The organism is Glycomyces tenuis DSM 44171, from assembly GCF_000427885.1.
Taxonomy (GTDB): domain Bacteria; phylum Actinomycetota; class Actinomycetes; order Mycobacteriales; family Micromonosporaceae; genus Glycomyces; species Glycomyces tenuis.
This window is the reverse complement of record NZ_ATYW01000026.1, coordinates 1-44,723: the sequence shown is the minus strand read 5'-3', so window position 1 is coordinate 44,723 and position 44,723 is coordinate 1. Positions and strand designations below refer to the sequence as shown.

General features: G+C 69.2%; 47 protein-coding genes, 1 tRNA gene, 1 rRNA gene and 2 pseudogenes. 12 read left to right on the top strand and 39 right to left on the bottom strand.

Going from position 1 to position 44,723, the window contains the following annotated elements:
* Positions 1–621 (bottom strand): sigma-70 family RNA polymerase sigma factor (locus tag YWW_RS0123005; RefSeq protein WP_026931946.1); only part of this gene is annotated, 621 nt, incomplete at its 3' end.
* 653 nt (positions 622–1,274) lie between these two features.
* Here YWW_RS0123005 and YWW_RS0123000 point away from each other — a divergent pair.
* The 4 genes from YWW_RS0123000 to YWW_RS0122985 all read left to right on the top strand — a co-directional run bounded on the left by YWW_RS0123000 (position 1,275) and on the right by YWW_RS0122985 (position 4,315).
* Positions 1,275–2,210: an aminoglycoside phosphotransferase family protein gene (locus YWW_RS0123000; RefSeq protein WP_026931945.1), complete on the top strand. Its 936-nt coding sequence runs from the start codon at positions 1,275–1,277 to the stop codon at positions 2,208–2,210.
* A 109-nt stretch (positions 2,211–2,319) separates the two neighbouring features.
* On the top strand, positions 2,320–3,084 hold the full coding sequence (locus YWW_RS0122995) for a helix-turn-helix domain-containing protein (RefSeq protein ID WP_211228665.1): 765 nt from the start codon (positions 2,320–2,322) through the stop codon (positions 3,082–3,084).
* Positions 3,085–3,131: 47 nt separating this feature from the next.
* Entirely contained in the window at positions 3,132–3,539 is a 408-nt protein-coding gene (locus tag YWW_RS0122990) for a VOC family protein (protein WP_026931943.1), read from the top strand.
* A gap of 146 nt (positions 3,540–3,685) precedes the next feature.
* Positions 3,686–4,315 carry a hypothetical protein gene (locus tag YWW_RS0122985; RefSeq protein ID WP_155830349.1) on the top strand — a complete coding sequence of 210 codons (630 nt, stop codon included), beginning with the start codon at positions 3,686–3,688 and terminating at the stop codon, positions 4,313–4,315.
* 24 nt (positions 4,316–4,339) lie between these two features.
* Here the strand turns inward: YWW_RS0122985 and YWW_RS0122980 are convergent, their stop codons facing one another.
* The gene (locus YWW_RS0122980; RefSeq protein WP_026931941.1) at positions 4,340–4,846 is read right to left on the bottom strand and encodes a helix-hairpin-helix domain-containing protein; all 507 of its coding nucleotides are present in this window, start codon (positions 4,844–4,846) and stop codon (positions 4,340–4,342) included.
* Positions 4,847–4,975: 129 nt separating this feature from the next.
* The gene (locus tag YWW_RS0122975) at positions 4,976–5,443 is read right to left on the bottom strand and encodes an NUDIX hydrolase (protein ID WP_026931940.1); all 468 of its coding nucleotides are present in this window, start codon (positions 5,441–5,443) and stop codon (positions 4,976–4,978) included.
* 491 nt (positions 5,444–5,934) lie between these two features.
* Between YWW_RS0122975 and YWW_RS38335 the strand changes: the two genes are divergently transcribed.
* Complete coding sequence (locus tag YWW_RS38335; RefSeq protein ID WP_162145987.1) at positions 5,935–6,336, top strand: helix-turn-helix domain-containing protein; 402 nt, start codon at positions 5,935–5,937, stop codon at positions 6,334–6,336.
* A gap of 83 nt (positions 6,337–6,419) precedes the next feature.
* On the opposite strand, the gene YWW_RS0122965 is transcribed toward YWW_RS38335, so the two are convergent.
* The 11 genes and pseudogenes from YWW_RS0122965 to YWW_RS0122915 form a co-directional block, all read right to left on the bottom strand.
* A complete protein-coding gene (locus YWW_RS0122965) occupies positions 6,420–6,686 on the bottom strand; it encodes an HPr family phosphocarrier protein (RefSeq protein WP_026931939.1) in 267 nt (88 codons plus the stop codon).
* 44 nt (positions 6,687–6,730) lie between these two features.
* A complete protein-coding gene (gene hxlB / locus YWW_RS0122960) occupies positions 6,731–7,300 on the bottom strand; it encodes a 6-phospho-3-hexuloisomerase (RefSeq protein ID WP_026931938.1) in 570 nt (189 codons plus the stop codon).
* Positions 7,297–7,938, bottom strand: coding sequence for a 3-hexulose-6-phosphate synthase (hxlA, locus tag YWW_RS0122955; protein ID WP_026931937.1), 642 nt, complete (start codon positions 7,936–7,938; stop codon positions 7,297–7,299). Before hxlA ends, hxlB begins: the two co-directional genes overlap by 4 nt.
* A gap of 19 nt (positions 7,939–7,957) precedes the next feature.
* Positions 7,958–8,953: a dihydroxyacetone kinase subunit DhaK gene (locus tag YWW_RS0122950; RefSeq protein WP_026931936.1), complete on the bottom strand. Its 996-nt coding sequence runs from the start codon at positions 8,951–8,953 to the stop codon at positions 7,958–7,960.
* On the bottom strand, positions 8,953–9,615 hold the full coding sequence (gene dhaL / locus YWW_RS0122945) for a dihydroxyacetone kinase subunit DhaL (protein WP_035701794.1): 663 nt from the start codon (positions 9,613–9,615) through the stop codon (positions 8,953–8,955). The genes YWW_RS0122950 and dhaL overlap by 1 nt, the downstream gene beginning before the upstream one ends.
* Positions 9,612–10,763, bottom strand: a complete 1,152-nt coding sequence (locus tag YWW_RS0122940; RefSeq protein WP_051326217.1) for a mannitol dehydrogenase family protein — start codon at positions 10,761–10,763, stop codon at positions 9,612–9,614. The genes dhaL and YWW_RS0122940 overlap by 4 nt, the downstream gene beginning before the upstream one ends.
* A gap of 75 nt (positions 10,764–10,838) precedes the next feature.
* Positions 10,839–11,627 (bottom strand): annotated as a pseudogene (locus YWW_RS38085) (PTS system mannose/fructose/sorbose family transporter subunit IID); the annotation flags it as partial.
* Positions 11,628–11,795: 168 nt separating this feature from the next.
* Positions 11,796–12,506: pseudogene (locus tag YWW_RS38080) on the bottom strand (PTS mannose/fructose/sorbose/N-acetylgalactosamine transporter subunit IIC); the annotation flags it as partial.
* 12 nt (positions 12,507–12,518) lie between these two features.
* Positions 12,519–13,010 carry a PTS sugar transporter subunit IIB gene (locus tag YWW_RS0122925; RefSeq protein ID WP_026931933.1) on the bottom strand — a complete coding sequence of 164 codons (492 nt, stop codon included), beginning with the start codon at positions 13,008–13,010 and terminating at the stop codon, positions 12,519–12,521.
* Positions 13,007–13,426 carry a PTS sugar transporter subunit IIA gene (locus YWW_RS0122920; RefSeq protein WP_026931932.1) on the bottom strand — a complete coding sequence of 140 codons (420 nt, stop codon included), beginning with the start codon at positions 13,424–13,426 and terminating at the stop codon, positions 13,007–13,009. Before YWW_RS0122920 ends, YWW_RS0122925 begins: the two co-directional genes overlap by 4 nt.
* Positions 13,427–13,431: 5 nt before the next feature.
* Positions 13,432–14,220: a sorbitol-6-phosphate dehydrogenase subunit gene (locus YWW_RS0122915; RefSeq protein WP_026931931.1), complete on the bottom strand. Its 789-nt coding sequence runs from the start codon at positions 14,218–14,220 to the stop codon at positions 13,432–13,434.
* A 371-nt stretch (positions 14,221–14,591) separates the two neighbouring features.
* On the opposite strand from YWW_RS0122915, the gene YWW_RS0122910 reads away from it, so the two are divergent.
* Entirely contained in the window at positions 14,592–15,584 is a 993-nt protein-coding gene (locus YWW_RS0122910) for a YhfZ family protein (protein WP_081687698.1), read from the top strand.
* A 74-nt stretch (positions 15,585–15,658) separates the two neighbouring features.
* Positions 15,659–17,377 (top strand): phosphoenolpyruvate--protein phosphotransferase, encoded by a 1,719-nt coding sequence (gene ptsP, locus YWW_RS0122905; RefSeq protein WP_081687697.1) that lies wholly within the window; start codon positions 15,659–15,661, stop codon positions 17,375–17,377.
* A gap of 371 nt (positions 17,378–17,748) precedes the next feature.
* Here the strand turns inward: ptsP and YWW_RS0122900 are convergent.
* The 12 genes from YWW_RS0122900 to YWW_RS32465 form a co-directional block, all read right to left on the bottom strand.
* Positions 17,749–17,825: transfer RNA gene (locus YWW_RS0122900), tRNA-Met, on the bottom strand.
* Between the two features lie 130 nt (positions 17,826–17,955).
* Positions 17,956–18,855 carry a GTPase Era gene (gene era, locus YWW_RS0122895; RefSeq protein WP_026931928.1) on the bottom strand — a complete coding sequence of 300 codons (900 nt, stop codon included), beginning with the start codon at positions 18,853–18,855 and terminating at the stop codon, positions 17,956–17,958.
* On the bottom strand, positions 18,848–19,186 hold the full coding sequence (locus YWW_RS32480) for a hypothetical protein (protein ID WP_035704931.1): 339 nt from the start codon (positions 19,184–19,186) through the stop codon (positions 18,848–18,850). Before YWW_RS32480 ends, era begins: the two co-directional genes overlap by 8 nt.
* Positions 19,179–20,492, bottom strand: coding sequence for a hemolysin family protein (locus tag YWW_RS0122885; protein WP_026931927.1), 1,314 nt, complete (start codon positions 20,490–20,492; stop codon positions 19,179–19,181). The genes YWW_RS32480 and YWW_RS0122885 overlap by 8 nt, the downstream gene beginning before the upstream one ends.
* A 6-nt stretch (positions 20,493–20,498) precedes the next feature.
* A complete protein-coding gene (gene ybeY / locus YWW_RS0122880; protein WP_026931926.1) occupies positions 20,499–20,978 on the bottom strand; it encodes an rRNA maturation RNase YbeY in 480 nt (159 codons plus the stop codon).
* On the bottom strand, positions 20,956–21,990 hold the full coding sequence (locus tag YWW_RS32475) for a PhoH family protein (protein WP_051326216.1): 1,035 nt from the start codon (positions 21,988–21,990) through the stop codon (positions 20,956–20,958). Before YWW_RS32475 ends, ybeY begins: the two co-directional genes overlap by 23 nt.
* A 140-nt stretch (positions 21,991–22,130) precedes the next feature.
* A complete protein-coding gene (locus YWW_RS0122870) occupies positions 22,131–22,484 on the bottom strand; it encodes an HIT domain-containing protein (protein WP_026931925.1) in 354 nt (117 codons plus the stop codon).
* 13 nt (positions 22,485–22,497) lie between these two features.
* A complete protein-coding gene (locus YWW_RS0122865) occupies positions 22,498–23,223 on the bottom strand; it encodes a 16S rRNA (uracil(1498)-N(3))-methyltransferase (RefSeq protein ID WP_026931924.1) in 726 nt (241 codons plus the stop codon).
* 59 nt (positions 23,224–23,282) lie between these two features.
* Positions 23,283–24,419: a molecular chaperone DnaJ gene (dnaJ, locus tag YWW_RS0122860; RefSeq protein ID WP_026931923.1), complete on the bottom strand. Its 1,137-nt coding sequence runs from the start codon at positions 24,417–24,419 to the stop codon at positions 23,283–23,285.
* 21 nt (positions 24,420–24,440) lie between these two features.
* On the bottom strand, positions 24,441–25,457 hold the full coding sequence (gene hrcA, locus YWW_RS0122855) for a heat-inducible transcriptional repressor HrcA (RefSeq protein WP_035701813.1): 1,017 nt from the start codon (positions 25,455–25,457) through the stop codon (positions 24,441–24,443).
* Positions 25,458–25,603: 146 nt separating this feature from the next.
* Entirely contained in the window at positions 25,604–26,737 is a 1,134-nt protein-coding gene (locus YWW_RS32470; protein ID WP_051326215.1) for a CapA family protein, read from the bottom strand.
* Between the two features lie 41 nt (positions 26,738–26,778).
* Positions 26,779–28,002 carry a coproporphyrinogen-III oxidase family protein gene (locus tag YWW_RS32465; RefSeq protein ID WP_051326214.1) on the bottom strand — a complete coding sequence of 408 codons (1,224 nt, stop codon included), beginning with the start codon at positions 28,000–28,002 and terminating at the stop codon, positions 26,779–26,781.
* A gap of 18 nt (positions 28,003–28,020) precedes the next feature.
* On the opposite strand from YWW_RS32465, the gene YWW_RS37020 reads away from it, so the two are divergent.
* From YWW_RS37020 to YWW_RS32455, 3 genes are all read left to right on the top strand, one after another.
* A complete protein-coding gene (locus YWW_RS37020) occupies positions 28,021–28,788 on the top strand; it encodes an enoyl-CoA hydratase-related protein (RefSeq protein WP_026931921.1) in 768 nt (255 codons plus the stop codon).
* A gap of 27 nt (positions 28,789–28,815) precedes the next feature.
* Positions 28,816–29,661 carry a hypothetical protein gene (locus tag YWW_RS36215; RefSeq protein ID WP_155830348.1) on the top strand — a complete coding sequence of 282 codons (846 nt, stop codon included), beginning with the start codon at positions 28,816–28,818 and terminating at the stop codon, positions 29,659–29,661.
* 170 nt (positions 29,662–29,831) lie between these two features.
* Positions 29,832–31,484, top strand: a complete 1,653-nt coding sequence (locus tag YWW_RS32455; protein ID WP_081687694.1) for an alkaline phosphatase D family protein — start codon at positions 29,832–29,834, stop codon at positions 31,482–31,484.
* A 69-nt stretch (positions 31,485–31,553) separates the two neighbouring features.
* On the opposite strand, the gene lepA is transcribed toward YWW_RS32455, so the two are convergent.
* The gene (lepA, locus tag YWW_RS0122825) at positions 31,554–33,386 is read right to left on the bottom strand and encodes a translation elongation factor 4 (protein WP_026931920.1); all 1,833 of its coding nucleotides are present in this window, start codon (positions 33,384–33,386) and stop codon (positions 31,554–31,556) included.
* A gap of 217 nt (positions 33,387–33,603) precedes the next feature.
* Positions 33,604–34,641 (bottom strand): hypothetical protein, encoded by a 1,038-nt coding sequence (locus tag YWW_RS0122820; RefSeq protein ID WP_026931919.1) that lies wholly within the window; start codon positions 34,639–34,641, stop codon positions 33,604–33,606.
* A gap of 92 nt (positions 34,642–34,733) precedes the next feature.
* Here YWW_RS0122820 and YWW_RS32450 point away from each other — a divergent pair, with 92 nt between their 5' ends.
* Both YWW_RS32450 and rpsT read left to right on the top strand, forming a co-directional pair.
* Complete coding sequence (locus YWW_RS32450) at positions 34,734–35,420, top strand: TetR/AcrR family transcriptional regulator (protein WP_051326212.1); 687 nt, start codon at positions 34,734–34,736, stop codon at positions 35,418–35,420.
* A gap of 133 nt (positions 35,421–35,553) precedes the next feature.
* Positions 35,554–35,826, top strand: coding sequence for a 30S ribosomal protein S20 (gene rpsT / locus YWW_RS0122810; RefSeq protein ID WP_026931918.1), 273 nt, complete (start codon positions 35,554–35,556; stop codon positions 35,824–35,826).
* A 299-nt stretch (positions 35,827–36,125) separates the two neighbouring features.
* On the opposite strand, the gene YWW_RS32445 is transcribed toward rpsT, so the two are convergent.
* The 11 genes from YWW_RS32445 to rrf form a co-directional block, all read right to left on the bottom strand.
* Complete coding sequence (locus tag YWW_RS32445) at positions 36,126–36,380, bottom strand: hypothetical protein (RefSeq protein ID WP_155830347.1); 255 nt, start codon at positions 36,378–36,380, stop codon at positions 36,126–36,128.
* Positions 36,373–37,374, bottom strand: coding sequence for a DNA polymerase III subunit delta (holA, locus tag YWW_RS0122800; protein WP_035701816.1), 1,002 nt, complete (start codon positions 37,372–37,374; stop codon positions 36,373–36,375). The genes YWW_RS32445 and holA overlap by 8 nt, the downstream gene beginning before the upstream one ends.
* 133 nt (positions 37,375–37,507) lie before the next feature.
* Positions 37,508–39,823 carry a ComEC/Rec2 family competence protein gene (locus tag YWW_RS32440; protein ID WP_051326210.1) on the bottom strand — a complete coding sequence of 772 codons (2,316 nt, stop codon included), beginning with the start codon at positions 39,821–39,823 and terminating at the stop codon, positions 37,508–37,510.
* A gap of 76 nt (positions 39,824–39,899) precedes the next feature.
* Positions 39,900–40,691 carry a helix-hairpin-helix domain-containing protein gene (locus YWW_RS34480; protein WP_051326209.1) on the bottom strand — a complete coding sequence of 264 codons (792 nt, stop codon included), beginning with the start codon at positions 40,689–40,691 and terminating at the stop codon, positions 39,900–39,902.
* Positions 40,692–40,830: 139 nt separating this feature from the next.
* Entirely contained in the window at positions 40,831–41,682 is an 852-nt protein-coding gene (locus tag YWW_RS0122785) for a DegV family protein (RefSeq protein ID WP_026931916.1), read from the bottom strand.
* Between the two features lie 13 nt (positions 41,683–41,695).
* Entirely contained in the window at positions 41,696–42,232 is a 537-nt protein-coding gene (locus tag YWW_RS34475; protein WP_155830346.1) for a hypothetical protein, read from the bottom strand.
* A 2-nt stretch (positions 42,233–42,234) separates the two neighbouring features.
* Positions 42,235–42,897, bottom strand: coding sequence for a histidine phosphatase family protein (locus YWW_RS32425; protein ID WP_162145986.1), 663 nt, complete (start codon positions 42,895–42,897; stop codon positions 42,235–42,237).
* Complete coding sequence (gene rsfS / locus YWW_RS0122770; RefSeq protein WP_026931915.1) at positions 42,894–43,313, bottom strand: ribosome silencing factor; 420 nt, start codon at positions 43,311–43,313, stop codon at positions 42,894–42,896. Before rsfS ends, YWW_RS32425 begins: the two co-directional genes overlap by 4 nt.
* Before the next feature lie 122 nt (positions 43,314–43,435).
* The gene (nadD, locus tag YWW_RS0122765) at positions 43,436–44,014 is read right to left on the bottom strand and encodes a nicotinate-nucleotide adenylyltransferase (RefSeq protein ID WP_245595493.1); all 579 of its coding nucleotides are present in this window, start codon (positions 44,012–44,014) and stop codon (positions 43,436–43,438) included.
* 96 nt (positions 44,015–44,110) lie between these two features.
* Positions 44,111–44,284, bottom strand: a complete 174-nt coding sequence (locus YWW_RS36210) for a hypothetical protein (RefSeq protein ID WP_155830345.1) — start codon at positions 44,282–44,284, stop codon at positions 44,111–44,113.
* Positions 44,285–44,487: 203 nt separating this feature from the next.
* A 5S ribosomal RNA gene (gene rrf / locus YWW_RS0122755) occupies positions 44,488–44,604 on the bottom strand.
* Positions 44,605–44,723 lie beyond the last annotated feature (119 nt).

Genomic DNA, 44,723 nt, shown 5'->3' with positions numbered 1-44,723 from the left:
AACGAGGGACTCATGATTCTCCACCAACGCCAACCCCGCATCCTCGACCCCCACCGACTCCGCCAACGACGCCCGCTCCGCACCCTCGAACGGCGCCTCATCCAACGACACCGCCCGATACGCCGCCCGCGCCTCCAGACCCTCCGCCACCTCAGCCACACTCACCCCCAAATGCTCNGCCAACTCCCCATCCGAAGGCGGACGACCCAACACCTGCGCCAACTCCGCACTCCCCTGATTGATCGCCAACCGCAACTCCTGCAACCGCCGCGGCACCCGCATCGGCCACGCCGTATCCCGGAAATGCCGACGCACCTCCCCCATCACCGTCGGCACCGCATACGACAGAAAATCCGCCCCCTGACCCGGATCGAACCGATCCACCGCATGAATCAGACCCACCGACGCCACCTGCACCAGATCATCACGCGCGATCCCCTTCCCCGAAAACCGCTGCGCAATATGCTCAGCCAGAGGCAGATACCCCGTCACCAACGCCTCACGCACCTCCGCCCGCCGCGGATCACCCTCCGCCAACCCCACCAACTCCTCGAACAACGGAGCAAGATGAGCATATTCGTTCGACCTGGATCGTGTGTTCGCTGACTGGTTGCCCGCCATGGAGATCACCGTCCTGTCCGTCCTGGTGGTGGGCGCCGGCCGCTTCGCCGGCGCGTATTCGCTGGGCAGGCCGCTCGCGCGGCCGTGGGGGCAAGTCCCGGGGAGGCGAACCGGTCGGTCTTCGGGCGGACCGAGGAGGTGTCGGCTGCGCTCTCGAATGTCCTCTTGTGCTTCGCTGGAATCGCGGCCCCACCATTTCGCCTGCAGGCCAACCGGTGCAACGGCCGCCGTCGCGAGTTCGCCTCGATTCCAACGATCACCACACACTACTACGCCGCAATTGCCATGTCACCCGTGCTGATGCACTTTCTCGGATAAACATAAAAGTGGTACCGATCACAGTCAAATTTCTTGCGCACAAACCAGACTTATCCCATCAAGAAAACGGGACTTCTGCGCGAACCGGCACCTCTCAGATCCCTGGACAACACCTGCAACAGCGTTGCGATGCGCCTCAAAATGATCGAATAACACTCGCGACCATAGCGCTCACGCCACCGGAAATGGGATTGCGCATTTCCCACATAAAATACTGTGGAGCATCGTGCGCGGAGCCCGACGCCGTTCGCCGTTCGCCCCTCGGCGGCTCGAACGCCCTCCCAACGACCCGGAATGCGGTTGCGCGCGAGGAGCGGAGCGGCTGTAATGCACCCATGGTCGACTTCCGGCAAGGGCACACCGCGGACTGGATCCGATACTTCGCGAACCGCGGCCACCCCGCGGCCCGGCCCCTGGCGGCCGGCGTCGAAGGCGCCGTCTACCGGCTCGACGACGACACGGTCGCCAAGGTCTGGCACGGACGCTCGCCCGGCGACTTCGAGCCGATGCGCCGGGTCTACGAGGACATCGCCCGCCACCGGCCGCCCTTCGCCACACCGCGGATCCTGGACGTGGAGGACGTCGAAGGCGTCGCGGTCACCTACGAGCGCGCACTGGGCGGGACGCCGCTGGCCCCCGACTCCGCCCTGCGGTCCCCGGGCCGCGACATCGCCCCCGAGACGATCGACGCCCTCCTGGCGGTCCTGCGCGGCCTGGCCGCCGTCCCCGGCACCGAGTCCATGCGGCGGCTGACCGTCCAGGGCGACGACCGCCCGCTGTGGCTGGGCCGCACACGCTTCGGCGAGGCCCTCGCCGCCCTCGTCGAGCGCGCCGCCGGGCGCCACGGCGAGCTGCTCGCCGCTCACGTCCCCGAACTGTCCGCCCTCCTCGCGCGGACCGTCCAGGCCCTCAGGGCCCTGCCCGACACACCGGTCACCGCCATTCACGGCGACCTGGTGCCGCCCAACATCCACGTCGACGGTACCGGGCGCCCCGTCGCCGTCCTCGACTTCGGCTTCTTCACCACCGCGGGCGACCCCGCCTTCGAGGCCGCCGTCACCGCCGCCGTCTGGGACATGTACGGACCCCACGCCGAAGCGCACACCGCCGCCCTCACCGACCGCTTCGCCGCCGAGCTGCGCCACTCCCCCGAGACGCTGCGGCTCTACCAGCGGGTCTATGCCCTGACGACCTACGACCTGTTCACCTCCGACGGCAGCGACGGACACTTCCGCTGGTGCGCCGCGCTCCTCGAGCGCAGCCGGAACTGAGGGCGGCCCCTCGTCCGCTCACGGACGTACGCCGAGTACGCCTTCGGACGTAGACGTGTCGTCGCTCGCGCCGATGCCGCCGAGGAGCCATCACGCTACGGTGTGAGGCGTGGCACTCGACCGTTTCGACGGCATACCGGGGCTGGACCACCGGCCCTCGGACTCGCCCTATGTGGAGCGGGTCTACCAGGTGGTGGAGGACGGGACGCCCGGCGCGTCCGCGCCTCAGCGGATGGTGTCGGTGGCCAATTCCAATTGGGAGCTCACGGCCTGGAAGTCCGGCGGCGCCACCCACGTGTCGGTGCGCGGTCCCGAGACCCGCCCCACGGTGGTGCCGCTGGACGACGGGCCGGGCGGCGCGCTCGGCGTGGTCTTCCGGCACGGGGCGTTCATGAGGAGCCTGCCCGTCCCCGGACTCGTGGACACGAGCGTGACGAGCCCGCACGCGACGGCGCGCACCTTCGTGCTGGAGGGCGAGGAGTGGGAGATCCCCACCTACGAGAACGCGGAGACCTTCGTCGACCGCCTGGTCCGCGCTGGGCTGCTGGTCCGGGACCCGCTGGTGGCCGACGTCCTCGCCGGGGACACGCCGCTGCTGGTCACGCCCCGGTCCGTGCAGCGCCGCGTGGCCGCGGCCACGGGGCTGACGCAGGGCTCGATCCGGCAGATCGAGCGGGCGCGGCAGGCCGCGATGCTGCTGCGGCGGGGCACGGCGGCGAGCGAGGTCGCGCATCGGGTCGGGTACCACGACCAGCCGCACCTGGCGCGGTCGCTGATCCGCTTCATCGGCCGCAGGGCCACCCAGTTGCAGCGGCTCACCGGCGGCGAGGCTCTGTCGCTTCTGTACAAGACCGACGCCGAGGTGCGCCAGTAGGTTCGATTCAGGCCGGACGGACCGGCCGCACTGACCGAGGAGTGATCATGTCTTACACGCAGATCTTCATCAACATGGCCGTCACGGACCTGGAGGCGAGCAAGGCCTTCTACCTGGCGATGGGCGGCAAGCCGAACCCGGAGTACACCGACGAGACCTCCGCTCAGGTGGTCTTCAACGAGGCGGTGGCCGTGCAGCTGATGACGCACGAGCAGTTCTCCCAGTTCACGTCGCGGAAGATAGCCTCCGACGCGATCGAGTCGATCCACTCGTTGTCCGCGGACTCGAAGGAGGAGGTCGACCGCCTGGTCGAGGCCGCCCTCGCGGCCGGCGGGACCGAGCCCAGGCCCGTGCAGGACATGGGCTGGCTCTACAACCGCGCCGTGGACGACCCGGACGGCCACAGCTGGGAACTGCTCGCGTTCAACGCGGCGGCGGTGCCCGAAGCGGAATGACCGACGATACCGCGAGAGCCCCGGTCGACTCGGCGTCGACCGGGGCTCTCGCCGCAGTGGGGCGGCGATGCGCGGTCCGGGTCTCCTCGTGGCCGCGCTGCTAACGTGAGTCCGAGACGATGGTGAGTATCGACGAGGAGAGCGCCATGGCGGACGTTCGCTGGCTGATCCGGACCGAGCGGTCAGGGCAGATGATCATCACCGCCCCCGACGCTCCAGTAGGGGTCGGCGCCGCCGCCGAGCGGCTGGAGGCGGCGCTCGATGGGTTCGCCGGAAAGAAACCGGCCTGGTTCCGGCGGCTGGAGCGGCTCGGCTACTGGTGGTATCCGATCTGCATGGTCGCCACGGCCGCGGTGTTCGCGTTCGCCGCGCCGAACGGCCTGGGCATGAACATCGCCTACGGTCTCGGATTCGGCGTGGGCGCCGCCGTGGTCTCCGGCGGGATCGCGGCATCCGTCGCCCACCTCCAGGCCCGGCTGACGAGCGGCCGCACCGTCGAGGAGACGGTCGAGGAGGTCGCCCCCTTCGCCAGGCGCGCCGGAGGCGTCGCCGACCGGGTCGAGTCGATCCTGGCCTGGGACCCGGGCCGCGAGCGCGAGGTGCACCTGCTCGCGTGGCGCGCCGCCGAGGTCGGCGCCCCGAACCGATCGGCCGCCGATCGCGAGCTCGACGAGCTGTGGAAGCAGGCGGATCCGGCCGCGGCCGCCGAGCGCGAGGCCAAGATCCGCGAGATCGAGGAGGGCATCGCCGAGCTCAAACGCAAGGGCAGGATCTGACGGCCCGACGAGGCCGCCTGTTCGTCAACGGGCGTCGAGCGCCTCCCGGAGGATGCGCACGGCCTTCGGCCCGACGCCGTGCAGCGCCCCGAGCTCGGCGTCCGACAACTCGGCGACCTGGTCGAGTGCGGTGATGCCGGCGTCCGCCAGCGCCCGGGTGGCCGGTCGGCCGATCGCCTTCGGCAGATCGCCGACCGCTCCCGCCTCGGCCCGCTCGGCCGCGGCGGCCGCAGCCGCCAGGTCCGGCGGAGCACACGCGAGCCAGGCGCGCCGCACCCAGTGGTTCAGGGCCTGGCCGTTGATGTCCGCGATCGGCAGGCGCACGAAGCCATCGGCGCGTTCGGCCGTCGCATGCTGGGCCAGCATGTCCTCGGCCTCCCCGTCCGGCAAGCGCACCCGCACACGCCCCTCGGCGTCCAGTGCGGCGAACACTCGGCCACCCACGGCGAAGGTCCTCGCCCCCTCGTCGGCGCCCTCGCTCGCATCGGGATTGGACAGTGCGGTCTTGCGAAGCTGCGCGGCGGTCGTCATGCCGTCCACCTTGGCACACAGCCCCGACAGTGCGAGCGGGCCTTATGATCGGCTGCTGGACGTGCAGGCACCGCGGCCGAGCACCTGGTGACCGCCAGTCCGTTCTCGGACGGGTGGGCCGATGGCGTCTCAATGCCGGATCAGGCCGCCGACCGGGACAGGGTCGACGCGGCCGGTCGCCGGAAGGGTCCGCGACAGGGCCAGGCCGACGTCGACCAGCGATGCGCGGGGCGTGCGGGCGACCTCGGGGATCGGCGTCCAGGCCGACTCGGCGACATCGCCGTCCGGCTCGGGCCGGAGCCGACCGCCGGTGATGCGGACCCGATAGAAGACGCCGACGTTCTGGTGCTCGGCGCCACCGCGCGCCTCAGCCGCGGGAATCACTCTGGAATCCACGCCCAGCAGGCGTTCGACCACGGCGTCGCAGCCGGTCTCCTCGGCGACCTCCCGGACCACCGCGTCGAACGGATCCTCCGACTGCTCGACCCTTCCACCGGGGAGGGTCCAGTGGTCCGCGCCGTCAGCGTTGACATATCTGGCGAGCAGCACCCGCCCGCCTTCGACGCACACGGCATACGCCGCCAGCCGGAGACTCATACCCTCGCACCTCCACAGGGCCCCGTCGCACCACCCGGCTCCAGCCCACCGACATCCCGCGGACAGGGCCGTTTCAGGCCATGGAAAAACCCCGGTCAACGATACGTTGACCGGGGTTCCGACTGGTAGCGGGAGGCGGATTTGAACCACCGACCTCCAGGTTATGAGCGCCCGGTCCTGTCGTATTTGCGAAGACCCTGGGCGAGCAGGAAGTCCAACTGAAAACTGGTTCTTGACCAGGGGAAACACAGCGTTTCATGCACCTGGGCGAACCCCTGGGACCTTGTCGATCACGAGTGGTCTGACAAGCGAAGAACGAACGAGAACCGGGGCTCCCCCGCATGAGCTCCTGAGTCTGTTTCAACGTCTCCCGATTCGGTTGGGGCCCATGTTTCTGAGGACGTGGCGGCATGTCCTGCGTTTCCGCAACGGAACAGCTCCTGGCAGAACGGCGATCGCTACCTCGACCGCCTTCTCCACCAAGAGCTCTCGTGCTGTTTTACCCTGCCGCGCTACCGCTGTCCACCACGACCCTGACCCGCGTGACGGCCCTCATCCGCACCCACCACAAGATCATCGATTCCAGGTGGCGAGCCCTGGATCCCGGCGCGCAAGCCCTGCTCACACTCGCTTACCTGCGCAAAGGCGAACGATTCGCCGACCTCGCGGCCGGGCTCGGCATTTCGGCCGCCACCGCGTGGCGGCGCACCCGTGAGACCATCGCCATGCTCGAAGTGGCCGACTCGGCCGAGCCGCCCCTGCGAGTGCTGTTCAGAGCAGCCGCGCCGACGGTCGTCCGCGATGTATACGAGAAGCGGCTCGCAGAGTGGGCCGCCTGGGAGGGCCTCGCCATCCGAGCCCACGGACGCGCGGACACCGAAGGAGACCGGTGAACGGCCAAACGTCCGACGCCGCGTCATGGTCCGCCCTGGCACCTCGCTCGGGCCTGCCCATCCCGCCACACCCTCGAATCCGGTCAGGCCTCCTCCAAGTCCGAGGCGAGAAGATCAGCCAGCGCGGCCAGTTCAGGTTCCTTGGTGTCGTCCGGTGTGCTCACGGTGACGGTGTCTCCGTGACCGACGGCAAGGGCGAGAACAGCGAGTATGCTCGCCGCGTTGGCCGTCGCCTCGCCCTTGCTGAGGGTGACGGGGAAGCCGGTCGCCGCAGCGGCCTTCGCGAACACCTTTGCGGGTCGCGCATGCAGGCCGACTCGGGATTTTACGATTACGGTGCGTTCGATCATGAGGGTTTCCTCCTGTAGGGAATCGGATGGCGTACCTCGCGGCACTACTCCAAGTTCGCGTGGCGTGCGAACAGGTCGTCGTTGGACTGGCCGGTCCGGTCGCGAAGCAGAATGATGATGGTGTCGTAGATCAGCCAGCTGAGCTGCTCGAAGGAGGATCCTGTCATCTGGATGCCGGCTGAGCGGCTCGAGTCCGATTCGTCGGCTTTCGCCGTGACTCCCGGGACCCGGATCACCACATCGGCGAGTTGACCGATGGTGTTCTCCGGGTGGATGGTGAGGGTTGCCAGACTTGCGCCCAGTTCGCGGGCCTTCTGCGCGATGCTGACCAGGCTCGTTGTCTTCCCGGATCCCGAGCCGATCACCAGCAGGTCGCCCGCGGCTATCGGCGGCGTCGTCGGCTCGCCCACGAAGAACGTGGGAACACCCACGTGCGCCAGTCGATTCGCGAACGCGCGAGCCGCGAACCCGGAGCGTCCCGCTCCCGCGATGAACACCCGTCGGGAGTGCGCGATCCGATCGACGACTGCTGCGATCTGCGTCCCGTCCACGCGTTCGGCGTCGGCTGAGAGCTCCCGCAGGATCTGCTGCAGGGTGTCACCGGCGAGCGTCATGCTCTCCCTCCCGCCGTCATCGCGGCCTTGATGAGACGGGCTTCTTCGACCGGGTCTGCGGCGTTCATGATGGCGCTGCCGACGATGACGATGTCCGGTTGCAGCGCGACGTACTCGTGAATCGTTTCGCTGCTGATCCCGCCCGCGACGGCGATCTTCGCCTTGGTGCTGTGCTTTTTCATCAGGGTCAGGTCCTCGATGGCGGTACGGCCCGCGGCTTGCTGGTCGGCGCCCGTGTGCACGGCCAGGACGTCCACGCCCAGCGCTTCGAACTCGGCGATCTTGGAGGGCATGTCGGTCACACAGATCATGTCGGCCACGAGTTCACCGCCGAAGTCCTTGGCCGCGCGAAGACAGGCTTCGACGGTGAGGGTGTCGGTCACACCGAGCACGGTGACGTAGCGGGCGCCCGCGGCGTACCCGAGCTGGGCCTCGTAGTATCCGCCGTCCATGATCTTCTCGTCCGAGAGGACTTCCTTCTCGGGAAATGCGTCGGAGAGCGCCTTCACGCCCGCCATGCCTCGGTCGATGACGAACGGGGTGCCGACCTCGATGATGTCGACGTAGTCGCGGACCGACTGGACGAAAGCCACGGCGTCATCCAGATCGATGACGTCCAAGGCCAATTGCAGTTTCATTTCTTTACTCCCTATTGCGTCAGTACGTGGGCAGGCCGACGGCCCGACCGGGGGCCTTCAGCAGCCGGTGCAGGTTCTCGTCCAGATCGATGACGGAGACGGAGACGCCGTTCATGTCGAGCGAGGTGACGAAATCGCCGACATAGGACTCGACGATCGCGTGACCGTGCGCTTCGAGTTCTGACGCCACGGCGCCGTAGACGATGTAAGGCTCCATCGCGGGGGTGGCGCCCAGGCCCGACACCATCACGGCCAGTCGGCGTGGACCCGAGAACGCGAAGTCCTGGAGGACCGCCTCGACGATGATCGCTGCGGCGTCCGCGGCGGAGGTGTACGTTTCGGTGCGGATGCCGTTCTCACCATGGTGGCCGATGCCCACTTCCATCGTTCCCGGTGTGATGGAGAAGCCGGGCTGACCGACAGCGGGGATGGTCAGCGGTTCCAATCCGACGCACAGGCTGCGGGTACGGTCTACGACGTCTTGGGCGACGGCGACGACGCGGTCGAGGTCGGCGCCTTCTGCCGCTGCGGCGCCGGCGATCTTCCACATGAAGAAGCCGCCCGCGATGCCGTGCCGGCGGGAGACCGCATCGGCCGGGGCGGAGGCGAGGTCGTCGGTGGCGACGACGTACTTGACCACGATCCCGTCGTCCTCGGCCATGTCGACGGCCATCTTCACGTTCATGTTGTCGCCGGCGTAGTTGCCGAACAGGCAGGCCACCCCTGCGCCTTGGTCGGCTTCCACGAAAGCGTCGTAGAACACCTTCGCCGGCGGGGACGCGAAGACCTCGCCGACCGCCGCGGCGTCGAGGAGCCCCGGTCCGACGTAACCGAGAAACGCCGGCTCGTGTCCGGAACCGCCGCCCGTCACGAGTCCGACCTTGCCGGGAACCGGATCGGCGAGGGCGAGCACCCGCGGATTGCGGGTCGAAATCGCGGTCTCCGGATGGGCTTTGACGTATCCCGCCAGAAGGTCCTCGACAACGTGGTCGGGATCGTTCACGAAACGCTGCATCAGTGGTCTCCTTTCGTCAACAGGTTCGCGGCGGACCGGCTCATCGCCTGGAGGATGAGAGCGCAGGAGGCGGCACCGGCATCGAGGTGGCCGACTGAGCGCTCGCCGAGGCGGCTTGATCGGCCGATCCTCGCGACCATGTCCTTGGTGCTCTGCAGGCCCTCCTGTGCAGCACCGTTCATCTCCGCCAATGCATCACCGAAGGATGCGCCCGCTGTTGCCGCGTTCTGATACGCGGAAAGCGCCGGAACCAGAACATCGATCAAGGTCTTGTCGCCCACCTGCGCGTCCGTGACGCGGCGGAGCCGCCGGACGCCTTCCGCAAGCAGCTGTCCGAACGCTTCCGAGTCGATGGCGTCCTTCTCGCGTGAGGCGACGCTGATGCCGCGGAAGAATCCACCGTAGAGCGGGCCCATCGAACCGCCGATCTGCGACAGCAGCACATCGCTGATGATCGCGAATCCGTTGGTCAGATCCCGGGCTTCTTCCGCAGCGATCCGCGTTTGAGCGAGGCTCATGCCCTTGGCCATGTTGATGCCGTGGTCGCCGTCGCCGGCCGCGCCGTCGAGTTCACTGAGGTGATCGCGATTGGCGCGGATGATGTCGATGACGGCGAGCGGGAGTGCGATGCCGTCGTGGATGTCGAACGATGTGGCGTTCATGAGGCGTCCTCCTGTTCATATGCGGCGACGATGGCCTGATGAAGCGCTGACTGCGGGGGTTGCCCGGTCCGGTGGGTGACGGCGGCGGCGATGCCGCGCTCGGAGACTTCGGCGAGGAGTTCGACGCTCTGCGGGTCATCGGGGTTGTCGAACCTGAAGACCGCCGCGATCCCTCGGGCGAGATGCCCGTACGGGGTTCCGGCGGCGACGGCCTGCAGGGCCGGTCCGATGAAGCGTTCGTCGGTGCCGAGCTTGCGAATCGGGGAGCGGCAGACACGGGGCACGATGTCGATGACCCCGGGAATGCGGAACCGATTGATCGCGAAGTCGATGTACTCCTCGAGGGAATCGGGGTCGAACTTGTGCTTGTGGTGAATGACCTCGGCGGATTCGCGCATGGCGGCGCGCATCTGCTCACGGAGGTCGTCGTTCGCGAAGATGTCCTGCATGATGGTGTATCCCTGCAGGTGGCCGATGTAGCCGGCCCACGCGTGTCCGCAGTTGATGATGTAGAGCTTGCGTTCGATGTAGGGGATGACGTCGTCGGTGTACACGGCGCCTGTGATGGGAGTCGACTGCGGGTCGACGAGAGCCGTTCGGTCGATGACGAGCTCGTGGTCGCGGCCGACGTCGAGCACGCGTCTGCCGTTGTCGCGGCTTTCCAGCACCAGCCGGTCCACTGCGGTGTTCGGGAAGGTGGCGACGGCGTCGAGCTCGTCGGCGGTGATATCCGCGCGTTCGAGGATCCGGGCGCGGAGCACCTCGCTGCTGCGCATCGCGTTCTCGCAGGCGACGACGCTTACCCGTGCTCCACCGCGGCTCATGCGTTCGCGGAGTCCCTCACCGAGAATGGGCGCGATGTGCTTCAGATTGTCGGCCCATACAGAGGTGGTGATGATGTCCGCGGTCGCGATCTCTGCAATGACTTCGAGAGGGTTCTCCAGGGAGGAGACCCCTCGCACTCGGTCGATCGTGCGCGTGCGGTAGTCGTCCTCGATGAGTCGGAAATCGTAGGAACCGGTGCTGTTGACTTCGGCGAGAAGATCGGGATCGATGTCGATGAAGACGATGTCGTAGCCGGATTCGTGCAGGAGATCGCCGATGAATCCGCGTCCGATGCTGCCGGCTCCGAAATGCACTGCTTTCACGATGGTCCTTAGAAGGTGGTGTCGCGTGTGGGAAAGGCGGCGGGGACGCCGGTCGTCGCGTCCCCGCCTGGCTGCCTAGAAGATGCCGGCGAGGGCCCCGAGCAACGCGATCGCGACCAGGATCAGCGCGATCAGGCCGAGGTTCTGCTTGCGGCGGCGCAACGTGAAGTACAGACCGAGCACGACGAGCAGCGGCAGGATTCCCGGAGCGAGCCCGTCCAGAATGTCCTGGACGACGAACGGTTCGTTCCCGTCACCGAACTGGAACGAGAGCGGCGTGGTGAGGGAGATGTAGGTCGCCGACAGCACGCCCATCATGAACAGGCCCAGAGTGCTGGCGCCGGTGATGAGCTCCTTGACACGTCCGGAACGCAGAAGGTCCTGGATGGAGGATCGCCCCTGCCGGTACCCGGTTGTCGCCAGATTGAGACCGACGATGATCTGGAACAGGGGAAGCAGCAGCAGGATGAACGGGGCGAAGATGTTGCCGGTCGCCCCCAGCGCCGCGGCGAGAGCGAAGATGAGCGGCTTCATGGTCGCCCAGTCGATCGAGTCGCCGAGCCCGGCCATCGGACCCATCAAGCCGGTCTTGATGCCGGTGATCGCGTCGTCGGTGATCGGCTTGCCGTGCGCGCGCTGCTCCTCCATCGAGATGACCACACCGTTGATCGGCGCGCCGAAGACCGCCTCGGTGTTGTAGAAGACGAGGTGGCGCTGCATCGCTGCGGAAAGGTCGGCCTTCTTCGGGTACAGCTTCTTCAGAATGGGGAGCAGGCCGTGCGTGAAACCGAGAGCCTGCAGTCGCTCATACGAGATGCCGGTTTCCGCGAACAGGTAGTAGCGGAACCAGGACTTGCGGACGTCCTTCTCGGTCAGGGTGGGGATGCCGTCCGCACCAGGGGCGAGCTCGGCGTCCGTGGTCGTGGTGTTGCCAGGTCCTCGTTCCGGTTCCGGGGAGTGCGCGGCTCGGTCGTCGGCACTCGGTCGTTCCTCGGCCTCAACGGCCGACACGTTCCGAGAACGGGTGTATCCGGCGATCAGCAGCACGACGCAGACGCCGAAGATGGCGGCTCCGAGCACCGGGATCGAGCTGTAGGCCACGAAGAAGTAGCCGATGAAGAACCAGGGCAGCAGGTCGCGACGTCCGATGACGAAGATGACCAGTGCGAAGCCGAGCGCGGGCAGCAGGCCGCCGGCGACAGAGAAGCCGTGGAGCAGCCACTCGGGCACTGCGTCAAGCACGCTCTCGACCGCATCCGCGCCGAAGTAGACGGCGAAGAAGACGATGGGGAATCGAAGGAAGAAGCCGAGAATCGTCGGGTAGACGAAGTTGGCGAGGAAGATGCCTCGAGTGCTGGCGTTCGCGGCGTACCGGTCGGCCAGGTGCACCCAGATGATGTTCACCGTTTTGCGGAGCTGGTCGATGAAGACCCCGGCGATGCCGATCGGCACGGCGATCGCCACGGCCAGTTCCGGTGACAACCCCGTCGCCAAGGCGAGCGGGATGGCGATCAGGCCGGCGAGCGCGTCGTCGGCGGGAAGGTTGGATCCCGCGGCGACTAGTCCGATGTAGAGGATTTGAACGGCGGCGCCGACGATGAGCGCCTGTTGGAGGTCCCCCATTATGAGACCGATGGGCAGCGCCACGAAGAGAGGCTGACGGATGGCGTGGGTGATGCCGTAACCGATGTCGGTCTTGACGAACCAATACCACAGCCCCGCGAAGATTGCTACGCTGAGCATGCTGTGCTTTCCTTATCTGAGTTTCTTGACCGCTTTGTCGAGAGAAAGCTGAGGCTCCTCCGGCGTGACTTGGAAGGTCACGTTGCTGCCCGCGCTCTGCATGGCCTCAAGCTGGTCGGCATCCTGCCGGTCGATTGAGATGCCTCGAACCACGGACGTCTTGCCGCCGCCGCTGCCCAGTCCGCCGATCTGCAGATTGGGGAACACGAGCCCCGCGTCCAGCGTCGCCTTCGCGTCCGCAATGCTCTTGAACAGAACCAGGACGTTGCCCCTGCCGAATTGACCTGCCTGGACCCGCTCGACGAACTCGCCGATCGCGTACACGTCGACTTGGATGTCGGGCGGGGCCGCCATCACGTACACGTCCGCCATGAACTCGTCAACGGCGAGTTCATCGTTGACTACGACGATCCGATCGGTGTTGACCGTCCGGCTCCATTTGGTGATCACCTGGCCGTGAATGAGACGGAAGTCGACTCTGACCAGTTTGATGCCTTCGATCACGAACCTTTCCTTTCTGCCATGAGCGCGCTGATGTTTCGTATGCCGTCCTTGCCGGCGGCAAGAACGTCCTCGAGAACGTGTGGATCCTCGAGTAGTTGGTCTCGGAAGGACTCGACCTCCACGAGCAGCGGCAGATTCACTCCGCTGATGACGAGATGACCGTGACGGGACGCGAACGCCGCCGCCACGTTCGAGGGGGTTCCGCCGAACAGGTCCGTGAGGATGATCCCCCCTTTTTCAACCCCCTCCAGCGCGTCCAGCTTCGCGGCGAATCCAGCGGGATCCTCGCCAGGAAGCAGGGATGCGGTGTGCACGTTCTCCATCGGGCCGAGGATCAGCTCCGCTGATGCCAGGAGTTCCTCCCCGAACCGGCCGTGCGTGGCGATCACGATCGCTGTCGGCACCTGTACGGACATCTGTTTCAGCCTCTCGACTTTCCTCCGGTCACCGCGATGGTGGTGCCGGTGATGTAGGAAGCTCGATCAGACGCGAGATAGGTCACCAAGTCGGCGATCTCGTGGTGTCTACCGGGTCGACCGAGCGGGATCCGGGTGGTGTAGTCGGCTTCGACGGAGTCCGCGTCCATGCCTCTTGTGGCAGCCAGCGCTGCGACATGTTCGGGGTTGCCCATCGGCGTGGGCTCGTTGATCGCGGGCGCCACGCCGACCACCCGGATGCCGAACCTGCCCCATTCCTTCGCCCAGGAGAGCGTGAACGAGTTCAGAGCCCCCTTGGTCGCGGCGTAGATGCTCTGCCCCACGCTTCCCTCGGCTCCAGCCTCGCTGCTGACGTTGACGATCACACCGCTTCGCTGGGCAATCATCATCCGAGCGGCTGCCTGCGCGCAGAGAAACGGGCCTTTCTGGTTCACCGCGACCTGCAGGTCGAACTGCTCTACGGAGGCTTCCTTGGAAGCATCCGCCTTGTAGTAATCGACGAGCAGGCCCGGGCGATTGACTCCCGCGAAGTTCGCGAGCACGTCCAGCCGTCCATAGGTGGAGGCGATCTGCTCGAACGCGGCGTGGACCGAACTCGCTTCCGTCACATCGCAGTGGATCGTCTCGACGGCGGAAGCGGTCGCAGCGGGATTGACGTCCAGGGCCACGACGCGTGCTTCCTGCGCCAGCAGCGACGCTGCGGTCGCCTCCCCCAGACCCGAACTGCCGCCGGTGACCGCAACCACCTTGCCCGCCAAACCCAGCCACTCCATCGTGCCTCAATCCATCTTTGGAGAATGATGCCGCAGAACAGGTTGTCATGCGGTGGGCATCCTCCCAAGGTTTCCGCCTGTCATACGAGCTCTCGGCGGTTCGCCTGGATGGCGCCCCGCAGTCAGTGTGCTCCATAATCGGAGAACTGTCAAGCAGGCTGCCGACCTTGCTCCCGACCTAGGCCGACTGCGGCGTGTAATTTGCCTGGATATCGCCATCGCGGCTGGCTACAGACGGGCTTGACAATTCTCCACAGTTGGAGTAATGTTTTGGCCAGCGTGCGGCGCTGCGTGAGCCGCCGTGATGGCACTGGACCCGTACAACTACGTGAGTACCGTGGGGACCGCACGAAATCCGGAAGGCGGCGACGATGACGAATCGCTTCGCGTTGAGCAAGCACGGTCTCGGCTCGGCAGTGCGGGCGATCACCGTAGATGCCCTCGCTGGAGGCCCTGGCGTGGCTCTGCCGACGAACCTGCAGTATCAGACGCAGCACGGGTTCACTGCGGGGACCCTGCAGCGAGCACTGAACCACCTTCGAGAGTCCAATGCGGTGGGCGTGGTCTCACGCGGACACCTCGGCCGGTTCGTGGAGTGGGTGAACCTGCGCGAAGCGTGGTATGAGGCCGGTCTCGACCCGGTGCAACTGCTGGTGCCGCCGACGGGCCTGATCGAAATGGACGTGTTGGCCGAGATGTTCGCGGAGACGCTCACCCAGAACGGCATCGCTCACGCGATCAAGCACGCGCACGGTGGACACACACGCATCTTCGCCGCCGCGACCGGTGCGACCGACATCGCGGTCGTGTCCAAGGCGACGATCGACCTCGTCTCCTCCATGGGGACGGTCGCGGCCGGCTCACTGACCCAGGAGCTCGCCCCCGGAACGTTTTACGCTCCTGCACGGGTCATGGTCGTGCGGCGGTCGGGGGAAGGCGACCGCCATCCGAGGGTGATCGCGATCGACCGCAACTCGCCCGACCACGTCGTGCTCACGCAGGCGGAGTTCCCGCCGCAGCACCACACCTACGTCGACATCACCTTTCCACGCACCCTCGCCTGGGTCCGCACCGGCAAGGTCGACGCGGCCATATGGCATATGACCACCACTGACGTCCCCATCTCACTCGCGGGCTTCGAGCTGACCCCCCTGCACTCGACGTCACCGGCGACGGCCGGAGCGGACCAGAGTCGGGCCGTTCTCGTCTCGGCGCCGCATCGACCGGAACTCTCCACCGTTATCCGGCAACTGCCGCTGAGCGATCTGCTTTCCAAGCAGACGGAGGAGATCGAGGCGGAGACGGCCCGCCACAAGGAGTTCCTGGCCGAGACCTCGCGTTCCGATGGCCAACCCGCGCACTGAACCCTCCACCGAGACGCACAGTCGCCGGCCTTCTAAGTCTTGAATTCACCATCGTCGACACCCGAACGGACACCATGACCATCTCACCTTCCGAACAGCCGAAAGACGCAAGCGCCACAGTCGGCCCCGCGAGCCCGCTGCGCGGGGTGGGCATCGGGCTCGGGGTCGCGCAGGGGCCGGTCGTCCGCATGGTCGAACCGGCGGCCGCCCCCGAGTACGCGACGAGCACTCTCGGCGCTGAAGCGGAGTACGCCCGAGTGCGCGAGGCGATCACGGCCGTCGCGGACGAATTGGCCGCCAGGGCCGAAGCCGCGGGCGGCGCCGCGCAGGAGGTGCTCGAGGCTCAGGCGATGATCGCCGCGGACCCGACCCTCCTGGACGAAGTCGATGACAGGATCAACCGAGGAGCCATCGCAGAGTGGGCCGTTTACGACGCGTTCGCCGGGTTCAAGGCGACACTCGAAGCGGCCGGAGGCTACCTGGGCGAGCGCGCCGCGGATCTCGACGACATCTTCCAACGCGTGCTCGCCCGGCTGCAAGGCGTCGAAGTGCCCGGAGTTCCGAACCCTGGTCACCCCTTCGTGCTCGTCGCCCGCGACCTCGCGCCCGCGGACACGGCCATCCTCGATCTCGACCAAGTGCTCGCACTCGTCACCATCGACGGCGGTCCGACTTCGCACACGGCGATTCTCGCCCGGGAAAAGGGCATGGTCGCAATCGTGGGCGCCGCCGACGCCGCAGCGCTCAACACCGGCGACACAGTGATCGTCGACGCCGCCTCCGGCCTCGTGACTGTCAACCCGACAGACACCGAGAAGGCACGCGCGACCCGACGATCCACCGCCCGGCTCGCCTCGAGTGAGGCTCCCCTCGCTCCCGGCGCGCTCGCCGACGGAACTCCCGTCCCCCTGTTGGCGAACCTGGGGAAGCCGACGGACGCCGCAGCCGCTGTCGCGCTCGGCGCCGAGGGAGTGGGCCTGTTCCGTACGGAGTTCCTGTTCCTTTCGACCGCTCAGGCGCCGACGGTCGCGCAGCAGCGAGAGTCCTACCGCGCGCTCCTGGACGCCTTCCCGAAGCGGAAGGTGGTCGTCCGCCTGCTCGACGCGGGCGCCGACAAGCCGCTCCCCTTCCTCAACGACGCGCACGAGGAGAACCCGGCCCTCGGCCTGCGCGGCCTGCGGGCACTCCGAGCGAGCAACGACATACTCCGCGAGCAGCTCACCGCCCTCGCCGAGGCGGACGCCACCACCGACGCGGATCTCTGGGTGATGGCACCGATGGTCACCACGGTCGAGGAGACGGCGTACTTCACGGCGCTCGCCCGCGAGTTCGGACTGAGGACCGCAGGCGTCATGATCGAGGTGCCGGCGAGCGCACTGCTCGCCGACCGCGTCCTCGCGCATGCGGACTTCGCCTCGATCGGCACGAACGACCTGACGCAGTACACCATGGCCGCGGATCGGATGCTGAACTCGATGGCCGGTTTCCAGGACCCGTGGCACCCCGCGGTGCTGCGGCTCGTCGGAGAGGTCGGGGCCGCCGGAGTCCGCACGGGCAAGCCGGTCGGGATCTGCGGCGAGGCCGCCGCGGATCCGCTGCTGGCCGTCGTGCTCGTCGGCCTCGGCGCGACGAGTCTGTCGATGGCGCCCGCCGCGCTCGCGGACGTTCGTCACATGCTCTCCCGACACACGCTTGACGAAGCGCGCAACCTCGCCGGCATCGCGCTGGCTGCGAGCGACGCCGCTGGCGCGCGCCAAGCCGCAATGGCCGCCGCGTTCGCACAGCCGCGCTGAGGCCGGCGTTGGACGACTCTGCAAGAGCGTTGTCGGTCGACGAGCCGATCCGCCGAACCTGGTCGAGACGCCGTGGTAGCACTTGAGACGGCCGATGGCCCGCTCGACGGTGCTGCGATCTGGGCCGCCCGGTGCGGGCCGCGGCGGTGTTTTCGCGGCACCGGCCACTGAATCGCTCCGGGTTTCTTGGAGGATTTGGCCTGCCCTGAGTTTGACAGAGTCTGATTGTTGGATTCTTATGCCACTTGATCTTGAGAGGGTGGCATGGGACGACGTTGGTATCCTGGGGAGTCACAACAAGCGAACGGCAAGCGAGAAGCAGAAGAGCCGGTCCCCTCTTTCGAGGAAACCGGCTCTCAACTGGACTTTCGTGGTAGCGGGAGGCGGATTTGAACCACCGACCTCCAGGTTATGAGCCTGGCGAGCTACCGAGCTGCTCTATCCCGCGTCGATGTATTAAGCGTACATGACGTTGGAATCGGGCTGCAAGCGAGGGTTCGGTGAGGGGGGTCACTGCGCATTTGTGAGCGTTCTTGCGCATACGATGCGCACACGTGAGCCATATTCGGCGGCTCGGATCAGAAGCCGAGGCGTTCGAGCATCTTCGGGTCCCGTTGCCAGTCCTTGGCGACGCGGACGTGCAGGTCGAGGTAGACCCGGCTGTCGAGAAGCTGCGCGATGCCCTTGCGGGCCTTCGTGCCGACGCGCTTGAGACGCTCCCCGCGCTTGCCGATGATGATGCCCTTCTGGCTGGAGCGCTCGACGTAGATCTCGGCCCAGATCTTCTTGCGGGGCCCGCCGTCGCTCTGCTCGTCCTCGACGTCCTCGATCACCACGGCGATCGAGTGCGGCAGCTCGTCGCGGACGCCTTCGAGCGCGGCCTCGCGGATGAGCTCGGCCATCATGACCCGCTCGGGCTCCTCGGTGATCATCCCGTCCGGGTACAGCTGCGGCGACTCGGGCAGGTGCCCGGAGAGCACGTCGACGAGCGCGTCGAGGTTCTCGCCGGTCTTCGCCGACACCGGCACGACGTCGGCGAAGTCGGCCAGTTCGGCCACGTTCGCCAAGTGCCGCACCAGATGATCCTTGCTCACCAGGTCGATCTTGGTCACCACGGCCACGACCTTCGCGCGCAGCGACTGGATCTCATTGGCGATGAACTTGTCGCCCGGGCCGGGCTTCTCGTTGGCCGGCAGGCACAGACCGATCACGTCGACTTCGGACCAGGTCTGGCGCACCAGGTCGTTGAGCCGCTCCCCCAAGAGCGTCCGAGGCCGGTGCAGGCCGGGCGTGTCGACGAGGATCAGCTGCGAGGCGGGCCGGTGCAGGATCGCCCTGACGACGTGCCTGGTGGTCTGCGGCCGGTTGGAGGTGATCGCGATCTTCTGGCCCATGATCGCGTTCGTCAGCGTCGACTTCCCCGCGTTCGGGCGGCCGACGAAGCAGGCGAAACCAGCGTGGAACCCGTTGTCACCCAAGGCGGGTCACCTCTTTGCGGACCACCGAGTAGACGACCACGTCCGCGGTGATGTCGCGGGCGGCCCGGGCCCCGTCCTCGTCGCCCTCGGCGCCGAAGACCACGGCCGCCTCGAGCGTGTCGGCGCCGGCGGCGAACGCCTGCGCCACGGCCGCCTGGAGGGCCGTCAGGCGCAGCGACGGAAGGTCCACGGCCGCCGAGGCGTACGTGCGGCCGATGCCGTCGCGGACAGCGGCGCCGGTGGCCTGCTGCACCCGCCCGGCCGCCCCTCGGGCGAGCGTGACGAGTTTCGCGTCCTCGGCGTCGAGGGCGTCGACGGTCAGGTCAGACATTGATGCTGTGCCTCTCATCGTTCGTGGGAGCCGCATCGGACCCGGCGGTGTCGTCGGCTTCGGGCAGCCGACTGACGCGCACCGTCTCGATGCGGTTGCGGCGGCCAACGGTACCTTCCGCGGTCAGTTCCAGTCCGGCCAGGACGGCCCGGTCCCCGGCGAGCGGCACCTTCCCCAGCTCGTGGGCGAGCAGACCGGCGACGGTGTCCACGTCGACCTCGGGCGGGTCGACGCCGAACAGCTCGGCGAGGTCGTCCACCGCCAGCCGCGCGGTGACGCGCGCCGAGCGGTCGTCGAGCCAGGCGACCGGCGGCAGCTCGTCGTCGTACTCGTCGGTGATCTCGCCGACGATCTCCTCGAGGATGTCCTCGATGGTCACCAGCCCGGCGGTGCCGCCGTACTCGTCGACGACCATCGCGATGTGGGTGCGGGCGGTCTGCATCTCGCGCAGCAGGTCGTCGACCGGTTTGGAGTCCGGCACGAAGGAGACCGAGCGCATCACCTCGGCCACCGGCTGCGCGGCGTCGTCGAGGCGGGCGAGGTCCTTGAGGTAGGCGACGCCGCGGACGTCGTCGAGGTCCTCGCCGACCACGGGGATGCGCGAGAAGCCCGAACGCAGCGCGACCTGCTTGGCCTCCTCGGCGGTCAGCTCGGCCGAGACCCACACCATCGCGGTGCGCGGCACCATGACCTCGCGGGCGACGGTCTCGCCGAGCGCGAAGACCGACTCGATCATGTCGCGCTCGTCGTGGTCGACGGTCCCCGAGGCCTCGGCGGCGTCGACCATCTCGCGGATCTCGATCTGCGAGGTCGCGAAGGGGCCTTCACGGAAACCGCGGCCGGGCGTGACCGCGTTGCCGACGAGGATGAGCAGCCGCGCGAGCGGCCCGAGCGCGGTGCCGAGCAGGTAGACCGGCCCGGCGCTGGCCAGCGCGATCGGGTAGGCGTGCTGCCTGCCGAGAGTGCGCGGCCCCACCCCGATGACCACGAAGGACACGACGGTCATGACCGCGGCGGTCAGGCCGATGGCGAGCCAGAAGGCGTCCCAGGCGCGGAAGGCGACGACGGCGACCAGCGCTATCGCGGTGGCCTCGCAGGCGACGCGCAGCAGGATCAGCAGGTTCAGGTGCTTGGGCAGGTCGCCGGTGATGCGGACGAGCGCCGCGGCGCCGCGCCGGCGCTGCTCGGCGAGTTCGGCCGAGCGGGCCGGCGAGACGGTGGTGAGGGCCGAGTCGACCATGGCGGCGAGTCCGGCGACGAATATGAGTGCGACGGCTGTGGCCAGCAGGGTGTAGGCGAAGCCCATCGGGTCCTAACTCTCCGCGCTCTGCGGGGCCGGGCGTTCGGCACGCCAGGCTTCGAGCAGCCGGTTCTGAAGGCCGAACATCTCCTTGGCCTGGTCGGGTTCGGCGTGGTCGTATCCGAGGATGTGGAGCACTCCGTGGACGGTGAGCATGTGGAGCTCGTCGGCGGTGGAGTGCCCGGCGTCCTTGGCCTGCGAGGCGGCGACGTCGGGCGAGAGCACGAGGTCGCCGAGGATCGGCGTGGTCGGCTCCGCCGCGTCGGGCTTGGCGGGCATGGCGTCGTCCATGGGGAACGACAGGACGTCGGTGGGGCCAGTGCCGCCCATCCAGCGGCGGTTGAGCTCGGTCATGTGCTCGAGGTCGACGATCAGGACCGAGAGCTCGGCGAGCGGGTTGACGCCCATCTCGGTGAGTGCGAAACCGGCGATCGCGGTGATGCCCGCCTCGTCGACCTCGTGGCCGGACTCATTGATGATCTCGATGCCCACTGTTTCCCCGATGCCCTTTCCCCGCGTCGCCGCGCCTGGCGTCCCAGCGCTCGTAGGCGTTCACGATATCGCTGACCAGCTGGTGCCGGACGACGTCCTGCGCCGAGAGCTGGGCGAAGTGCACGTCGTCGACGCCGTCGAGGATCTCGCGCACGACCCGCAGCCCGGAGGTGGTGCTGCCGGGCAGGTCGACCTGCGTGATGTCACCGGTGACGACGATCTGGGAACCGAATCCGAGACGGGTGAGGAACATCTTCATCTGCTCGGGCGTGGTGTTCTGCGCCTCGTCGAGAATGATGAACGCGTCGTTCAAAGTCCTGCCCCTCATGTACGCCAGGGGCGCGACCTCGATGGTGCCGGACTCCATGAGCTTGGGGATGGAGCCGGGGTCGAGCATGTCGTGGAGCGCGTCGTAGAGCGGGCGCAGGTACGGGTCGATCTTCTCGCCGAGGGTGCCGGGCAGGAAGCCGAGCTTCTCGCCGGCCTCGACGGCGGGCCGGGTCAGGATGATCCGGGTGACCTCCTTGGCCTGGAGGGCCTGCACGGCCTTGGCCATGGCCAGGTAGGTCTTGCCGGTGCCGGCCGGGCCGATGCCGAAGACGATGGTGTGCTTGTCGATGGCCTCGACGTAGTGTTTCTGGCCGAGGGTCTTGGGCCGGATCGTCTTGCCGCGCCTGGAGACGATGTTGTGCGTGAGCACGTCCACCGGCCGCTCGGAGGGAGCGGCCTGGAGCATGTTCTCGGTGCGCCTGATGATGTCGGGATCGACGTTCTCGCCGTTCTCGATCAGGGCGAGGAGCTCCTTCACGAGTCGTTCGGTCGCGTGGGCCTGGCCGTTGACGCCGGTGATGGTGATGGTGTCGCCGCGGACGTGGACGTCGACGCCGGGGCTGCGGCGTTCGATGTAGCGGAGGTTCTCGTCCGCGCGGCCGAGCAGGGCCATGAGCGCCCGCTGGTCGGCGACGGTGATCGTCGAGGTGATCTGGCCGGTTTGCGTTGAGCGGTCGGTCATAGGCTTCGCCCTTGAGGGCTGTTCGCCACCTGCTTCCCATAGGAGTTGCACCACGGCCGCGCGGGCCGCTCGATCATGCGTCAATGGTAGTTCCTGCCCGGGGGCGGGGACAACGTGAAATCGGCCCCTGCCCGGATGTTTCAGACCGAGATCATCGGACCGAGCGGTTTGCCGCCGAACACGTGGAGATGGACGTGGAAGACCTCTTGGCCCGCGTTCGGCCCGGAGTTGGCCAGCAGCCGCCAGCCGGACTCGGTGACGCCCTCGGCCGCGGCGACGTCGGCGGCCGCGGCGAGGACTTCGGCGGCGAGGGCGGCGTCGGAGCGGGCCAGTTCGGCGACGTTCGCGTAGTGGTCCTTGGGGATGACGAGCACGTGCGTCGGCGCGTCGGGGTTGATGTCGCGGAAGGCGAGCACCCGGTCGGTCTCCAGCACTTTCGTGGAGGGGAGGACGCCGGTGACGATCTTGCAGAACAGGCAGTCAGGGTCGGTCATGCGCTCGATCCTATTACCAGCGTCCCAGGCGGGCCTGGAGGACCGCGAGCGCGGCGGGTCCGGCCGTGGAGGTGCGCAGGACGGTCTGGCCCAAGCGGATCGGTTCGCCGAATTCGCTCAGGGCGGCGAGCTCGTCGGGGCTGATGGAGCCTTCGGGGCCGATGACGACGGCGATCTCGCCGGAGGCGGCGAGGTCGACCTTCGAGAGGGGGACGGTCGCCTCCTCGTGCAGCACCAGGACCTGCGCGGCCCGTCTGAGCCGGGCGAGGAGCTGCTTGGTGGTGTGGAGTTCGGCGACGCGCGCGAGGTGGGCGCGGCGGGCCTGCTTGGTGGCCTCGCGGGCGGTGGCGGCCCATTTGGCGCGGGCCTTGTCGCCGCGCGGGCCCTTCCACTGGGTGATGGACCGGGAGGCGGCCCAGGGGATGATCTCACCGGCGCCGATCTCGGTGAGCATCTGCACGGCCCGTTCGCCGCGGTCGCCTTTGGGCAGGGCCTGGACGACGGTCAGTGCCGGCTCGGGGGCCGGGACGGTGCGGCGTTCGAGGATCTCCAGGGCCAGGCTGCCGCGTTCGGCGGCGGCGACGCGGGCGGCGGCGAGGCCGCCGGAGCCGTCGGCGAGCAGCAGCGTCTCGCCGGGGCCGAGGCGCTGGACGTCGGCGGCGTGGTGCCCTTCGGGGCCGTCGAGGACGTACTCGCCGCCTTCGGGGAGGTCGTCGACGAGGAAGACCGGATCGCTCACAGCCGCAGTCTAAGCAGACCTGCGCGTGTCCGTTGCCGTACCCCTGTTCAACTTCCCCGCTACGCGTGTCCGTTGAAGGCGTCACGCATCCTCGAGAAAAAACCCGAACCGGTCTTGACCTCGCGAATCTCCTCGTCGCGGAGCGTGGCGAGCTTCTTGAGCAGCTCTTCCTGCTCGGTGTCGAGCTTGGTGGGCGTGCGCACGTCGAGCTCGACGAACAGGTCGCCCCTGGTGCCGCCGCCGCGCAGCTTCGGCACGCCCTGGCCGCGGACCTTCTTCACGGTGCCCGGCTGAGTGCCCGGCGCGACCTCGACCTCGACCTTGGCGTCGAGGGTGTGGACGTTCAGCTTGGTGCCCAGGGCCGCCTGCGTCATCGGTACGCGGACACGGCAGCGCAGGTCCGAGCCCTCGCGGGTGAACACCTCGTGGGGCTTCTCGTGGACCTCCACGTACAGGTCCCCTGCGGGGCCGCCGCCGGGGCCGACCTCGCCTTCGCCGGAGAGGCGGATCCGCATGCCGTCCTCGACGCCCGCGGGCACCTTGACGGTGATGCGCCGCCGCGAGCGCACGCGGCCCTCGCCGCCGCACTTGCGGCACGGGTCGGTGATGATGGTGCCGTAGCCCGAGCACGCCGAGCAGGGCCGGGCGGTGCGGACCTGGCCGAGGATCGTGCGCTGCACGACCTGGACCTCGCCCGAGCCGCCGCAGGTGGTGCACGTCTGCGGTTCGGCGTCGCCTTCGGTGCACGAGCCCTCGCACTCGTCGCACACGATCGCGGTGTCGACGGTCAGGGTCGACTCGGTGCCGAAGGCGACCTCCTCGAGGTCGAGGTCGAGGCGCAGCAGCGCGTCGTTGCCGGGGCGGGTGCGCGAGCGCGGGCCGCGGCGCCCGAAGCCGCCCATGGAGCCGCCGAAGAAGGCGTCCATGATGTCCTCGAAGCCCATGAACGGGCCGGCTCCGGCTCCGCCGCCGGCCATCCGGTCGTACGGGTCGCCGCCGGCGTCGACGATGGCGCGCTTCTGGGGGTCCATGAGGACCTCGAAGGCGGCGTTGATCTCCTGGAGCCGCTCTCCGGCGTCGGGTTCGTCGCTGACGTCGGGGTGGTACTTGCGCGCCAGTTTCCGGTACGCCTTCTTCAGCTCGTCCTCGGAGGCGTTCTTCTCGACACCGAGGATGCCGTAGTAGTCCTTAGCCACGTGCGCTCTCATAGTCCCTTGTCAGCGGTTCTGTTCCAAAATCTCTGAGACGTAGCGGGCCACGGCCCGCACGGCCGCGATGGTGCCCGGGTAGTCCATGCGGGTGGGGCCGAGCACGCCCATGTGCCCGACCACGGCGCCGGGGCCATACCCGGCGGTGACGACCGCGGTCTCGCGGAAGTCGTCGATGCCGTTCTCGTCGCCGATGCGGACGGTCAGCATCGGGCCCGAGTCGGCCCGGCCGAGCAGCTGCATGAGGACGACCTGCTCCTCGAGTGCTTCGAGGATGGGCCGCAGCGATCCGGCGAAGTAGGCCGAGTGGCGGGTGAGGTTGGCGGCGCCGGCGACGGCGACGCGCTCGTCGGTGCGGGAGACGACGGTCTCCAGCAGGACCCGCGCCAGCGCCGAGGCCGAGGAGCGCAGCTCGGGCCGGGCCAGTTCGGCGAGGTCGCCGATGATGCGCGGCGCGTCCGCCAGGGGCTTGCCCTGGAGCTGCTCGTTGATGAGCCGACGCAGTTCGAGGATGTCGTCCTCGGCGAGCTCGGCGGGCAGTTCGAGCTGGCGCTGCTCGACGCGGCCGGTGTCGGTGATCATGACGAGCATGACCCGGGTGGGGCCGAGCGAGACGAGTTCGAGGTGGCGCACCGTCGAGCGGTTCAGGCTGGGGTACTGGACGACGGCGACCTGGTGGGTCAGCTGGGACAGCAGCCGGACCGTGCGGGTGACGACGTCGTCGAGGTCGATCGCCTCGGCGAGGAAGCGGTGGACGGCGCGGCGCTCGGCGGCCGACAGCGGCTTGATCTTGCCGAGCCGGTCGACGAACAGCCGGTAGCCCTTGTCGGTGGGGATGCGTCCGGCCGAGGTGTGCGGCTGGTGGATGTAGCCGGCGTCCTCGAGGTAGGCCATGTCGTTGCGGATGGTCGCCGCGGAGACGCCGAGGGCGTGGCGCTGCGCCACCGCCTTCGAGCCCACCGGCTCCTGGGTGGCGACGTAGTCCTCGACGATGGCACGCAGCACTTCGAGTTTGCGATCGTCCATCGCTGCCACGTCCCTTCGTTCTCCCGTCGCGCCTTTACCCGACCGGACTCAAGTTTGGCACTCCCGGTCTCGGAGTGCCAGTCTAATGGGTGCCCGCCGAATCGGGGCGAGGCCGGATCCGGCGGGTGCCCACTGGGAGTGCGGCCTCAGGCGGCGGGGAGGACGAGCGCGCCGTCGTCGTCGAGCGTGACCGCGTTCTCGCCGAAGTCGCCGGCGAGGTCGTTGATCGTGCCGATCGCCTCGCCGTCGGGGTCGAGCAGCGGGTAGCCGTTGTCGTCCATCACGGTGGGCACGAGCGTGCCGCCTTCGATGACGCCCTCTGCGCTGATGGTCACCTTGAGGATCCCGGCGACGCCGAGCGGCCCGTCGGTGCTGAACAGATTCTGGCCGCCGCCGAAGTTGCCCAGGGAGTAGGCGATGAGCTTGCCGTTGTAGAGCTCCATGCCGCGCAGGACGTGCGGGCCGTGGCCGATGACGAGGTCGGCGCCGGCGTCGACGCAGGTGCGGGCGAAGGCGCGGGTGTCGCCGCGGTCCTCGCCGTAGTACGTCTCGGTGCCTTCGGGGGTGTGCATCTGGTCGGAGCCCTCGGCGCCGAGGTGCGCGGTGGCGACGACCAGGTCGGCCTGGGACTTGGCCTCGGCGACGAGCGCGGACACCGCGTCGAGGTCGCGCACGTCGGTGTAGAAGGTGTAGGGCGCGAAGCCGACGATGCCGACGGTCAGGCCGTCGAGTTCGACGTAGGCGACCTCGTCCTTGACGCCGGCGAGTTCCATGCCGGCGTCGCGGACGGCCTCCTGTGTCTCGACGGCGCCGTCGGGGCCAGCGTCCCAGCCGTGGTTGTTGGCCTGGTTGAGCACGTGGAAGCCGGCGTCGGCGAAGACCTGGGCGTACTCGCCGGGCAGCCGGAAGTAGTAGGCGTCGCAGCCGCCGCACTTGTCGAATTCGAGGGTGGAGAGGGCGCCTTCCAGGTTGGCGATCACGACGTCGCCGGTGAGCTCCTCGACGACGCCGTCGAAGAAGCTCGCGCCCTCGTCGGAGGGCATGTTGTCCGGGTGGGAGCCGGGCATGGTGTCGCCGACGTGGGTGATGGTGATCGAGCGGGGCGGCTCGGGGGAGGGCGAGGGCGAGGGGGACTCCTCGGCCGCGCCGACGCCGCCGTCGTCGACCGGGGGCTCCTCTTCTTCGGAGCAGGCGGCGGCGGTCAGGGCGATGCCTGCGGCCGCCCCGGCGAGGACGCCTCGGCGGGGCAGTTGGCGGCTGGTCGGGCGTGAGTGGTGCATAGGTGCGGGCTCCGGCTGTCGGGCTGTCGGTCGGTGCCGCGCTAAGCCGTGAGTTCCCTCACGACCGCGTCGGCGAGCAGACGGCCGCGCAAGGTGAGGAGTAGGCGGCCGCCCTCGATGACGGCGAGGCCGTCCGCGACGACCTGCTGTGCGGCCGCCGCTCCATCGGTACGCAGCCACGATACCGGCAATCCGACACTGAGTCGCGTTCGGAGCAGAATTCGCTCCAGATACGCTTCGTCACTGGAGAGGATTTCACACCCGGCGAGCGGAATGTCCTCGGCGAGCGCGGCGGCGTACGTGGAGGGGTGCTTGTGGTTCCACCAGCGCACGCCCGGCAGGTGCGAGTGGGCGCCGGGCCCGGCGCCCCACCAGTGCCCGCCCTCCCAGTACAGGAGGTTGTGGCGGCAGCGCGCCTCGGGCGTCTTCGCCCAGTTGGAGACCTCGTACCAGGAGAAGCCGGCCTCGGACAGGGCCGCCTCGGCCGCCAGGTAGCGGTCGGCGGCGACGTCGTCGGAGGGCTGGGGCACCTGCCCGGAGCGGATGCGCCGGGCCAGCCGGGTGCCGTCCTCGACGATGAGGGCGTAGGCCGAGACGTGGTCCGCGCCGGAGCCTGCGGCGGCGGCCAGGCTCGCGGCGAAGTCGGCCTCGGTCTCGCCGGGCGTGCCGTAGATCAGGTCGAGGCTGACGTGCTCGAAGCCGGCCTGGCGGGCGTGGTCGACGGCGGCGAGGGCCTTGGCCGGGGAGTGCTCGCGGTCGAGGACCTTCAGCACGTGCGGCGCGGTCGACTGCATCCCGACCGAGAGCCGGTTGAAGCCCGAGTCGTGCAGTTCGGCCAGATAAGAGGCGTCGACCGACTCGGGGTTGGCCTCGGTCGTCACCTCCGCGCCGGGGGCGAGGCCGAAGGCGGCGTCGATCTCGGCGAGGATCGCGGCCAGGTCCGAGGCGGGCAGGAGCGTGGGGGTGCCGCCGCCGAAGAACACGGTGTCGACCCGCGGGACCGCCTCGAACATCGCGGCGGCGGCCCGGATCTCGGCGCGCACGATCCCGGCGTACGTCTCCCGGGAGACGCCCACCCGTCGCCCACCACCACCCGAACCGGAGGGAACGCTGAATTCTCCGCGCCCAAGCTCCGCGGCGGTGTAGGTGTTGAAGTCGCAGTAACCGCAGCGCGAGACGCAGAACGGGACGTGCACATAGAACCCGAAACCCTCTCGGGCGGTCTCGGGCGATTTCGCGGCGGCGGCTATGGCTTCGACGGACACGCCGACTACGGTACTGGCGTGGACGGCAACGATGCTCTCATCAAGTACTGGCCCGCGAGGAAGGTGGCGTCGATAACCCTCGACGCGCCCGAGCGGCGCAACGCCCTCTCGACGCGGATGATCGCGCAGCTGCGGGAGGCGCTGGCCGACGCGGTCGCCGACGAGACGGTCCGCGTGATCGTCCTCGACCACGCCGGGCCGGTGTTCTGCGCCGGCGCCGACCTGCGGGAGTCGGCGGCCGCGAGCGGCCTCGAGGAGCTCCCGGCCGCGCACCTGGCCGAGCTGCTCGCCGACCTGTGCGAGGCCCCCAAACCGGTGGTGGCCGTCGCCAAGGGCGCCGCGAAGGGCGGCGGGATGGGGCTGCTGGCCGCCGCCGACCTCGTCGTCTGCGACGGCTCGGCGCAGCTGGCGTTCAGCGAGGTCAGGCTCGGTGTCGTCCCGGCCGTGATCGGCCCGGTCGTGGCGCGCAAGCTCGATCCGGGCCTGATGCGTCGGCTGTTCCTCACCGGCGAGTCCTTCACGGCCGTGGAGGCCACCCACTGGGGCCTGGTCAGCACGGCCGCGACCGCGGGCTCGGTCGACCGGCATCAGGCCGAGACGGTCGAGCGGCTGCTGGCGGGCGGCCCCGGCGCGCAGGCGGGCATCAAGGCCCTCACCGCCACTGCGGACCTCCGCGAGCGGCTGCGGGAGGCCGCGGCCCTGACGGCCGAGTACTTCTTCTCCGATGAGGGACGCGAAGGGGTCCGTTCGTTCATTGAGAAGCGCGCACCCTCCTGGGTAGATTAGGTGGCCCCCGACCAGACCGGAGGTCCCTTGCGTCCCGTCTCCACCGCGCTCGCACTGGTGCTCGCGGCCGGTCTCGCCACCGGCTGCTCCGAGGCCGCCGACGAGCTGCTCTCCCCGACACCGACCGGCTGCTTCATCGGCCACGCCGAGGAGCCGCTGCACCTGACCGCCGAGCAGACCTACCACGCCTCCACCATCGCCGCCGTCGGGCTGCGCGACGGGATGGACGAGCGGGCCGTCGCGGTCGCGATCGCCACGGCCTTCCAGGAGTCGAAGCTGTCCAACGTCGACTACGGCGACCACGACTCGCTCGGGCTGTTCCAGCAGCGGCCCAGCGTCGGCTGGGGCACCGAAGAGGAGATCCTCGATCCCGTTTACGCGTCGTTCAAGTTCTACGAGAAGCTGCGCCGCATCGACGGCTGGCAGGACATGGCGATCGGCGACGCCGCGCAGGCCGTGCAGGTCAGCGCCTACCCGGACCTGTACGCGCAGTGGGAGGACGAGGGGCTCGCCGTCGCCGCGGCGTTCGCCGGCGGCGAGGAGGCCGGGGCCTCGTGCATCGCCGGTGAGGACGAGGCGGACTCGACCGACACCGACGCGCTCGCCGAGGCGTACGCCTACCAGTGGGGCGTCGAGGTCGCGGGCGTCGAAGGCCAGGTCGTCACCATAGGCGCCGACGACGCGACCGCGGGCTGGAACCGGGCCTCGTGGGCCGTCGCGAAGTCCTATGAGTACGACATCGTCTCGGTCGAGTACGCCGGGATGCGCTGGGAGCCCGGCGAGGACGGCTGGATCACGCCCGACGGCGAGGTCGCCGAGGTGGCCGCCGCAGAGGCGTCCCTGGTGGCTATCACCGTGAATACTCCCGAGTAACCGATCAGAGGCCTTTCGATCCGATTAGCGTCGCCGTATTCGGCTTGTCGGCATTCAGCAGTATTCGCCCCCGGTTCACCGGGTCGCTATCCGCGTGTTCCGGCTGGTGCAACTGCGGTTGCTGGGCTGAGTGGGTCCATCCGACCACTCCCCCCGCAAACGAGGTCTCCATGCACGTTTCACGTCGGATCCTGCTCGCGTCCTCGGCGGCCGCCGCGGCCACCGTGCCCGCCACCGCCTGGGCCGAGGAGCGCCGCCACCACACCGTCAAGCGCGACCCCTTCACCCTCGGCGTCGCCTCCGGCGACCCCACCTCCGACGGCGTGGTCCTGTGGACCCGCCTGGCCACCGAGCCGCTCGCCGAGGACGGCATGGGCGGCATGCCCGACGCCGCCTTCGACGTCAAATGGGAGCTCGCGAGCGACGAGCGCTTCCGCCGCCGCGTCGCCTCCGGCCACGAGCAGGCCCGCCCCGAGCAGGGCCACAGCGTCCACGTCGAGCTGAGCGGCCTGGAGCCCGACACCGAGTACTACTACCGGTTCAAGGTCGGCCGGTGGGTCTCGCATGCCGCGCGGACCCGCACCGCCCCCGCCCCCGGCGCGATGCCCGAGCAGCTGCGCATGGCGTTCGCCTCCTGCTCGCAGTACGAGCACGGCTACTTCACCGCCTACCGGCACATGGCCGAGTCCTCCCCCGACCTCATCCTCCACCTCGGCGACTACCAGTACGAGTACAAGAAGGACGTGTACAACTCCCCCGACGGGAACGTCCGCGACCACGAGGGCCCCGAGACGGTGACCCTCGCGAACTACCGGCAGCGCCACGCCCAGTACAAGAGCGACGCCGACCTCCAGGCCGCGCACGCGATCGCGCCGTGGCTGGTGGTGTGGGACGACCACGAGACCGAGAACAACTGGGCCGACGAGGTCCCCGAGGCCGGCTCCGACACCCCCGACGCCGCGGACTTCCTGGCCAGGCGCGCGGCCGCGTTCCAGGCGTACTGGGAGAACATGCCGCTGCGCCGCTCCTCGGTGCCGGTCGGCATCGACATGCAGCTGTACCGGCGCGTCGAATGGGGGCAGCTCGCGCGCTTCCACATGCTCGACACGCGCCAGTACCGCGACGACCAGGCCTGCGGCGACGGCTGGAACGACGACTGCGCCGAGGCCTGGGACGAGAAGCGCTCGATCACCGGCGACGCGCAGGAGGAGTGGCTCATCGACGGCTTCAGGTCCTCGACCGCCCGCTGGGACGTCATCGGCCAGCAGGTGTTCTTCGCGCAGCGCGACGCCGACGCCGGGCCGGTGCTGCGCACCAGCATGGACGGCTGGGACGGCTACACCGCCTCCAGGGAGCGGATCGTCCAGGGCTGGCTGGACGCCGGCGTGCGCAACCCGGTGGTCCTCACCGGCGACGTGCACACCCACTGGGCCTCCGAGCTGCTGGCCGACTTCGAGGACCCGGACTCGGAGCGGGTGGGCGTGGAGCTGGTGACCACCTCGATCACCTCCGGCGGCAACGGCGTCGACTCGGTGCCCGAGGACAACGAGGCACTGCTGATCAACCCGCACATCAAGTTCCGCAACGCCCAGCGCGGGTGGGTGCACACGACGATCACGCCCGAGCAGATCGATGTGGACTTCCAGGTCGTCCCGCTCGTGACCGAGCAGGACTCCCCGGCGCACATCCGCCGCTCGTACACCATCGCCGACGGCGACCGCGCCCTGCACCAGACCTACGACCGGCCGGTGGACCCGTCGATGTCGACGCATTCGACCGACCCGTTCGCCGGCTCCGACGAGAACGCCGACGACGGCCTCTAGGCCTTCGGGGCCGCCTGAGGGACGCCGAGCCGCCCGGCTCGGCGGACTTCCGCTCAGGCGGCCCTGAGCCTAGTTCTCGTCGGTCCTCAAGGCGGCGATGAAGGCGTCCTGGGGAACCTCGACGCGCCCGACGGTCTTCATCCGCTTCTTGCCCTCTTTCTGCTTCTCCAGGAGCTTGCGCTTGCGGGAGATGTCGCCGCCGTAGCACTTGGCCAGGACGTCCTTGCGCAGCGCGCGGATGTTCTCGCGGGCGATGATGCGCGAGCCGATCGCGGCCTGGATCGGCACTTCGAACTGCTGGCGCGGGATGAGCTTCTTGAGCCGCTCGGCGAGCTTGACGCCGTAGGCGTACGCCTGGTCCCTGTGGACGATCGCGGCGAAGGCGTCCACGCGCTCGCCCTGGAGGAGGATGTCCACCTTCACCAGGTCGGCGCTCTGCGAGCCCTCGATCTCGTAGTCGAGCGAGGCGTAGCCCTTCGTGCGGCTCTTCAGCTGGTCGAAGAAGTCGAACACGATCTCGGCCAGCGGCAGCGTGTAGCGGATCTCGACGCGGTCGGTCGAGAGGTAGTCCATGCCCTCCTGGACGCCGCGCCGCGACTGGCACAGCTCCATGACCGCCCCGATGTACTCGGTGGGCGTCAGGACCGTGGCCCTGACGATCGGCTCGGTGATCTGCGAGATCTTCCCTTCGGGGAACTCCGAGGGGTTGGTGACCTCGATCTGCTCGCCGTCCTCCATCGTCACCTGGTAGACCACGTTCGGGGCCGTCGAGATCAGGTCGAGGTTGAACTCGCGCTCGAGCCGCTCGCGGATGATCTCCAGGTGCAGCAGGCCCAGGAAGCCGACGCGGAAGCCGAAGCCGAGCGCCGCCGAGGTCTCGGGCTCGAACTGGAGCGCCGCGTCGTTCAACTGGAGCTTGTCGAGCGCCTCGCGCAGGTTCCCGTAGTCGGAGCCGTCGATCGGGTAGAGCCCGGAGAACACCATCGGCTTCGCCTCGGTGTAGCCCGGCAGCGCCGCCTGGGCCGGGGCCTTCGCGTTGGTGACGGTGTCGCCGACCTTCGACTGGCGCACGTCCTTGACGCCGGTGATGAGGTAGCCGACCTCCCCGGCCGCGAGCGCCTTGCCGGCGGCCGGCTCGGGACTGATGACGCCGATCTCCAGCAGCTCGTGGTCGGCCCTGGTCGACATCATGCGGATCCGGTCGCGGGCGTTGAGCTTCCCGTCGACCACGCGGATGTAGGTGACCACGCCGCGGTAGACGTCGTAGACCGAGTCGAAGATCAGCGCGCGCGGCGGCGCGTCCGCGTCGCCGGTCGGGGCCGGGATCTGCTCGACGATCGCGTCGAGCAGTTCGGCGACGCCCTCACCGGTCTTGCCCGAGACGCGGAAGACGTCTTCGGGCTCGCAGCCGATGAGGTTCGCCAGCTCCTCGGCGTACCGGTCCGGGTCGGCCGAGGGCAGGTCGATCTTGTTGAGCACCGGGATGATCGTCAGGTCGTTGCCCATCGCCAGGTACAGGTTCGCGAGGGTCTGCGCCTCGATGCCCTGGGCGGCGTCGACGAGCAGGACCGCGCCCTCGCAGGCGGCCAGGGACCGCGAGACCTCGTAGGTGAAGTCCACGTGGCCGGGCGTGTCGATCATGTTGAGCACGAAGCGGCCGCCCTCGGCCTCGCCGGAGCGGGCCGTCCACGGCATCCGCACGGCCTGCGACTTGACGGTGATGCCGCGCTCGCGTTCGATGTCCATCCGGTCGAGGTACTGCTCGCGCATCTTGCGGGCGTCGACGACCTCGGTGATCTGCAGCATGCGGTCGGCCAGCGTCGACTTGCCGTGGTCGATGTGCGCGATGATGCAGAAGTTCCGGATCGACTCCGGAGCGGTCGAACCTGGCGCGTTCGTCACGTTGGCCTTCCTTTTCGGCGAAACTCGCGAGCCGTGAACCGGCACTGCCCGTGTGGGGCGGGCGCTCCAATTCTGCCTTACGAACCGCGGACGGGCCGCGCACCCGATGAGGAAAGACGCCCCCGCCACGCCCCCGGACGCGGCGATGCCGCCGCCCGGCGCCGCGACTGGTCACGGCCTCGGGCGGCGGCATCGCGCCGGTGGGTGTCGGATCGGGTCACACGGAGGCGGCGACCGGCTCGGACTCGGCCGCGCCGACCTCGCTCACTCTGGAGCGGACCGCGCCGATGACGTACAGCACGATCCCGCCGGCCAGCCAGGCGGCCAGGACGAGGGCCGCCGTGGTCGCCCCGTTGCCGTCGAAGAACGAGACCGAGCGCAGCAGCGTGGCCCCGGCGCCCGGCGTCAGGTACTGGCCGATCTCGCCCCACGGGGCCGGGAGCATCTCGGGGGCGCTGGTCAGGCCCGAGAGCGGGTTGCCGACGAGCATGATCAGGACGGCGCCTATGGCGGTGCCGGCCCGGCCGAGCAGCTTGCTCAGGCCGAGGACGGCCCAGGAGGCGGCGAGCAGCGTCAGCGTGATCGCTCCGGCGACGCTCCAGTAGTCGCCTTCGACCGAACCGAGCCAGAACAGGATTCCGGCGACGGCGGCGCCGACGGCGATCGGGCCGAGGATCGCGGCGGTGGCCTGGCGGCCCGAGCCGCGCACGGCCGTGCCGATGAGCACGGCGACGATGATGCCGCCCGCGGCCATCGGCAGCGCCGAGGCGGCCAGGCCCGCGCCGTTGGGGTCGTCCTCGGGCATCGGGACGACGTCCTGGGTGGTGACCTGGACGGCGCCGGGCTGTCCGGCCGCTTCGCCCATGCCGGCGGCGATCTGCTCGGCGATGCCGCCGACCAGGCGCGCGACGGCGGGCGAGGCGGCGGACGCGGTGTAGAGGTCGACGCCCTCGGGGCCGACGGCGAGGGCCGCGTAGACCTCGCGCTCCTCGATCATCTCGACGGCCTCGTCGGGGCCGGCCGCCTCGACGACGTCGAAGCCGCCGGGCTGGGCGGTGTCGAGCCGCTCGGCGACCTGTTCGGCGGCCTCGGGCGGCCCGATCACGGCGATGGGCACGTCCTCGGGGCCGGTGTTGGATGATGGCCAGGCGAAGGCGATGGTGACGACGCTGACGATGACGGCCAGGCCGAGGCTGAGGCCGATGACGCGGCCGAGGGGGGTGCGGTTCTGGGTGGGCGTTCCGGTGGTTTCCATGACGGCTTCCAATCGTCCGTAAGAAACGGCTCGTATCTAAGCTCTCGTCTAGGTATAACATAAGAAACCGCAAGTATCTAGTGGGGGTGTGCATGTCACAGGAGGGCCGGACCCGGCGCCGCGGCAAGGAACTCGAACGGGCGATCTTCGAAGCGACCTGGGCCGAACTCCAAGAGGGCGGCTTCGCCGCGGTCACCATGGAGCGCGTCGCCAAGCGGGCCGGCACCAGCAAGCCGGTGCTGTACCGGCGCTGGTCGAGCCGGGTCGAGCTCCTGGTCAACACCGCCCTGCACCGGCTGCCGGACGCCGATTCCGTCCCCGACGGCGGCACGCTCCGCGACGACACCGTGAACCTGCTCAAGCTCATGCGGCAGCGCCTGCTCAGCATCGGGCGCGAGCCGATGCTCGGGATCCTCACCGAGGTCGTCCGCAACCCCGAGGTGAACAAGAAGGTCTTCAGGCACCTCATCGGCCACCTCCGGGCGCTCATGACCGACGTGGTGCTCAAGCGCGCCGCCGAGCGCGGCGAGATCGAGCCCGAGGACCTGAACGAACGGCTCAAGACGCTGCCGTTCGACTTGGTGCGCAGCGAGTTCATTCTCACCGGAGCCGTGCCGGACGAGGCGATAGAGGAGATCGTCGACACGGTGTTCCTGCCGGCGCTGGCGGGCCGGAAACTGCTGCGGCGAGAGGCCCGGGGCCCGGCGGACGCCGCCGGGGCGAGCCCGCCGGAGCGTTCCGGCGGACCGGGCGCGGGCGACGCGCCCGACCTGGTGTAACCTGGCTCGCGGTCAGGATGCCAGGCCGTGTGCCCTTCTCGGCTCCTGGTAACGTTGGCAGTCGCGCGGAGCGCGCCCTGCGCCCGACGCGGTTTGTAAGGAACCAAGTGATCACGAGACTGAGGCTTCACGCGTGGCGAACATTAAGTCCAAGGAAAAGCGCAACCGGCAGAACGAGAAGCGCCGGATGCGCAACAAGGCCGTGAAGTCGTCGCTGAAGACCGCCATCCGGAAGTTCCGTGAGTCGGCGGCCACCGGCGACGTCGACGCCGCCGGGATCCACCTGAAGGCCGCCAGCCGCGAGCTGGACAAGGCCTCCTCGAAGGGTGTCATCCACAAGAACCAGGCCGCACAGCGCAAGTCGAAGATGGCCGCGGCCTACAACAAGCTGGTCGAGGCCGCCTGATCCCAGGCGCCGCCCGACTGCGAAAACTTCACGCGAGGGCCCCGACGGGTTTCGAGAACCGTCGGGGCCCTCGCCATGTTCCGCGAGTCCCATTCGGATTCGTTCCCGCCTTCGAGTGAACTCTCCAGGACCGTTTCACCCCGTATTGCCCAGTTTCGTCCGCTGGTGTTCGAAACCTGCCCCTGCCAGAACTGTCACACCCTCATCCGGGTGTCATACCGCTTTGGGACGCTGTTGTCATTTCTCAGGTAGGCGCGAAGGTGGGTTCGGGTGGGTACCCGGGACAGCCGGTATGCCTTTCAGCGGCTCCCGCGGTCCACCGCCCCCGCGATCACGTCGTTGAGCTTCACCATCGCCGCCACCACCAGCGGCAGCACCGGCACTACCCACCACGAGACGAGCTCCGTGAGCGCCATCAGCACCCCGAGCGCGATCGCCCCCTCGAAGAACGCCACGCACCACGCGTGCGACAGGTACAGATGCCGCAGCCGCAACGCCCGCGAATACCAAGGCCGCCGGGGCCGGGCCACCCGGCCGTGACGATACTCAGACACGCCCGCCCGTCTCCCTGCCGCCGGCCTCGCTCAGTCTCGTGATCTCCAGGATCGCGTGCTCCAAGGCCCACGCCCGGTCGTCCACGCCGCCCTTGACGTCACCGTTGAGCTTGGCGCAGATGCGCATCGCCTCGGCCAGGCCGTCGACGGTCCAATTGCGGGCCTGACGGCGGGCCTTGTCGATCTGCCAGGGCGCCATGCCGAGCTGCCCGGCGAGCTGGCCCGCGCCGCCGCGTTCAGTGGCCACTCGGGACAGATTCCGCACCGCCATCGCCAAAGCGTCGGCGATGGGCACCGGGTCGACGCCGATCTGCATGGCCCAGCGCAGCGCCCCGAGCGCCTCGCCGGCGTTCCCGGCCACGGTCGCGTCGGCGACACTGAACCCGGTGACCTCGGCGCGCCCCGAGTAGTAGCGGGCGACGCTGTCGACGGTGATGTTGCCCTCGGTGTCGGACACCAACTGCGCGCAGGCCGAGGCCAGTTCGCGCAGGTCCGAGCCGACGGCCTGGATGATGGTGTCGGCGATCTCGGCCGAGGCCGAGCGCGGCGAGGCCCCGGCGGCGCGCAGCTCACCGCGCACGAACGCCACCCGGTCGGGCTGGCGCTTGATCTTGGAGGCCCGCACCAGCTCGACGTCGAGCTTCTTGAGCCCTTCGGAGAGGGCCTTGCCCTTGTTCCCGCCGTTGTGGCACACCGCCATGTGAATGCCGGGCGCGGGCCGGGAGGCGTAGTCGAGGATGGCGGCGATGGTGTCCTTGTCGGCGTCCTGCGCGGACTCGATGATCGCGACCACGGCACCACCGAACAGGGTGGGGCTCGTCAGTTCGACGAGCGAGCCGGCGGTGAGGTCGGAGGCGGGGACGCGGTTGACCACCGGCGGCGGGTCGGTGGGCGGGAGCCCGTCGCGCACCGCCGCGACGTATTCGGCGGCGGCCCGCTCGGTGAGGAATTCGTCGTCGCCCAAGACCAGGAGGATCGGATGGAGTGCAGCCACGGCTCCATCCTTCCATGTTTCGGAGCGCGGGCCCAGATTCCACCGCGCCGCGCTCGCGCGCACCGCGTCGCTGTGCTGCGCAAGCGCGGCGGACGCGGTCGGCGGCCTGTCACCCGAACGGTGCCCCGGCACGTCACTCGTCGGTTGACACGCGAAAGGCGTCACCGTCCCTCGTCACCGTGATCGAGCCTGACAGGTCCGTGCGGAACACCAGGCTCCCCGAGTCCTCGAGCAGCGCCAGCGGCCCGGGGTCGGGGTGCCCGTACTCGTTGCCCGCCCCGACGCCGACGAGCGCCACGGCCGGGTCGGCGGCCTCCAGGAACTCCGGCACTTGGAACGAGGAACCGTGGTGGGGCATTTTCAGCACGTCCACGTCGAGCTCGCGTCCGGCGTCGAGGAGCATCCGCTGCGCCTCGAGCTCCACGTCGCCGGTGAGCAGCACGCTCGTCCCGGCCACGTCGGCGCGCAGCACGACCGAGTTGTTGTTGGGGTCCGAGCGCGTCCCCGCCAGCAACTGCTCCGGAGGCGAGAGCACCTCCACCTTCGTCGCGCCGAACTCGTAGACCTCGCCGGGCACCGGCTCGATCACCGGCACCTCGCCGGCATGCTCGGCCACCATGTCGAAGCCGTACCGCGCCTCACCGGGCGGCGGCGCGAGGATCGCGTCCACTGCTCTGCCGTCCATCACCCCGTCGATCCCGGCCGTGTGGTCGACGTGGAAGTGGGACAGCACGAGCAGCGCCACCCGTTCGACGCCGAGGCCGTCCAGGCAGGCGTCCACCGCGGTGGCGTCCGGCCCGGCGTCGACGACCACCACCGCGTCGCCGGCGGGCAGCACGAGCGCGTCCCCTTGGCCGACATCGCACATCGTCACCACCCAGCCCGAGGGCGGCCCGTCGGTGAGCAGGCAGGCGGGGATCGTGCCCAAGGCCGCGGCGGCGAGCACCGCCAGCAGCGGGCGCCGCACCCGGCGCACGTGCAGCAGTCCTATCAGGATCGCAAGGGCCAGTCCGGCGAGCAGGCCCCACCACACGCCGGTGGGCCACGGCAGCACCGCGCCGGGCACGTCGGCGCCGGTCTCCGCCAGCCACACCAGCCACCGCGCGGGGATCGCCGCCGCCTGAGCGCACCACTCCCCGGCGGGGAGCCAGATCGCCGCGGCGGCCGCCGCGGCGACCGACAGCACCACCACCGGCGCGGCCACCAGCGTCGCCAGCAGGTTCACCGGGACCGACACCAGGCTGATCCCGCCTGCGAACATCGCCAGCAGCGGCGTGACCGCCACCTGCGTCGCGGCCGGGATGGTCACCGCCAGAGCCACCGGCTGCGGCCAGCCGCGGTGCTCCAGCGGCCGGGCCCATCGGAACGCCAGCAGCACCAGGCCCGCGCAGGCGGCCACCGAGAGCGCGAACCCCAGTGAGGAGGCCATGTCCGGGTCGGCCAGGATCAGCACCAGCACGGCCGTCGCGAGGGCGGGCATCACCGCTCTCGGCCGGCCGGCGGCGAGCGCCAGCAGTGTCATCCCGGCCATCACCGCCGCCCGCAGCACGCTCGGCTGCGGCCCCGCGATGACCACGATGCCCGCCAGCGCCACGGCTCCCGCCGCCACTCGCACGCGCGGGCCGGCCCGCAGCGCCAGGGCCATGGCCAGGACCGCCCCGACCACCAGGCTCAGGTGGTAGCCGGAGACCACCACCAGGTGCACCAGGCCGGTCGTGCGGAAGTCATCCGCGAGCTCCTGGTCCATCCGGGAGGTGTCGCCCACCGCGAGTGCGGGGATCAGCCCCGCCTCGGGTTCGGGCGCGGCGGCCGAGGCCTCCGCCAGGCGCTCGCGGACGTGCTCGGCCAGGCGGTGCGGCGCGGACGGTCGGCCGTCGAGCTCCGGGGGGCCTCGGGCGCTCACCACCGCGGCCGTCAGGCTGCCGGGCTCGGCCTGTTCGACCGCGGCGGCGACCGTGAGCCGCTGACCCGAGGTCACCTCCCCCCAGGCGTCGCCGCTGGCGACGAGGAAGACCTGCCAGTTGCCTCGCACGGTGTGCGTCTCGGTCGTGAACGAGCGCAGGTGCGCCTCGGCGGTGTAGACGCCGGGACTGCGCGCCGACGGTTTGGGAACCGTGTCGACCACCAGTTCGGCCTCGCCGCCGGTTTCGGCGGCGGTCAAGCGGCGCAGCGCGTCGTCGTCGCGGACGGCCACGTGCACGGCAGTGACGGCGGAGGCGAGCAGACCGCCGAACGCGACCGTGGCGACGGCGGCCCGGATTCGGCCCTGCCGTCCGCGGCACGCCAGGAGCAGCCCTGCGCACCCCACTGCGGTGATAGCGCCGGTGGCGGTGCTGCCGTAGAGGCCGCCGAGCGCCGCAGCCCAGGCGCCGATCGCCGCCAGGGGCAGTCGCCAGTCGCGGCGGACGACGTCGGAGGATTCGAGGTGGCGGCCGGTCAGATCGCTCACGGGACCTCCCGGCCGCGCCCGGGCGTCCGCTCCCGCGCGTGGCGAACTTGCGGCCCGCGGCACCGGCTTCGGCCGTTCACAGGGTCACCTGCTCACGGATCTGCTCCAGCAGTTTCGGCCCGACTCCTTGCACTTCGGACAGTTCGTCGACCGACTGGAAGCTGCCGTTCTCCTCCCGGTAGGCGATGATGCGTTCGGCCAGGACGGGCCCGATGCCCGTCAGCGACGCGAGCGTCTCCTCGTCGGCCACGTTGATGTTGACCAGGCCGCCCGCGGCCGCGCCGCCGCCCGGCGCGGCGCCCGCCTCGCCGGTCTCGGCGGAGGCGTCCGGGACCGCGACGAGGTCGCCGTCCGCGACCACGCGCGCCAGGTTGAGGAATCCGAGGTCGGCGCCGTCGCTCAGGCCGCCGGCGGCCTCGATCGCGTCGGCGACGCGCGACCCCTCCTCGAGCTCGACGATCCCCGGTTCGTTCACGGCCCCGGCGACCGAGACGACGATCGTCTCCGGTGCCGCCGCGGCCGAAGCGGCCGGTTCGGCCGCGGCCGTCGCCGTCGGTTCCGACTCGGGCCAGGCGAGGATCGTGACGAACAGGCCGACGGCCGCGACGACGAACGCGACCGCCGCCAGCACCCAGCGGTTGGCGTGGGACAGGCCGAGTCTGGCCTGGATCTTCTCGACGCGGTCGGTCATCTGCCGCCGACGCGGCGGCAGCGACAGCGGCACTGGTGCGGTCTTGCCGCCGTCGACCTCGCCGCTGGCGATGTTCACGGTCTCCTCGCAGACCCGCTGCGTCTCGTCGAGCTCGTCGAGTTTGAGTCGGAGCTTCGCGGCCAGGGCCGCGCCTTGTGGTGGATCTTTGACGTCCATACCCGGCTCAACGAGCGAAGGTTACGGGCGTGACTCGACAATTTTCGCGCCTGTGGATAACTCGATCGACCCTGTGGACAACCGTGGTTTCCATGGACGTTCACGTTCTGGCCGGTCATAATGCGCCGGCCTGCGCGGCTCAGGCCAGGCGGCGGGTGATGACGCCGACGAGACCAGGCCCGCAGTGGGCGCCGATCGCCGCGCCCACCTCGGTCACGTCCATGCGCCGCAGGCGGTCCCCGAAGCGTTCGCGCAGCCAGCCCGCGAGGGCCTCGGCGCGCCGTTCAGCGCCCAGGTGGTGCACCGTCATCTCGACTTCGGCGTCCCCGGCGTCGCCCACCGCCAGGGCCGCCAGGCGCTGGAGGCCCCGCGTTGGGGTGCGGACCTTCTCGATCATGTCGATGCGCCCGTCGTCGACGCCGAGGATCGGCTTGACCGACAGGGCCGTGCCCACCAGTGCCTTCGCGGTGCTGATCCGGCCGCCGCGCCGCAGGTACTCGAGCGTGTCGAGGTAGAAGTAAGTGGTGGTGCGGCCGATCGCCTCCTGCGCGGCGGCCGCGCACTCGAGTGCGTCGCCGCCCTTGTCGGCCGTGTCGGCCGCGGCGAGCACGGGGAAGCCGACGCCCATGCCGGCCCCGAGTGAGTCGACGACGGCGACGCGCCCGCTGAAACCGGCCGCGGCGGCCTCGGCCGCCGCCACGGTCCCCGAGAGCTTGCCCGACAGGTGCACCGACACGACGCCGGTGGCGCCCTCGTCGAGCAGCCGCCGGTAGGTCTCGCGCAGCAGCTCGGGGGAGAGCCGCGACGTCGTCACCGTCGTGCGCGGCTCGCGCAGCGCCTGGAGGATCGCGGCCGCGGCGATGTCCTCGCCTTCGCGGTACTCCTGGCCGCCGATGAGCACGGGGATGCCGAGCACCGTCAGGTTGCTCTGCTCGGCACGTAGGTGCTCGGGCAGCGCCGAGGTGGAATCGGTAACGACAGCGACGGTCACCCGGCCACATTACCTAACGGGCGGATTCGGCTTCCTCCACCACGAACGGCGTTCCCTGCTGGCAGAACGACATCATGCCCGGGTCGAGGTGCCCGTGCAGGGTCACCTCGGCGCCCGCGTAGACGACCGATTTGTCGTATTGGCCGAAGATGCCGTACACAGTGCCGTTGTAGGTCATGACCAGGCATCCCGATTCGACGCCGGACTCGATCGTGCCGGTGATGGTCATCACGGCGTTAGAGGTCGGTTTGTCCGAGGATCCCATGGACGGGTCCAGGTAGGGGGTCTCACTGGGCATATCGGTCACCTCGGGTTCGGTCTGCAGGGGTTCGGTCAGTTCGATGGTGGTAGAGACCGCCGGGGCAGTGGGCGCCACGATATTCGGCGAATCCTCGCTTCCGCCGCTCCCGCCTCCCGATCCGCAGGCGACCACGGCGGCCATGAGGAACCCGGTGGCGGCCACGGCACCGGTCAGCCTCGTGAGCTGTCTGACGCGCAGTTTCGGTGTATCCATGCGAATTCGACGTCCAGGATCGAGGTGCGGTTGCACCGCTATGATTTGTCGCCCGCCAGCTGGCCTTTCCCGAGCAGCGAGGAGCCGACCAGGTGCGGTGCGGTGACGCCGAGGTTGTAGCCGTACATCCGCCACTTCCCGGACTTCATCTGCCGCAGATCGGCCCAGTGCACATTGTCCATGCCCGACAGGCCGCTGGTGGGCCCGTGGTCCCATCCGAGTACACCGCCGACGATCTGTCGAGCCGAACCGCCGTGGCAGACCAGGATGGAGGTGCCTTCGAACTCGGACTCGACGAGGTCGCGCACGGCCTCGCCGGTGCGGCGCTTGAGGTCGCCCCAGGTCTCGATCTCGGGGTTGAGCAGCGGCTCCTGGGCGCGCCAGCGCGCGTGGTCGTCGGGGAACCGCTCGGCGATCTCGAGCATCGTCAGCCCTTCCCACGGGCCGTAGCCGCGCTCGCGCAGGCGCTTGTCCAGCTCGATCTCGACGCCGGTGAGCTCGGCGACCGGGCGGGCGGTGTCGACGGCCCGCCGCAGGTCGGAGGAGATGATGCGGGTCGGTTCGTACGCGGCGATGGCCGGTGCGGCCTCGGCGGCCTGGGCGCGGCCCGTCTCGTCGAGGTCGATGTCGGAGGAGCCCTGGATGCGGCCCGACAGGTTCCATGCCGTCTGCCCGTGCCGCACCACAAGTAGTCGGTTCACGGCTGCTCCTCGGGGTCCTCGTCGCCTTCTGAGCGGTCCGTCGGAGGCGCGGAGGCGTCGGTGAAGGGGATCTGGGGGCAGTCCTTCCAGAGGCCGTCGAGGCCGAAGTACTGGCGTGCCTCCTGGTGGAAGACGTGGACGACGATCTCGCCGTAGTCGAGCAGCACCCACTGCTCGCCTCCGCCCTTGCCCTCGCGGCGCAGCGGGCGGGTGTCGTGCTCTTTGATGAGCCGCTCTTCCACCGCGTCGACGATCGCCTTGACCTGCCGTTCGTTCGTCGCCGAGACGATCACGAAGACGTCGGTGAGCGCTATCTTCTCGGTGACGTCCCGCAGGTTGATGTCGTGGGCCTTCCTGTCGGCCGCCGCCTGCGCTGCGGAGAACGCCAGGGTCTTGGCGGTGTCGGTTGCGGTCACGTACTCCCCTATCGACGAGAATCCTGCCGGTGTTCTCCGGCGTACCGCTCTAGTCTTACACGTCCGGACCGACAACACCTTCTCTGTTTCGCGCGATCAGGCCTGCGCCACGCCGCAGCCGTTCAGCTGCGGTAAAGCCCGTGTTCGGCGATGTAGCCGTCGACGCTGTCGGGCACCAGGTAGCGGATCGGCTCGGCGTCGGCGACACGTCGGCGGCATTCGCTGGAGGAGACGGCGACACCGGGCGCGTCGACGAATTCGACCTCGATGCCGAAGGAGACGTCGACTTCGCGCCGCGAATGCCCTGGCCGGTTCACGGCGATGAACTTGACGGCCTCGCACAGCTCATCGACGCGGTGCCAGGTGCGGAGGTTCTCGAGGGAGTCGGCGCCGATGATGAAGTAGAGGTCGATCTGGGAGCCGTATTCGGCTCGGACGTCGGCGACGGTGTCGATCGCGTAGGTGTGGCCGGGCCGGTCGATGTCGCAGGTGCTCACCCGGAAGCGGGGATCGGGCTCGACGGCGAGGCGGGTCATCGCGAGCCGGTCCGCGGCATCGGTGATCGCCCGATGGTTCTTCTGCCAGGGGTCGCCGGCGGGAACGAAGACGACCTCATCGAGCTCACACCGCATCGCCGCCTCGCTGGCGGCTACGAGATGCCCGAGGTGCGGGGGGTCGAACGTCCCTCCGAAGATTCCCACACGGCGAAACGGCTGCTCTGGCACAGCGCAGATCCTACAGCGTTCGGGCGGCGGCACGCCCGCTCCGGCTGTGGCCGATCCCGGGCAAGGCTGCGCCTACGAGGGCCGCAGCGGTCGGCCGTGCTTGACGACCTTGTCGAGCCGGTCGGGGTTGATGTAGCTCTCGAGGTACCCGCAGACCGCGCATGCATAGAAGTGCAGGTATGACTCTTGCGACCACCGGGTGCCGAGTTCAACCTCCGAATAGCCGCCCGCTCTGCCGGCGAGCACGTAGACATGGTCGCTTCGGCATTTGACGCAGATTCCCCGTCGCATTGAACCAGGCCTCCCCCGATCGCAGCTGGCATCAAGGACCAGCCTAATGAAGGCATGCGAAAGGCCCCCACTGCGCGTGGGGGCCGGTGCCGCCATGTGCGCTGGGGAGTACGGCGAAGGGCCCCCGCTGTTGGCGGGGGCCCTTGCGTCATGTCAATGTTTGGCGGTGTCCTGCTCTCCCACACCCCCTCGGGTGCAGTACCATCGGCGCTGGAAGCCGTAACGACCGGGTTCGGAATGGGACCGGGTGTGCCACTTCCGCTCTCACCACCAAACAAACCAGTGAGACCACATACACAAGCCCGCAGAACCTTGAACGACCGACCTTGCGGGATCGTCGTATCACGGTCCTGGGCGTGTTGCCTCAGAATCGCATAGCGTGCGTGAATGTCAT

Coding starts and splice junctions, on each gene's coding strand:
- YWW_RS0123000 (WP_026931945.1), top strand. CDS start 1,275: ATGGTCGACTTCCGGCAAGGGCACACCGCGGACTGGATCCGATACTTC.
- YWW_RS0122990 (WP_026931943.1), top strand. CDS start 3,132: ATGTCTTACACGCAGATCTTCATCAACATGGCCGTCACGGACCTGGAG.
- YWW_RS0122985 (WP_155830349.1), top strand. CDS start 3,686: ATGGCGGACGTTCGCTGGCTGATCCGGACCGAGCGGTCAGGGCAGATG.
- YWW_RS0122980 (WP_026931941.1), bottom strand. CDS start 4,846: ATGACGACCGCCGCGCAGCTTCGCAAGACCGCACTGTCCAATCCCGAT.
- YWW_RS0122975 (WP_026931940.1), bottom strand. CDS start 5,443: ATGAGTCTCCGGCTGGCGGCGTATGCCGTGTGCGTCGAAGGCGGGCGG.
- YWW_RS0122965 (WP_026931939.1), bottom strand. CDS start 6,686: ATGATCGAACGCACCGTAATCGTAAAATCCCGAGTCGGCCTGCATGCG.
- hxlB (WP_026931938.1), bottom strand. CDS start 7,300: ATGACGCTCGCCGGTGACACCCTGCAGCAGATCCTGCGGGAGCTCTCA.
- hxlA (WP_026931937.1), bottom strand. CDS start 7,938: ATGAAACTGCAATTGGCCTTGGACGTCATCGATCTGGATGACGCCGTG.
- YWW_RS0122950 (WP_026931936.1), bottom strand. CDS start 8,953: ATGCAGCGTTTCGTGAACGATCCCGACCACGTTGTCGAGGACCTTCTG.
- dhaL (WP_035701794.1), bottom strand. CDS start 9,615: ATGAACGCCACATCGTTCGACATCCACGACGGCATCGCACTCCCGCTC.
- YWW_RS0122920 (WP_026931932.1), bottom strand. CDS start 13,426: ATGTCCGTACAGGTGCCGACAGCGATCGTGATCGCCACGCACGGCCGG.
- YWW_RS0122915 (WP_026931931.1), bottom strand. CDS start 14,220: ATGGAGTGGCTGGGTTTGGCGGGCAAGGTGGTTGCGGTCACCGGCGGC.
- YWW_RS0122910 (WP_081687698.1), top strand. CDS start 14,592: ATGACGAATCGCTTCGCGTTGAGCAAGCACGGTCTCGGCTCGGCAGTG.
- ptsP (WP_081687697.1), top strand. CDS start 15,659: ATGACCATCTCACCTTCCGAACAGCCGAAAGACGCAAGCGCCACAGTC.
- YWW_RS32480 (WP_035704931.1), bottom strand. CDS start 19,186: ATGTCTGACCTGACCGTCGACGCCCTCGACGCCGAGGACGCGAAACTC.
- YWW_RS0122885 (WP_026931927.1), bottom strand. CDS start 20,492: ATGGGCTTCGCCTACACCCTGCTGGCCACAGCCGTCGCACTCATATTC.
- YWW_RS32475 (WP_051326216.1), bottom strand. CDS start 21,990: ATGACCGACCGCTCAACGCAAACCGGCCAGATCACCTCGACGATCACC.
- YWW_RS0122870 (WP_026931925.1), bottom strand. CDS start 22,484: ATGACCGACCCTGACTGCCTGTTCTGCAAGATCGTCACCGGCGTCCTC.
- hrcA (WP_035701813.1), bottom strand. CDS start 25,457: ATGGACGATCGCAAACTCGAAGTGCTGCGTGCCATCGTCGAGGACTAC.
- YWW_RS32470 (WP_051326215.1), bottom strand. CDS start 26,737: ATGCACCACTCACGCCCGACCAGCCGCCAACTGCCCCGCCGAGGCGTC.
- YWW_RS32455 (WP_081687694.1), top strand. CDS start 29,832: ATGCACGTTTCACGTCGGATCCTGCTCGCGTCCTCGGCGGCCGCCGCG.
- YWW_RS0122820 (WP_026931919.1), bottom strand. CDS start 34,641: ATGGAAACCACCGGAACGCCCACCCAGAACCGCACCCCCCTCGGCCGC.
- YWW_RS32450 (WP_051326212.1), top strand. CDS start 34,734: ATGTCACAGGAGGGCCGGACCCGGCGCCGCGGCAAGGAACTCGAACGG.
- YWW_RS34480 (WP_051326209.1), bottom strand. CDS start 40,691: ATGGACGTCAAAGATCCACCACAAGGCGCGGCCCTGGCCGCGAAGCTC.